The sequence below is a fragment of the Alphaproteobacteria bacterium genome, from assembly GCA_018063245.1.
In the GTDB taxonomy this organism is placed as follows: Bacteria; Pseudomonadota; Alphaproteobacteria; order JAGPBS01; family JAGPBS01; genus JAGPBS01.
On sequence record JAGPBS010000006.1, the window covers coordinates 1 to 51,617 of the forward strand.

Genomic DNA, 51,617 nt, shown 5'->3' on the forward strand with positions numbered 1-51,617 from the left:
AGCGGCAGATCAAGGATATGCACCAGCGCAGGATAATCTTGGCATAATGTATTACTACGGTAAAGGCAATCTTCCCAAAGACCTGATTAAGGCTGTTCGCCTATATAAATTAGCGGCAGATCAAGGATATGCACCAGCGCAATTCAATCTTGCAGAAATGTATTACTACGGTAAAGGCAATCTTCCCAAAGACCCTATTGAAGCTGCTCGCCTATATAAATTAGCGGCAGATCAAGGACATGCACCAGCAATACCCTTCTCAAAAACCAAGAACAGACAATCTCCCTACAAAGGCAAGAAATACTGAGTTGAAAAAGGATAGGGATGAAATGCGGACAATGATCATGCAATTACAAAGCAGTGTGATGACCCTGCAAAATAATGAGCTCAAAAGATCAAGCGATGCACCAAATTCTGAGGCAAAGAGACTCCGCCTTGATCCTGGTGCCGATGCTGATAAGGCGTGATGGAGAGTAGCAGCAATAGCCAATTCAACCCATAAAAAACAGGACCTTCCCCAAAAATAAAAATAAATAGAATGAAAGTTTAAGAGAGCCAAGAAAAGTTGTGATTTAGGAAGTGAATTTTGCTATTTTGAAAAAATGGGGAAAGTTCATTGAATATCACTTGACATTTATACTTATTTGTTTATAATGTTATATTATTTATATCTGAGCATTTTTAAAAGGATTTTCAAATGACACTTGTTTCACACGGACAAATAAATCACAAAACATACACTTTTTATCTCTATGATCTTCAAAATGGCGTACCTTTGAAGGTAAATCCCAGGTATAAAGCAGTCACAATTAAAGAGCAGGATTTAACGGTACAGAATATTCTCTTGTCTGAGAGAGTTGTTACCTATTTGCCTCCCAAAGAAAAAGCAAAATTGCCTCAGCGTCTCTTAAGTAATCAGCAATATCTTGATTTTTTAAGCGCTTGTTCTTTGATGATCCCGAAAGAATCCCTTCCGCAAGGCATGTCGAAGAGGGACATAAAAAAGCATCGCTTTAACAGCGCTGAAGCATTCGCGCTGCTTACATCAGTTTCAGATCAAGGGCTTGCAGAGGCTCAATATACATTGGGTTATTGTTATTTAAGCGGGAGGGGTGTTGAGAGTGACCAGATGAAGGCTCATGAGTTATTTAAGCAATCTTCTGACCAAGGATATGCAGAGGCTCAAAATAGTTTAGGTTATCTTTGTCATAATGTCAAAAGGAATGAGGGTGTCGAATTAAGAAATGAAGCCAGAGCTTTGATAGAGCAAGCAGCTGAAAAAGGTCATCCGATGGCCCTTAATAATTTAGGAACGTTTTACTTCGAGGGGGATAGCGTTGAGGTTGATTTGACAAAAGCAATTTTATTGTTTAAACAGGCTGCTGATTTTGGATGTGCTGCCGCTCAATATAATTTAGCCCGTTGTTATTTTGAAGGAAAAGGCGTTGAGGTAGACTTGAAAATAGCGAGGGATCTTTTCCAGAAGGCAGCTGATCAGGGGGATCTAGATGCCCAGTCTTTTTTGGGAGATTTTTATAAAAATGGCTTTGGTGTCCCAAAAGATTTAGCTCAGGCCGTACATTGGTATGAAAAGTCATCAATTCAAGGACATGCTGCCGCTCAATATAATTTAGCCCGTTGTTATTTTGAAGGAAAAGGCGTTGAGGTAGACTTGAAAATAGCGAGGGATCTTTTCCAGAAGGCAGCTGATCAGGGGGATCTAGATGCCCAGTCTTTTTTGGGAGATTTTTATAAAAATGGCTTTGGTGTCCCAAAAGATTTAGCTCAGGCCGTACATTGGTATGAAAAGTCATCAATTCAAGGACATGCTGGGGCTCAATACAATTTGGGCGAATGTTACCAAATGGGTTGGGGTACCCCAATAAATGCAGTATTTGCTGTGTTTTTGTTTCAAAAAGCAGCCGATCAAGGGCATGGAAGGGCACTTAACAAATTGGGTTCTTGTCATCAACTTGGTTTCGGTGTTTCCAAGGATTTGGTTAAGGCGGTTTCATATTATCAGCGAGGAGTTGATAAAGGAGATCTTCTTGCTCAAAACAATTTAGCTTCTTGTTATCAAAATGGCTATGGTGTTGATAAAGATCTCGTTAAAGCTTTTCTATTATTTCAAGACGCTGCAAATAAAGAATTAGCAGAGGCTCAATATAATGTAGGGGCTTGTTATCAATTTGCTAAAGGTGTTTCAGAAGATTGGGAGCAGGCTGCCCTTTGGTATAAAAAGGCAGCAGACCAAAAATTTAGATCAGCAGAAATTGCTTTAGGCACGCTTCAAGAATTACGTGCGACTAAAAAAGAGATAGAGAATCAATTTAAGAAGACAGTAGATCAGGAGGCTGCACAGGTAAAACTTCAAGTTCCCTATAGAATGAAATTTGATGCTCTGATGGCACTTGTCACTCGAGACATGCCTCGATACGAAGAGCTTAAGAGGCAGTGGTTAGAGGTGAAAGGAAAAGAATTGCAAGTAAAGGTCTTCAGTCGCATTAAAGTGCTTCAGGATTCTGTTGAGAAAGGCGATATGATTACGCCGCAGATTTTAAAAGAGATGGAAGAGCTTTCAAAATCATTTTCAACGGCGCTTGCAGATGCAAAGAAAGTTATTGCAAAAGCGCATGAAAAAGTTGCGCGCAAGGCGTATCAGCAAGAAAGAAGGGCCTCGATGAGATTAGATCAAGCGCCTGTATTTGCTGAAATCCCGAAGATTGAAGAGCCGTCAGTTTCAGAAACGCGTTTGATCAAAGAACGTCTTGCACAAGAAGCAGAAGCAAAAGAGAAAAGAAGGAGCGTGACGCTTGAAAGACGCTTAAGCCGTAGCCTCTCACGAAACTCATTAAAATTGGACTTTCAGCAAACGCAAGAACAATTAGCGAAAGAAAAAGAGAAGCATGAGCTTCGTAAAAGTCAGAGACTCTCAAAGCTTTATACAAAAGAAGAGTTAATTGCCGCAGGTCTTTTACCAGCTGACAATGGTGCAGAGCCTGTTAAAATCTACGGCAGGATTGCGAGTTTTGAGAAGGGCACGCAGGAGATTTATGAAGGCAAAAGAGAAGCCAGAGAATATACAGCGCTTGTACGTGATCTTCTTCAATCATTTGCAGATTCAGCAGATCTGAAATTATTCAAAAAAGTTCATAAGTTTGAGAAATTGAAAAAGGGTCTCGGCGGTTTAGTTGGTGTTGATCACTTAAAGCCATGGGAGAGAAATGGCTGCCGGATCTGTTCATTTAGAATCTCAGACAGCATCCCAGAGCGCATCGTCTTCGCTTGGAAGAAAAAGGAACAAAAGGCCTATCAAGTGACCTTTGTGAACTATCACCCGAAGTGATATTTTAATTTTCTGCCTTGCTGCCGTCTTTTATGTGTCATGCTGAATTTATTTCAGCATCTACAGATCCTGAAACGAGTTCAGGATGACTTATAGTCAACCCTAGTCGACAGGCCTTAAGCTATTTCTGAATCGTAAAGTGGTAAAAATAGCAAGTTCGGCCTTGTTCAATTGCTTTTTGTTCATAGCGTGTCTGTGGCCAAGAATCAGGGCGAGATTCATTGTCATTAGGCGCTGTATAATCGAGAATAAAGTGCGGATCAGCCTTTAAGTGACTCACAGACCATTCTAAAAGAACAGGATCATCTGAGGCAAAGTGGAATTCGCCCCCTTGCTTAAAAAGGCGTGTGAGCTCTTTAAGGCTTTGAGGATTAATAAAGCGACGCTCTCTATGTTTGAGTTTTGGCCAGGGATCAGGGAAAAGTAAAAAGGCTTTCTCGAAACAATTGCTCGGCAGTCTCTCTAAAAGAGGCCTGCAGTCATCGGGTAAAATGCGGATATTTGTGATGTTTTTATCATTGATGTGCTTTAGTAAAGAGCAAACACCGTTGATGAAAGGCTCACAGCCGATAAAAGCAATATCAGGATTATCAGCAGCTCTCTGCGCAATATGTTCACCGCCGCCGAAACCGATTTCAAACCAGATGGATTTGTAATCTGTGTGATCAAAAGAAAGTGCCTTCAGCAAATCTTTCAAAGAAAAGTTAGGTGAGATGCATTTAACCATCTCTTCAGTAATTTCAACCCTTGGGAGCAAATTTGTCAACAAGGTTTTTTGGCCTGATTTAAAAGAGCGGCCTTTGCGGCGCCCATAAAAGCGGGTGTCTTGAGAAGGTTGTGCTTCTGGAATGTCTGTATCTTTTGGTGTCATCATATGGATATAATGCAAAAAAAATCTAACAAATCAAGCTTTTTCTTCTATAAACGATTTATCAAGCGTGCCTTTAAAGACAAACTGAATGGAGCCTTTCATGTGAATCGGGCCATCAGCTGTCCATTCAATGTCAAGATCGCCCCCATCCATCGTTACTTTTGCTTTGTGATTGATAATGCCTTTTAAATGAGCCGCGACAACGCTTGCGCAGGCTCCACTTCCGCAAGATTCCGTAATGCCAACGCCGCGTTCCCACACACGCATGCGCAAATGATCAGGTGATAAGACGTGAACGATTTCAACATTGATCCGTTTTGGAAAAAGAGGGTGATGTTCAATCAAAGGGCCGATTGTTGCAAGATCGATCTGAGAGACGTCAGGAACAAAGAAAACAAGGTGCGGATTGCCAATATTCACAGCATAAGGATCTTTCAGGTCTTGATCAAAAACAAAAGGAACAGGCGTTGTTTTAAAATCATCAGCCAGAGGAATGTCAGAGGCAAGCAAGCGTGGTGGTGGAAAGATCATTCCATACTGATTGCCCCACATATGTGTGCCTTTGAGGAGCCCGCCTGTTGTTTCAATTAAAATATCACCAGAGAGGGTTGAAATTTCTGTGAGATAGGCCGCAACGCACCTAGCAGCATTCCCGCATTGTTCGACTTCTGAGCCATCTGCATTTAAAATACGCATGAAACAATGATGATCTTTTGACTGGGGCGTTTCAATGTAAATAATTTGATCACAACCGATGCCATGTTTTCGATCAGCCATTTTTTGCAAATCATTCCGGCTGAAATGAAGAGAGTTGAGTCTCATATCAAAAATAATGAAATCATTGCCAAGGCCTTGCATTTTATAGAATGTGATAAGATCTGCCATTTGTATATCCTCTTTAAAATCTATCCTAGGCTTCTTTTTTGTAAATAAAAAATAAAAAAAGGTTGCAACTAAATTTTTTACATGATATTGCCATAAAAAACAGAAAGAATTGAGTTGTCATGCAAGTATTACAAAAAATTATATGTTCATTATTCGTTCTATTCTTGATCTTTCCCTTGGGTAATGCCATGGGAGGGCAAGAAGAGCAATTGTATCATCAACTTCTGGATGTGAAAGAAAAAAAGATTCAGTTGCTTGAAAAAAAGTTAGCAAAGGCTCAAAAGCAGATTGAGATGCTGGAGACTCAGGCATATGGAAAGCCTCAATCAAAAAATGAGTCTGACTTTTCTGATTCAATCGAGGTGGGTGATGTATATCCAGAGCAAGAACAAAATATAGATTTTGAAGAACTGGCGGACAGACAAGATGATTTAGCCTATGAAGAGGCAGTGAAAGAACATCATGCGCAGCGTGCTTATTTTCAATCTCCGCAGAGTAGATTGCGTAGGCAAACATCTTCATTGCCTGAGCGTGGTGCTTATATGCCAACAGCGGCGCCAGCAGCCTTTGTTCACCAGGAATCACCAGATTGGCAGTGGCGTGGTGCTGTTGAGGCTTTATATTTAAGGCCACGGTTAAATGATTTGATTTATGCGCAACAGAACGATAACAATGGTGCCGCGGGTTCTACTTATAAGCAAGATTTTGATAATGAGCCTGGCGTGCGTGTGAGCCTTGAGCGGCGTGTTCAGAATCAGTGGATTCTGGGTGGTTTTATGCAATATTTTGCAGCTGATGCTAAAAACAGCACTTCAGGCTCAGATCTGGTTGCTGCTCCTGGTTTCGGAATGGCGAATAGTAGTCTTTTCACATCTGCTGCTGCAAAGACTGAGCTTGATCTTTGGCACTCAGGCATATATGGGAAAAAGGTTATCTCATTATCTCCATTTGCTTTAACAGTGACGCCTGGTATCGACTTTGCTTATTTCACGCTGGATCAGGATTATCAGTATCAGAATGCGAGCAATGTTTTAACGCAAAGCCAAAAGCAGTCTTTCAAAGGGGCAGGTCCCTCCATTGCTCTTGAGGGAAAATATGCCTTTAATCCTTATTTTTCAGTTGATTTAAACTTTGGGATAGCAGGCCTGTTCGGAGAGCATCAAACAAAATTTTCTGGCGTTCAAGTTGGTGCTGTGCCCGCAAGCACGACTCCAGTTCATTTTAAGGATTACGCTTTTGTGCCACATATGACAGGAGGCGTTGGTGTTTCATTTGAGAATAAATCACCGGGGGACAGAGGCTATGGGATTCGCATTGGCTATGGTTTTGAAAATTGGATCGGGATTGATCGTCCTGTCTCACCAGGTGTGAACTCAATGACCCATAATACAGGCGTTTCTGGCCGGAAAGATCATAACATGACGCTCGATGGAGTGAGGCTTGAGGTCAGTACCAGCTGGTAGGGGGGATTATTTTATGGCTATGATATCTAAAGATAGTGTTTCTAAAGTTCTGCTGGCTGAAATTAAAAACATGATTGATCAAGCGAAGGTTAGAGCGTTTTCAGTTATCAATCGTGAACTTGTTTTGTTAAATTGGAATATCGGTAAAAGAATTAAGATAGAGATTGTTCAAAATGCCCGGGCGAGTTATGGAGATCAGATTGTTGCGACACTGTCGCAACAATTGAAGTGTGATTTTGGATCAGGATTTACACAGTCTGCACTATCAAGAATGATTAAGTTTTACGAAGAATTTCCTGACTTTGAGATTGTTGCGACACTGTCGCAACAATTAGGATGGAGTCATTTTGTAGAGCTGATTCCGATAGAAGATCCTGTAAAAAGAGAATTTTATGCTGAAATTTGTCGTGTCGAACGATGGAGTGTGCGTGTTTTGCGTGATAGAATAAAAGGAATGTTATTTGAACGTACAGTTATATCCCGAAAACCAGAATCAACCATCCTTCATGATTTAGATCAGCTTAGAAAATCAGGGAATTTGTCAAAAGATTTAACTTTGAAAGATCCCTATGTTTTGGAATTTTTGAATTTAGAAGATACATATAGTGAGCGCGATTTAGAAAGCGCAATTCTTCATAAAATGGAAAAATTTCTTCTTGAATTGGGTGGTGAGTTCTCTTTTATCGCACGGCAAAAGAGATTGACTATTAGTGGAGAGGATTATTATCTGGATCTGTTGTTCTTTCATCGCACTATGAAACGGCTTATTGTTGTTGAATTAAAGCTTGGAAAATTTAACGCAGCTTACAAAGGACAGATGGAGCTTTATTTGAGATGGTTGGATAAGTATGAACGGAAAGAAGGTGAAGCCTCGCCCTTAGGGATTATTCTTTGCGCTGAGAAGGATTGCGAACAGATCGAACTTCTTCAGTTGAATGAAGGCGATATACACGTTGCTCAGTATATAACAAAACCATTAGAAAATCGTCTAAGACAAGAACTGCATTTAGCGATTGAAAGTTCTCGATTAAAAAACATTTCAGCTCAATCAAAGCAAAATCTGCTCTAACTTCGGTGCTACATCTTTTAAGATTTGCAGCGATGCCTCATCAATGCCTGTCTGACGCAAATCGATGTAAGTGAGATGACGGAAACAATATCTCAGGTCATCGACATCTTGACTACGAAAGATAATATCTCGATAACCTTGTAAGGAGAGCCGTTCAAGAGACGTACAATTTTTGATCATGTAATTATTAAATGAAGCCTTTAATAAGCGCGTGTTATTCAGGTTGAGCTCTTTTAGCCTTCCAAGTTTGCTCTTTACTTCATACCAAAATAGTTCATTTTTTTCTATTGATACTTCCAAGTTATCGCAGCCTTCTAAAATAAGAACTTCTAGGGAATTGCATGTTCTCATAATCATTTCAAATTGGGGTAGATCAATAGGTGTTTGACTGAGATTGAGGCTTCTTAGATTTCTGAGAGTATTGGTGATGGCAAAAGTAGATGTTGGCAGTCGAGATTCTTGCGCTACGTCATCTAACATGCCCCGAAGTTGATTGTATCCAGTCAGGTTTAGGACACGTAAAAATTTGCAGGCTCCGAGCGTAAAGGAAAGAGCCGCCCTAACCAAATCCTCACTTGCTAGGGCTCCTGTATTTACACTTGGGAAAGTAGAGTGATGAGCGCTTAAATCAAGCTCTCGTAAACTGATGAATGTATTTTTAAAGTACGGCTCTACGAGATGAGAAATAATAAAGCGAACACAAGTGCTTGGATAATTGGCAAGGCGAAGTTTTTTCATTTCCGGAAAGCGTCCTAAAAAATCAAACAGATGCTTAGTTACAATGCTCCGATTATCAAAATTCAGTTTTACAACTGACTGACATTTTGATTGATTCTCTTTTTCATAGAATTGATGGATGAAAGGAAAGTCTATTTTTGGTAAATGAGAAAGATCTAAGTAAAAGTACTGAAGGTTGTTGAAAGGAGCTAATCTATTATCGTTTGAGATATCTTCAAAAGAACGGACATGAAAGACAGCTCTTTTTCGTAAGACGAGTCCGAAGCTGCTTGCTTCTTCTTCAGTCATTTTGCGGATGAGTCTGTAGTCCAGCATTTCTTGAAAAGGAAGATAGAGCGTGATTCTTGTGTAGGTATGTCCTGACAAAAAAGTCAGGCCATTTGGGTCTGTGTTTGTTGCTGGTGCGATATGACTCATAAAGGCTCTCCAATGGAATGAATTTGCTGTATTTTGTAGAATAAGGAGGCATAAGTCAAGGAGAAAGGAAAGCTTGAACAGGGCCTGTGGTGCTGAATTGACTATCACTTAATCGTCACTCAGAGTCGCCTCTTATGGAGGCGACTCTGAGTGACGTAGGCGTATCGTTGACTTGCTTTCTGGTCTGAATGTATTTCTGGTGTTTCTTGTAATTTTGTGCTACGTTTTTTTCAGTCATTTCATTTTGAATTTGTTGGATATTTCGATGCTTTTCGATTCTTTAAAACCGAACGCTCCTCTTTCCGAGCAATTAAGGCCACAAAGCCTTGAGCATCTCTATGGTCAGTCTGATCTTTTGGCTCAAAATCATGCTCTTTCACTGATGTTTCAAAAGAATCAGTTTCAATCTTTTATTCTGTGGGGCCCACCGGGGTGTGGCAAAACATCAATTGCGCGTCTGGTTGAAAAGGCTTTGCCGTCAACATGTGTGTTTGAGCAGATTTCTGCTATTTTCTCAGGTGTTGCTGATATTAAACGCGTGATTGCAGAGGCAGAGGCCCGCCAAAGCTTGGGTCAGAAAACATTTCTATTTGTTGATGAGATTCATCGTTTCAACAAATCACAGCAGGATAGTTTTTTGCCCTATTTGGAAAAAGGCGTCATCACGCTGATTGGGGCAACAACAGAAAACCCATCTTTCGAGCTCAACTCAGCCTTATTGTCGCGCGTTCAGGTTTTTCAATTGAAATCTTTGTCTGATGAGGCTTTGCGGGGCATTTTAAAAAGGGCAGAAGATTTTTTGCAAAGATCTTTGAATCTTGAGCCTGATGCTGAAGCAGCTTTGATTGAGATGTCTGGTGGGGATGGAAGAGCTCTTGTCAATTTCATTGAAGCGCTTGCAACTTTTCATGGATCAGCGACAGTTGGACCGATCACAGTTGCAATGTTAAAAGATTTGATCCAAAGACGCCCTGGTAATTATGACAAAAAGGGCGAAAATCATTACAATGTGATTAGCTGCTTGCATAAGTCTTTGCGCGGATCAGACTGTCAGGCCGCCCTTTATTATCTAGAGCGCATGCTTTCAGGTGGCGAAGATGGTAATTATATTGCAAGACGCTTGGTGCGTTTTGCAACTGAGGATATCGGCCTTGCTGATCCAAATGCTTTGCCTCAAGCGATTGCCGCTTGGCAGGCCTATGAGCGTCTTGGCTCACCAGAAGGTAATCTAGCTTTGTATCAAGCAGCTGCCTATCTTGCAACAGCGCCTAAATCAAATGCACTTTACGTGGCTGAAAAGGCTGTTCAAAGAGCTGTTGAGAGTCATGTGAATATTGAAGTTCCTTTGCATCTGATTAATCCTGTTACAAAAATGATGAAAGAGCAAGGATGTGGCAAGGATTACCGTTATGATCATGATTTTCCACACGCCTATGCGGGGCAAGATTTTTTGCCAAAAGCTTTTGAAGGTAAGATGTTTTATCAGCCAACGGAGCGTGGATTTGAAAAAGAAATTTTAAAAAGAATTGCTTTCTGGAAAAAATTAAAAGAAGATCAGGATTCTCGTAACGATAGACTTTAAACAATTAGGATTTATACCATGGCACAGCCCATATTTCATATTATTACAAAAGATCATGACCAGCGTCGTTTAGACAAATGGTTGAAGGAAAAATTTCCGGGACTTTCTTTTTCGTTGCTCCAGCGGTTGATTCGTCAAGGACAGATTCGGATTGATGGCAAAAGAGCAAAAGGAAATACGCTGCTTGCAAAAGGTCAAACAGTGCGCCTGCCTCCTTTGGATATTTGGGATGAGGATCCATTTGAAGCACTGATGCGTCAAAAATTTACCTTGAGCGATGATGAAATTGAAGATCTGCAAAACTGTGTTTTGTATATGGATGATCATTTGATTATCTTCAACAAGCCAGCAGGTCTTGCTGTGCAAGGTGGAACAGGACAAAAGCGTCATTTGGATGGGTATCTTTCTTATTTGCAATATGGCAAAGACATGGCTCCGAAGATTCTGCATCGTTTGGATAAAGAGACTTCAGGTCTTTTATTGCTGGCTCGAACCAATGAAGCAACGCGATTCTATGGGGATCTCCTAAAGAATCAAGGGATTGATAAGATTTATTTGGCCTTATGTGCTGGTAAAGCTAAACATAAAAAAGCTTTGATTGATGCGCCGCTCGGCAAACAAAAAGATGGTCATTACGATAAGGTCAAAATTGATCAAGATGAAGGTAAGGATGCTCAGACTTATTATGAGTCGATTGCTTACAGCCGTACTCATGATGTTTCAATGGTTTTGGCGAGTCCGCTCACGGGCAGAACACACCAGATTCGTGTGCATTTATCCAGCCATGACTTGCCGATCTTGGGCGATTTTAAATATAAGGCGCCTAAAGAGACAATGAATGCAAAACCTGGTTATTTGTATTTACACGCTTTTCGGTTGATTGTTCCAAAATTATCAGATAAACAAGAAATGATTGATGTCATGGCGCCAATTCCGAGTTATTATGAGGAGATGATTTCGCGTATCGGCATGGATCAACCAGAAAAAATCTCAGGATCTTTTATCGCAGAATTTCGTAAACACAAAAAAAAGAACACTGTTTAAAGGCATCACATGAAAAATAAAGCCTCTCCAATCCTTATTCTTACGCTCATTTTTCTGCTCGCAATTGTAGGGGTCAGTATTCGGTTTTTGACGAAGCTTGATAAAGAGACGCTCAAACAAACATTGATTGACCATGCAAAGGTTGAAACAGGCCTTGATCTGATGATCGGTGGTGATTTGATTTTGACTTATTATCCCTTAGGCATTGAGTTGAATGATGTAACCTTGCGAAAAACAATAGACAACCAGCAGGATGTTCCCGCTTTTTTAACTGTATCAAAAATGAAAGCTGAATTCGATATTGTTTCATTTTTAACAGGGAAAATTGTTGTTGATGATTTGGTTTTACAAGATGGCTCCTTATCCTTGGTGATGGGAAAAAATGAGGAGAGAAATTGGGACATTGAGCCTGCTGTTTTTGATAAGTCTGAGAGCGAGGCTTTTGATCTGGCTGTTGAGAATATTACCATTGAGAACATGGTTTTTTCTTTTGAAGATCAAAAAAAGGGTCTCTCGAAAAAGATTGGCATTTCAAACGCCGAAATGGCAGCTTATGACGGAGAGGCATTGACTTTGTCATTAGTTGGGAGTTTTGAAAGCGCTCCTTTAATTGTCAATTATCAAGGACCTTATCCAACGCATTATTTTTCAGATAAAGCAAAGGCTGAACCTATTTTATTAAAGGTTCGCTATGCGGGTAATACGCTTGAGTTAAATGGCAAGACAGGATCGCTGTTGAATTATGAAGAATCATTTCCGGTTCTCGATTTAAAAGCAATTATTTTGGGCGGTAAATTATCGGCTTTGAACCCTCTTTTAATGACATCCCTGCCTGATGTTGGTCCTTATGAGCTTAATTTTGAAATTGAATCAGATCCAGATTTGGTTCAGATCGATAAGATGATTTTGAAAATTCGTCAAAGTGAGTTTACAGGCAGTATCGATGTCTTCTTAAAAAATCAGCCAAAATACGATGTAAGCTTGAAAATCAAAGCATTGAATCTTGATGATTTTAAAGGCGGAGATAAAACATCAACGTCAGGACTTTTCGATCAGCTCATTCCTTATTTAAAAAATATGGATGGAGAGGCTGATATTGCCTTAAAAAGCTTTGGAGCATATCCGGGGACTGTCGACAATATCTACGCAACCATTGAGCAAAAAAATAATGTACTGACTGTTTCAGAGGTGAAGGGAAAACTATTTGGGGGTGATTTGTCAGGATTTGCTTCTTTGAATTTTCAAAAAGAGCCCCATTTAAACTGGGATCTGATGGTAAAAAATGCCAAAGTCGGTATGATTCTGAAAGATGAAGGTGTTGAGAGTTTGGCGCAGATCGAAATGAAGGCGAGTTCAAAGCTGTCTGGTCCTGACTCATTTATCAATCAAATGAATGGTTCATTAGTTATCAAAGCAGGCCCGGGCTCAATTCCAAAATTGGATCTTGATTTTTTGCGCTCAGAGGTTTTGTCTTTTCTATTTCCAGCTGAAGCAGCGAAACAATCAACAGCTCTCAATTGTCTTGTCGCAGATTTTGATATTCGCAAAGGAGTGATGGGCACAAATTATGCGCTTCTAGATACACAAGATTACACTCTTTTTGGAATGGGAAAAGTGCATTTGTTAAAAGAAACGGTGAATTTTATTATTGAGCCAAAGGCAAAGCATTTTGAGATCCTTAGTTTTAAAACGCCATTTCATGTTAAGGGCTCATATGATGATCTAAAAGCATCGCCTGTGAAGATGGCTTTGGCAGAAAAAGGAGCTGAAATCGGTATTTCTGTTGGTCTTGGAGGTCCCTTTGGCCTCATTTCATCCTTTATGTCTTTAGGAGAGCTTGATAAAGATCCTTGTACAAAGGCGATGAGGGGTGAGTATAAAAAACAATCGGTCTTTGATCAAAAGACGCAGAGCTTGCCTCAGAGATTTAAAGATAAAATGAGCAATGATGTGAAAGACTTGTTCAATTCATTGTTTCAGTGAGGGTTTTCTGCATGTCATCTGTGTCGCATCATCAATTACCGCTTTTAACTTTTGAGGTTTGTGTCATCGAACCAAAAGGCTATGGCATTAAAATCAATGGTGCTCTTAAAAAAACGCCTCATCAAAATCCTTTGATTTTTCCGACGAAACAATTAGCGATTCTCTATCAAGAAGAGTTTGAAGCATACCAAGGAAAATTTCCAAAAGATGTTTTGCTTATTCAGCAATTGATCTATACAGCCTTAGATCTTATTGCAGTCAATAGGGATGAGTATGTTGAGGATCTTGTCAATTATGCCTCGACCGATTTGCTTTTATATCAGGCCCATTATCCTCAAGATCTTGTGTTGAGGCAAAAAGATTGCTGGGATCTTTACTTAGAAGGAGCAGGGAAGTTTTTATCAATGACTTTTATGCCAACATTTGATTTTCAGACAAAGTTGGTTGATCGCTCAAAACTTTTATCTTACTTAGAGACGCTTGATGATTTTGCTCTTTCTGGTTTCTATACAGCTGTTGAACTGACTCATTCTTTTATTTTAGGTCTTGCTTTGTCAGAGCGAATGGCTTCTGTTTCAAGTGTTTGTGAGGCGGCTTTGTTACATGAGACATATCAACAAGAAAAATGGGGCATATCTCAGGAGGCTCTCCAGATGAAAGAACGACTCAATCAAGAGTTGAGTCGTGTTGATTCATTTTTGAGCGCCCTTGGAAAGGGACAGTATCATGAAGGCTGATTTACGAGCAGAGTGCGGTATATCTGATTCAAAAGGTATTTTGACTTTTCAAGGCAAAGACTATCCTTGTTTTTTTGGGAAAAATGGATTGTCAGTTTCAAAGGTCGAGGGAGATGGAAAAACACCGATTGGCCATTTTTCATTAGGACAATGTTTTTATAGAGCTGATCGAATCCAACTCCCAGAAACCAATCTTTCTTTCAGGGCCATTACCCCAAATGAGGGATGGTGCGATGATCAGGCGCATCCAAGCTATAATCAGCTTGTGCATTTGCCTTTTGAAGGTAGGCATGAAAAAATGTACTTGGAAGAAGGCATCTATGATCTGGTGATTGAAATTCTTTATAACCATGATCCAGTTGTACCAGGTAAAGGAAGTGCAATCTTTTGGCATCTACAATCAGCCATGCGCCCTTATACAGAAGGTTGTCTTGCGATTGAGCGGGATGCCTTTCTTGGAATCATTAAAGATCTAACACCTGGAATGATAATCGAAATTTGCGGCACATAATCTTTTTAGTGATTGCGATTTTTGTCGATATGTGTGATAAAAAGGGAGCTATTGAAGGCTCGGTGAGGATAAAATGTTAAAAATTTCATTGAATCAAGTAAATCCATGGGTTGGAAATCTTGAGTATAATTTTGAGAGAATTAAATACTTCTATTTGAAGGCGGTTTCGAGCTCCTTAGATCTTGCTGTATTTCCTGAATGTGTTGTCACGGGGTATCCGCTTGAAGATCTAGTGCTGAAGAACTTTTTTATGGATAGAGTGCTTGATTATGTTCAGCAACTTCTTGAGCTTTCTAAAGGGCATGATACTGCACTCCTGGTTGGCTCTCCCTATAAAATTGGTCGTAGAACTCATAATTGTGCCTTGTTTATTCATCAAGGCGAATTAAAATATGTTATCCCGAAAAAGGCTCTGCCCAATTATGGCGTCTTTGATGAAAAGCGCGTTTTTTCTCCATCGCATGACACGACTCTGATTGAGTTTAAAGGCTATAACATTGGCGCTCTGATTTGTGAAGATATGTGGGTGGCTGAGCCAACAGCTGCTTTACAAAAGGCTGGAGCTGATTTTCTGATCGTTTTGAACGGATCGCCTTATGATGCAAACAAAGATGAATCTCGTAAAATGCAGAGCAATGCTCGTATTGATGAGGTGCATTTGCCTTTACTCTATGTAAATCTTGTTGGTGGCCAAGATAGCTTGATTTTTGATGGAACATCATTTGTGATGGATGAGTCTAAAAAGGTCATTGATCAATTCCAGTCATTCCACGAGCAGTACAAAGTTTATCATCTTTCAAAACAAGCGAATCGATGTGTGATAGAACCTCAAGAACAACAATTACCATCTAAAAATGATCATTTATCAAATCTCTATCAGGCTCTTGTGGTTGGACTTCGAGATTATGTTGAAAAAAATAGGTTCAAAGGTGTTATTTTAGGCATGTCAGGTGGGATTGATTCTGCTATATCAGCTGCGATTGCTGTTGATGCGCTCGGGAAAGAACGTGTTTTTGCCGTGATGATGCCATCGCCTTATACCTCGCAAGAGAGTCTTGATGATGCCGCTAAAGCATCAGCAATGCTGGGTATAAAGTATGATATCATTCCGATTGAAAAAGTGATGCAAGCCTATGGTGAACTTTTGCATGATCAATTTCAAGGCAAGGCAGCAGATATTACTGAGGAAAACATCCAGTCTCGTGCCCGTGGCATGCTTTTGATGGCCATGAGTAATAAATTTGGCATGATGGTTTTATCGACTGGGAATAAATCAGAAATGGCTGTTGGTTATGCAACGCTTTATGGTGACATGTGCGGCGGGTATAATGCGATTAAAGATGTCTATAAGATGGAAGTTTTTGCTTTATCGAAATGGCGAAATCAGAATCATCTATCGACATTTATGGGGCCTTTAGGAACAGTGATGCCTGAGCGTATTATCACCAAACCGCCATCAGCTGAGTTAAAACCAGGACAAAAAGATCAAGATAGCCTTCCGCCTTATGAGGATTTAGATGTTATTTTAGCAGGGCTTATTGAAGATGATTTGTCTGTTGCTGAGATCGCATCAAAGGGATATGCCGTTGATGTTGTTCGAAAAGTAGCGAGGCTTTTAGATAGAGCTGAGTATAAGAGACGTCAAGCGCCTCCAGGACCCAAGGTGACAAGAAAAGCTCTTGCACATGAACGGCGCTATCCGATTACCAATGGTTTTACTGATGAAATGTAGAGGAGGCTGAAGTGTTGTTATCTGTTGTTGCAACGTCAAGAAATGATGATCATGGTGGCAATGCTTTGTGGAGGACGCAGCATTTTGTTGATGGTCTTGCACATCAAGCCAAAAAACATAGAGTTTCTATTGAATTGGTTTTAGTGGATTGGAATCCTTTGCCTGATCGTGTTGGTCTCTATGAGGCATTGAAGTGGCCAGAGGCAGATAAGTATTTTCAGTATCGTGTTATTGTGGTGCCGAATAGCTATCATCAACAATTTAAGCATTCAAAAGAACTGCCCCTATTCCAATATTTAGCAAAAAATGTTGGGATTCGGCGTGCAAAGGGTGATTTTATTCTGGCAACGAATATTGATATTTTATTTTCAGATCAGCTTTTTCAATTTTTTAAAACAAGTTTAAAAACAGGGTGCTTGTATCGTGTTGATCGCTTTGATATGGATGATAAAATTCCAGAAGCCATTCCTTTTGAAGAGATATTATCTTATGCCGAAAAGAATATTCTGCGTGTGAATGCGGCGATGGGTATCTTGACCTGGCAAGAGTATAATTTACTTTTTGTGCAGCGGAAAAGTCTTCAGTCGTATGCCCTCTTTTTATTTCTATTTTCAAAACTATTGTTAAGGATGGTCTATAGTCTCACTTTTGTTAGACTAAGGTTATTTATAAAAAATCTTTTTAAGAAAGATGAGAATTGTCAGAGAGGTTCAGGTCATGTATCGCTTATGGAAGCATTAAGTATTTTGGCCTATAAGGAGCGTTTTGGAAACGGACTCTTTGTTAAAATGTTAAATGTGGTCTACACACTTAAAAACCAGTTTTCTTTTTTGAACTGGCAAAGGCTTGTCCATACAAATGCCTGCGGGGACTTTACCCTGATGTCAAAAGAGGATTGGTTTGCCTTAAAAGCCTACCCAGAGTGGGAGATTTATTCATGGCATATTGATTCAGTTTTGCTTTATCAGGCTTATCATTCCGATATAAAGATGGAAAATTTGAACTTTAAGTATCCTATCTATCATATTGAGCATGGAAAAGGATCGGGCTTTACTCCTGAATATGCAAATCTTCTTTTTCAACGTTTAGATGATAAGGGTATAGGTTATTTCAACGATAAGGATTTAGAAAAAATCCTTTTTGATCAATATCAGCAATCTAAAAATCACATGACTATTTCATACAATAACGATAGTTGGGGCGCCTTCGGTGAGGTTTTTTCTGAAAATACGCCAACTGTAGAGCTTAAAAAAGCCTCTGCTTAAGGTCAAAATAAAGGTTTAAAAAGATGTTTCAGCTTTCAAAAATGGTGAGTTTTTTCTCGGTGCCAAAGGCCTTCAAGGGTCATATTGATGTGATTCAGCAAAACGCAATCCGAAGCTGGTTACAGATTTTACCGCCTGAGAATATTTTTCTGATGGGGGATGATGAGGGCGTTTCTGACATTGCAAAGGCTTATCAATTGCAGTATATGGCAAATTTAAAGTCGCATGAAACTTACCCTGTGCCGCTTTTAAGTGATATTTTCAAAAGAGCTGTTGAGGCTTGTCAAACGCCTTATCTATGTTACATCAATACAGACATCATTCTCATGGATGATTTTGTGCGTGGTGTGGAAGCTGTATTGTCTCAAAAGCAAAATGTGATGATGGTGAGCAGTCGATATAACATGGACATAACGCAGCCGATAACAGATATGTCTAGAGAAGTTCTATCTCAATTGAGGACAGAGGCCTTGACAACGGGCGATATGTATCCTGCAGGCGGCACTGATTTCTTTTTAGCGCCAAAGTCACTTTTTTCAAACATACCAGCTTTTTTATTAGGGCGCGGTTATTGGGATAATTGGCTCATGTATTGGGCAAAAAAGAGCGGTGCAGCAGTTGTTGATACAACAGCGGATATTGTTGCGATTCATCAGAATCACGATTATAGCCATATTGAGGGGATTGTTGCAGATAGGAACTCTTTAGAGGTCGTTTTAAAAGCTGAGCAGGGCGAATATAATTTTAAAATTGCAGGTGGTAAGAAGACAATTCTGACAAATTATGATGCGAATTATATACTTAAGAACAATGTTCTGTATTCGTTCATAAATATAATGTACTGGTATCGCCCTATTAAAGCCATTTTGAGAAGATTACTGTAATTATTTATTAATTATGGTGTTTTTATTGTTGACAAGAAATTGAGATCCTGTTAATTCTTAAGGTGCCCTTTATGGTATGGGCAATGACTCTCCAAATTTAAAGGCCGCCTTCTCTCCAGTTGCGGCCTTTTTTTGTTGTGCTATAATAGTTTTTCCCGTAGTCTGATGTTATGATCGAGTCTATAACAGTCATAAGGAGGAATGATGAGTCACATTGTTAGGGTTTCTGAGGTTGAAAATTATATAAGAAAATCAGCAAGCGCTGCCTTTCAAGGATTTTTTGTGGATGCGATATTGCCAGCTTCACATCCCAGAGCAATGCCAGGGTATATTACTTTTGGGACAGTTGATGCAGATTCTAATGGTAACTATCTTGAGTATGCGAGTCGCTCAACCTTGCAAGGTACATATTATTTAGGATACTTGGGGGAATATCCAGGATGTGGGCATTTGGTGATGTTTAATGCACATGGTGACTATTGGGTATCAAAAGTCAAATTCCTAGGTGACACTATTCATTCTTTTGAAAATGGTGTTTTAGTCATTTTAGGACCTCATGGAACGGGGCCTGGTCAATTTGATCTGTATGGCTCTTTAAATTGGCCGATAAAAATCATAGTCGAGTATTAATGTTTAAAAAGGCCTGTTGGATGAAAATCTTCCTCATATCGATGATGGAGGATTTCTCGCTTTTTGACCTACCCTTTAATCTCTTCCCACACGTCTTTCATTTTTTCAAAAAAACCATGTGATTTGGGGCTGGATTTGCTGGGGGCATTGCCTTCTAATTCTGCAAATTTGGTCATGATTTCTTTTTGTTCCTTTGTTAAATTCACAGGCGTTTCAACCTGCAATTCAACATAGAGATCGCCAAAGACAGAACGCCTTAGAACAGACATCCCTTTTTCTTTCATACGAATCTGATGGCCACTTTGGGTCCCAGCGGGGATTGTGACTTCTGCTTTTGTGCCTGCAATGGTTGGAATCTCAATTGTGCCGCCAAGGATCGCTGTTGTCATCGGAATTGGAACACGGCAATGGAGGTTTGAACCTTCGCGTTCAAAGAATTTATGCTGTTTGATCGATAAGAAAATATAGAGATCACCATTAGACCCTCCGCCTGTGCCAGGCTCTCCTTCACCTGAAAGCCGGATGCGGCTTCCATCTTCAACGCCAGCTGGGATATTGACCTGGAGCATTTTTTCTTTTTGAACTTTCCCATTACCCTTACAGCTTTTGCATGGGTTTTTGATAATCTGGCCTTGGCCGTGACAAGTCGGACAGGTTCTCTCAATTGTGAAAAATCCTTGCTGAGCACGGACTTTACCATGGCCTGCACACATAGAACAATTGGTTGGTTTGGTGCCCTTTTCAGCGCCTGAGCCTGAACAGTCAGAACAGATTGCAATTGCAGGGACCTGGATCTTTTTTTGAAGGCCCTGATAGGCTTCTTCTAAAGTGATTTGAAGGTCATATCTGAAGTCTTGACCTGCTGAACCGCGGCCTTTGCCTCTGGCGCCGCCGCCCATAAAATCGCCGAACATTTCATCAAAAATATCAGCAAAGCCACCCATGCCTCCAAAACCATCAAAGCCACCTCTACCGCCGCCCATGCCGCCATGTTCAAAAGCAGAATGGCCAAAGCGATCGTAGGCTGCTTTTTTCTGCTCGTCCTTTAAAACGTCATAGGCTTCGTTGACTTCTTTGAACTTATGTTCAGCCTCTTTATTGTCTGGATTGCGATCGGGGTGAAATTCCATGGCTTTTTTGCGATAGGCCTTTTTGAGGTCCTCGGGAGACGCATCGCGTGAAACGCCTAAAATGTCATAATAATCTGCTTTAGCCATGGGGGTATCCTGAATTCATATTATAAAATGCAAAAGGAGAGGCCATTTTCTGGCCTCTCGTATTTTGTGTCGTTAGAAAGTTAAGATGCTTTCTTATCATCATCAACTTCTTCAAAGTCTGCATCAACAACGGTTTCATCAGCTTTGCTAGCTTCTTCAGCGCCGCCATCAGTACTGCTTGCAGCTTCTTTTTGCTGTGCTTCATACATGGCTTGCCCGATTTTCATTGAAGATTGAGCCAGAGAATCTGTCTTTTCTTTAATGGTATCAACATCATCGCTTTCCATTGCAGTTTGAAGCTCTTTAATCGCTGCTTCAACAGTCGTTTTTTCAGCAGGATCGACTTTATCACCGAGTTCTTTGATTGATTTTTCAGTGCTGTGGATGAGGCCTTCTGCGTGGTTTTTAGCTTCAACAAGAGCTTTACGCTTTTTGTCTTCTTCTGCATGGCTTTCAGCATCCTTGACCATTTTTTCAATATCGGCATCATTGAGGCCGCCAGAAGCTTGAATTTTAATCTGTTGCTCTTTACCTGTTGCTTTGTCTTTAGCTGACACATTGACAATACCATTGGCATCGATGTCGAATGTGACTTCAATTTGTGGCATGCCACGTGGCGCAGGTGGAATACCCAAGAGATCAAACTGTCCAAGCAATTTATTGTCAGCAGCCATTTCACGCTCACCTTGGAATACACGGATTGTCACAGCCGTTTGTCCATCTTCAGCGGTTGAGAAGACTTGACTTTTCTTTGTTGGAATGGTTGTGTTGCGCTCAATCAGTCTTGTGAAAACGCCGCCTAATGTTTCAAGACCGAGTGATAATGGTGTCACATCGAGGAGAAGAATGTCTTTTACATCGCCTCTCAGAACGCCAGCTTGAATCGCTGCACCGAGTGCAACAACTTCGTCAGGGTTCACGCCGCGGTGTGGTTCTTTACCAAAGAATTCTTTCACCGTTTCGATGACTTTAGGCATACGAGTCATACCACCAACAAGAATCACTTCCCCAATTTCAGAGGCTTTGAGGCCTGCATCTTTGAGAGCTGCTTGGCATGGGCCAATTGTTCTTTTGATGAGATCTTCAACGATTGTTTCAAGTTTTGCTCTGGTGAGTTTCACGTTCAAGTGCTTTGGACCTGATTGATCAGCTGTAATGAACGGAAGGTTCACGTCTGTTTGCATTGAGGAAGAAAGTTCAATCTTTGCTTTTTCCGCTGCTTCTTTAAGACGTTGCAGAGCCAATTTATCTTGTTTAAGATCAATACCTTGTTCTTTTTTGAATTCATCAGCAAGATATTCAATGATTTTTGCATCAAAGTCTTCACCACCAAGGAATGTATCACCATTTGTTGATTTGACTTCAAAAACGCCATCGCCAATTTCAAGAACAGAAATATCGAATGTACCACCACCTAAGTCAAAAACTGCAATGATACCAGCTTGTTTTTTATCAAAACCATAAGCAAGAGATGCTGCTGTTGGTTCGTTGATGATACGAAGTACTTCAAGACCAGCAATTTTACCAGCATCTTTTGTTGCTTGTCTTTGGCTGTCGTTGAAGTAAGCAGGCACTGTGATCACAGCTTGAGTGACTTCTTCGCCCAGATAATTTTCAGCTGTTTCTTTCATTTTTTGGAGGATGAAAGCACTCACTTGGCTTGGACTATAGTCTTTTCCATCAATCTCAACCCAAGCATCACCATTTGGGCCTTTGACAATTTTGTAAGGAACAAGATCTTTATCTTTTGTTGTGATTGGATCATCAAAACGACGTCCGATCAAACGTTTGATTGCAAACAATGTATTTGATGGGTTTGTAACCGCTTGTCTTTTTGCAGGTTGGCCAACAAGGCGCTCACCGCCATTTGTGAAAGCAACCATAGATGGTGTTGTGTTCGCACCTTCCGTATTTGGGATCACTTTTGCATCTTTGCCTTCCATGATGGCAACGCAAGAGTTTGTGGTTCCAAGATCGATACCGATAACACGGCCTTTGTTTGGTTTGGCTGATTCGCTCATTTTCGTCCTCATTCTATTTTGTATTAAATTAATTGGTTTGGGTTGATGAAAACCCTTTAATGGGTCATATAGGTATCCATTTCAACAATGCAAGGGTTTTTGATAAAAATAATTTGAATTATTTCCCTTGTCCTTTTGAAATACCCACCATGGCTTCACGTAAAAGCCTGTCATCAATGACATAGCCTTTTTGTAGAACTTGTGTGATTGTACCTGCTGGCTCAGCACTCTGTTCATCTTCAAAAACCACTTGATGAAAGTGTGGATTAAATTTTTCGCCAATTGAACTCACTTCTTTGATGTTCATTTTTTCAAAAGCACCAATTAATTGGTTTAGGGTTGCTTCAACACCGACATATAGGTTATTAAGAGCTGGATCTTCCTGACGCGCACCTTCTGGAATGCTATCAAGGGCTCTTCCTAAATTATCAGAGACAGATAGAAGTTCTTTCGCAAATTTGCTGATGCCGTATTTGAGAGCATCTTCTTTTTCTTTCGCTGCACGCTTTTTGATATTTTCGACTTCAGCGAAAGAACGCAGGAGCTGGTCATTCAAATCTGCAATCTTGGTTTGATATTCAGTCATTTGAGCCAAATGCATCGGCTCAATTGTTTCAGGTGCTGTATGTTCTTGATTGTCAGCATCGTCTGGTGGGCTGATATCTTGAACTTCTGTATTCATGTTTTCTTCGCTCATCATGATCCTCTTTATTCGTGTAAATTAGCGTGTGAGTTATATATAGGAACCTCTTTTTAAATCGTCTAGGGGGGAGATTGAATTTTTTGTTTAAAAACACCTGGGCTTGATGTAAGTTATGGTTTTTACGATTGAGAGGTAAAAATGGCTCAACTTTCTGTTCAACAAAATAACAGAACATCTGTTTATTTAGGGGAAGGGCTTGTCAATTCATCTAAATGGTGGTCACAGATTGATGGAGCGTCTATTGTTTCTCGATATAAACATTTTTTAGAATTGCCTGATCTTGCTCCGTATCTTGTAAAAGAGCGTTGTTTCTACGTAGGGAGTTGGTTTCGTTTTGATGACAAAATGCGTCACAAATATTTTGTGCTTATCAATCAGGCCCAATCAGACGAGGTTCTTAAGGCCAAGTATATTGCGATTGTGGATGAAATTGAATCATTTTATCAGGACTATCTTGTTAAATCCTCATGGGTGCAAGGGGCTTGGGTAGAGCGAAAAGAGAATGACACCGCAGAGGGTCGTAATCTCTTCTTCCAGAAATTATTTGATGCCTTATTGTCTGAGGCTGAGCATGAACACCAAATGCCTGTGGATATTGAATCTTTGGCTCATCGCCTGCAAGAGGTCAGGCTTTCAATTCAGCGTGTCAATGCAAGTAAGAAGCAAAAGGCAACACTTTTTCTGAATCATGCTTTTGATCGACTCTATACATTATGGGAAAGATTGAAAAAGAGTGGTTATGGATCAGGTTCAATTTGTGATCGAGAGGATTCTCATTTACAAAAAGCAGTTGCAAATGATAGAAGCTCGTTAGTTGCCTTGCCAGGCATGGTTGGGAAGTGGAAGAATTTAAGCAATCTTGGATTGTTTAGTTTAAGCCTTACAACACTTCCTGTGTCTTTTGCTAAATCATTTCCAAGGCTTGAAAGATTAAATATGTCACATGGACTTTTTACAAATCCTGTGATCTCAGTTGTTGCCCAACTGGTTGGACTGAAGTATTTAGAATTAGAAAACAATCCATATATCACTGAGGTGCCTGCAGAGATTGGACAGCTTGTGAATCTGAAAGGCCTAAAGCTTGGGAATACATCAATTCAGACATTACCTGTTGAGATTGAAAAATTGACCCATTTAGAGTACTTATCCCTTGAAATGAGGCCTCAAAGAGCGGAGCCATTTCAATTGCCAGAAGCGGTCGGAAAGCTTACAAGTTTGAAAAAGCTAAATTTAGAAGGCCTGTCACTCACAACATTACCTGTATCGATGGCAGATTTGTCAAAATTAGAGCGCATGAATTTAAGCTATAATCGGTTGCAGGCACTACCATCTTGGATTCAAAATTGGCAGAAACTGAAGAGTCTGACTTTATGCGGCAATGAGACGCTTGAATCTTTGCCGCAGGAGATTACGGCTTTGCAGAGTCTTACAAACTTTATCATGGCTGGAAAAGTCAACGTCTATTTCTTTGAGAAAGAGGATGAGAAGGCTTGGATTAAAGGTGTTGGACACCGTTTTCAAGAAGCAAGTCAGATTGAATTTTTACAAGAATGGGATAAAAATACCTGGTGATCAATGAAGCGTTACCAGATTCTCTTCTAGGAAGAGAGCTTCATCTTGTGCGGTTTCAAAATCACCCCCTCTTTCGCGCAATGACATAATTTGTGAGAGCCATGAGTAAACAAGCAACGGCGATGCCGGTATAGATCTGGAAGTAGGAATCAACGGTTTGACCATCTAGATTTAGATCTTGCGTTGTCATTTTCCCAAGCAAGATCGCAAAAAAGAATCCTGATGAAGTCGTGAGGTTTTGCAAAGATAAATAAAGGCCTTTGAGTCGCTTGGGTGAGTGCTTTGTGATAACAGCGCCGATCACAGGCATGCACATGACTTCTCCAATTGCTAAAAAAGTAAAGCCAAGAACAAGGAGATGGGTCGGCCCAAAGCCTTGCGATAAAACAATGTTCGCCATGCTTGAGAAAAAGATATAGGCAATCCCCAGAAAGAAAAAACCAAAGGCGATCTTTATAAAAATATTTGCATTGATCCCTGCCATTTTTGGACGAGCTAATAGGTTGGCGATCAAAGGACCGAAGAGAACAACCATAAAAGGTGAGATACTCTGGTAGATATTTGCAGGTAATTCATGGCCAAAAAAGTGCCGATCGATATGCTCCATGATGAAAAAATTCAGAGAACTGCTATGCTGTTCATAAAAACTCATGAACAGAAAAAGGAAAAGAATCATCAGATTGATGATTGAAAGCCCCTTCTTGTGGTCCTTTGAAGCGATGACGTTCATATAGATCAAAAAGACAATAAGGCCAACTGTTACCAAGCCATATAAATAATTATAGAGCTCTTCATGAGTCAAGAAAAAAAGAGCTATCAAACACCCAAACGCCATCAGTAACAGGCTTAACCCTGTTTTCAGGGTGCCTGCATGCTCTCGCTTTTCAACAAAAATGGAAAGGCCATAGACGGAGATCATGACTGCGCCAATCGCATATAGACCTCCAATGAAAATAAGAGCGCCTGTCCAGTGAAAATAAAGAGAGATAAAACCTGTGATGAGTGGAGACAAAAAAGATCCAACATTCGCATAGGTGTAAAGTGTTCTAAAATGGTGATTGCGTTTTGATTCGGCTTGAGTGTCACAATATTCTCCCAAAAGGATCGGAACAATAATCCTGAAAAAAGAGGATCCAAAAATCAGGATGCTCATGCCAAAAAAATGGATGAGGGATTTCTCAGACAAAAAAAGCAAAAATCCTAAAGGCATCACATAAAACCCGATCTTGTAGAGCAGAATAGGATGACGGGCTTTATCAATGATAAAGGCACAGAAAGGCGTTAGAAGGAAAATCAAGCCATAGAAAAGGCCGAAGAGGGTATAGACATCTAAGTCATCAAGACCTTTTGTTTGGATAAAATAGAAGACAAAAAAACTTTGTAACCCAAAATAACCAGATCGCTCAAGCAGGTTCAGAAAAGACAAGATCGTTGTATTTTGTTGAAATAAAGTCATTTTTTAGTTCCATGATATGAATTGATTCTTCCAGTTCTACTGAATATTTTCCAGATTGCAAGCTTTTAAAATGATTGACTATAAAATGATTCTTTTCTGGTAAAAAAGTCTTGATTTGTATAACATAGTGTATGAAATCATATGAATCAAATATATAGGATATTAAATGGCCATGGTACAAGAACAGAGCATAGAGCGCCCCTCAGGCAGAAAATCATCAGAGATGAGAAAGGTTATCCTTGAGCCTCATTGTTCGCGCTATGCGGAAGGCTCATGCCTTGTTCAGTTCGGCGAAACAAAAGTGATCTGTACAGCAACGCTTGAAGAAAAAGTGCCATCCTTTTTAAAAGGGACAGGCGGTGGTTGGATCACAGCAGAATATGGTATGCTCCCACGTGCAACACATACAAGAATGGATCGCGAAGCTGCAAAAGGTAAACAATCAGGCAGAACACAAGAGATTCAGCGCCTGATTGGCAGAAGTTTACGCTCGATTATCGATCTCTCTCTTTTGGGCGAGCGGACTATTAAAATAGATTGTGACGTGATTCAAGCAGATGGCGGAACGCGCACAGCATCTATTACAGGCGCCTATGTGGCTTTGCATCACGCTTTACAAAGATTGGTGGCAAGAAAATTATTGAAATCAATTCCTTTGATCGATTCAGTTGCAGCGGTTTCTTGCGGGATTTATCAGAGCGTACCTGTTCTTGATTTGGATTATGATGAAGATTCAGCAGCTCAAACAGACGCAAATTTTGTGATCACCGGCAAGGGAGGGTTGGTTGAAATTCAAGCAACAGCAGAGGAAAGGCCCTTTGCGGATGCTGATTTTGCAGCGATGCTTTCGCTCGCAAAACAAGGGATTTCAGAGCTGACAGCTTTGCAAAATGAGGCCATTAAAGTCAAGAGGAGCGCATGATCCGAAAATTCACGACAGATACATTGGTTGTTGCCACGCATAACAGAGGCAAGTTAGTGGAGCTTAATGAGCTTTTATCTCCTTATGTCAAGCATTTGAAATGCGCCGCTGATTATCAATTGTCAGCGCCGGCTGAAACAGGCCATACCTTTCGTGAAAATGCACTGATTAAAGCAAGATATGTTGCAGAGAGAACAGATTTACCAGCTCTTGCTGATGATAGCGGTCTTTCTATTCCCATTTTAGGAGGCAAGCCTGGGATTTACTCTGCGGATTGGATGCTGGGTCCCAAGGGTGCTGAAGGTGCGTTTGAGATGATCAAAGAAATGATTCAGGCTATTCCCTTTAATGAGCCGATTTCTGCATCGTTTCATGCGGCCATGGTCCTTTATTGGCCAGATGGACGATATGAAATTACGGAAGCAGTTTGCCCTGGTTATATCTCATATCCACCAAGGGGGCAAAATGGTCATGGATATGATCCGATTTTTGTACCGCGCGGCTCTCAAAAAACATTTGCAGAAATGACTTTGGCTGAAAAGCAGCAGTTTTCTCACAGGGGAAAGGCGCTTAGATCTCTTATCAGCATGTGTTTTGATCCAGATAGTTCTTATCAAACACCTGATGATCAAGATCGCATTGAATTGCCTCAGACATTAAATGATGATGACAGTCTCTATGATCGCGATGATCGGCATTGGGATGAAGACCACCCTGAAGACCAAGATGAGTAAGATGAAGCGTCCCTTAGGAGTCTATGTTCATTGGCCATTTTGCAAATCAAAATGTCCTTATTGTGATTTTAATAGTCATGTGCGCGAGCAGATCGATGTATCAGCTTGGAAAAATGCCTATCTCACTGAGCTTCGCTCTTATAAAGTCTTATTGAAAGATGAGCCTTTCGAGGTGAAATCGATCTTCTTTGGGGGCGGAACACCTTCGCTCATGCCTGTTGATCTGGTTGCCTTGGTCATTGATGAAATTCAAAAGCTTTGGTCTACCTCAAAGTCATTAGAAATTACGCTTGAGGCCAATCCCACCTCTGTTGAAATTGAGAAATTCAAAGGCCTTGCAAAGGCGGGCGTGAATCGTGTTTCCATTGGTGTTCAGAGTTTTAGGCAGGAAGATTTGACTTTTTTAGGCCGAGAACATTCAGCAGATGAGGCCAAAAGAGCTATCGAGGCTGCAAAATCTTGTTTTGGTAGATTCTCATTCGATCTGATTTATGCAAGACCGAATCAAACGCTAGAGTCTTGGCGCGCGGAACTTGAAGAGGCTCTGACTTTTGATCCATCACATATTTCGCTCTATCAATTGACAATTGAAAAGGGAACAGCCTTTTATACAGCCTATCAGCAGAATAAATTCGAATTGCCCTCGCCAGATCTGAGTGCTGATCTTTATGACATGACGGGTGCAATTTTGGGTCAGCGAGGCCTGTCTCGTTACGAGGTTTCAAATTATGCAAGAGCAGGGCATGAATCGCAGCACAATCTGATCTATTGGCGTTATCAGGATTACATTGGCATTGGCCCCGGCGCTCATGGACGTTGTTTTTTCCAAGGAGAGAGACGCGCCATCCAAAATCACAGAGCGCCTGAGATTTATTTAGAGCGCGTGGCTGCTCAAAAGACAGGCATGACGAAGGAAACCATTCTGACGCATGATGAAGTCTATCTTGAAATGATGATGATGGGTTTAAGACTTGCTGAGGGTATTGAACTCTCACGCATCAAAGAGCTGACAGGTAAAGGTCTTCATGAATGGACGTCAGAACCGCAATTGGTTGCTTTGATCGAAGGTGGTTTTTTAAAACGGACGGAATCAAGGCTTGTTCCGACTGACCAGGGTTTGTTGTTATTGAATCAGGTGCTAGAAAGATTAACTCAGGTATGAGTGGAGTAGTTCGGGCGCATAATCTTGTTTTCTAGATTATTCGCCCATTTTTAAGAAGTGCATTTTGGGCGCATAATCTTGTTTTCTGGATTATGCGCCCATTTTTCTTGACTTAAAGTGGGCGTATAATCTAGAATGTATTTAATGCAGATAAGACTAATGGAGTCTATAATGGAAAACATACTTTTTATTGGACGCAAGGAAGAGCTTAAAGACCTTACGCGACTGTTTAAAAAAAACACATCGAGCCTTGTTGTTATTCAAGGAAGAAGACGTATCGGAAAGAGTCGTTTGGTTGAAGAATTTGGAAAAAATTATCGTTTTTTCCAGTTTTCTGGCATACCTCCAGCTTCAACAACAACGGAACAATCTCAACGGGATGAAATTATGGAGCAATTTTGTTCAATAACTGGTTTTCCAAACGTGCAGGTAGATGATTGGAGTAAATTTTTTGCTCTTTTGGCCAGAGAAACGCAACAAGGAAAAGTTATCATTCTATTGGATGAAATTTCTTGGATGGGTTCGAAAGATCCAGATTTTTTAGGGAAATTAAAAAATGCATGGGATTTGTATTTAAAGAAAAATCCCGAACTGATTCTTGTGCTTTGTGGATCTATTTCGACATGGATTGAAGAAAATATCCTGAGCAGTACCGGATTCATGGGGCGTATTTCAATGGTTATAAATCTTAAGGAGCTCACGCTCCCTGAATGTTTCCAATTCTTGACACAAACAGGACGAGATTTTGAACAGAAGAACAGGATGATTTCTGATGCTGAGATGTTTAAGATTTTATCGATTACAGGAGGTGTCCCGCGATATCTGGAAGAGGTCCAAATGGATCTTCCAGCTACAGAGAATATAAAGCGGCTTTGTTTTTCAGCAAAAGGGATTCTATTTCGTGAATTCAATGATATTTTTTCTGATCTTTTTACAAAGAAAAGTGAGTTTTATAAACAAATTGTGGGCCTACTTGTCGATGGTGTTTGTGAGTATAATGACATTTGTGACAAGATGCAGCTTCCGAGAAATGGGCACGTGAGTGGTTATTTGGATGATCTGATCAAATCTGGTTTTATTACACGGGATTATACATGGCACCTTTCTTCTGGGGAGTCGTCTCGTTTAAGTCATTACCGGTTGAGTGATAATTATTTGCGATTTTACATGAAGTATGTGGATCCAAATCACGATAAAATCATAAGTGGAAAATTTGAAGGTCAGTCTTTAACAGGATTGCCAGGCTGGGATTCAATCATGGGTCTGCAATTTGAGAATCTTGTTCTCAATAACAGGCGCTTTATTTGGGAGGCTCTTCATTTATACCCTCAAGATATTCAGTCAGACAATCCATTCTTTCAAAGAAAGACAAGGACAACTGCGGGTTGTCAGATTGATTATTTGATCCAGAGCAACTTTAATATATTATACGTCTGCGAAATTAAATTCAGTAAGAATGCAATAGGAGCAAGTGTGATCCGAGAGGTGCAAGCCAAAATTGATCGCCTGAATATGCCGAAAGGTTTTTCTTGCATTCCCATTTTGATTCATGTCAATGGCGTTAAAGATTCAGTTATTGAGAGTAGATTTTTTAAAACGATTATCGATTTTGGTGGATTCCTTAAAAAATGATTTGATTAATTCGCTCAACTCATTCTTCTCTTTTATGATTCTAAGTGCTCTGATTGCACTTTGCTCACCTTGGGCTGCAGCCAGTTCATAATAATGTTTGGCCTGTTTTAAGTCTCTTTCAACGCCCTCACCGCTTATATAAATCAAGCCAAAATTTGTCTGAGCACCTGAATGGCCTAATTTTGCAGCTCGTGTAAAGTGCATAATCGCTTTGAGGAGGTTCTTTTTAACCCCGTATCCATTGGCATAAGCAAGGCCTAAAGTATAGATAAGATCTGGATTTCTGCCATTATCATATTTTTTAAAGAATAGGGTTGCACATCCCAGCATATTTAGAGCGACAGACCTATTTTCAAAATAAATACCGCCAGTCGCCTCAGCCGCTGCTGTGAGTTCAGCATGTGTCATTGCACGAGGGCCATCGGACTTTGTTTCTTTGACTTTATGCTCTCCATCTTGTGGCCTATGGTACTTGTCTGCATTTTCAGTTTTTATATATGAGATGTTACCTGACATGTGTGCTCCTCTTTTTAATAATATGAGATGATGTAAAAGAAGGATACCGTCACTCAGAGGGCCTGAAGGGCCCGTGGAGTCTCTGCAATATCACAACAAGAATTGCGTTAATTTGTTGATTTAATGAGATTCCACGTCACCCCTTGTGGGGGTGACTCTGAATGACGCTTCTTAATATGTTAGCTGAACTCTATTTGCAGACGTCTCACAGATAATCATGTTTCTAAACAGAAAAAGAGACCTTGTCAAGTTTTCCGTTCATGCAATCCGCCAGTGACAAACTCCTCAGAAGCACTTGGATGAAGGGGCATGGTCGCCTCAAAATCATGCCATGTTGCACCGCACGTCATGGCGATGGAAAGAGACTGCACAATCTCAGGCGCATCAACGCCAATCATGTGAATACCTAACACAATGTCTGAGTCCCGATCAACAAGAACTTTCATGTAAGTCCGATCCATCTTGCCGGAGAGTGTGTTTTTCATGGGCCTAAATTCTGTTTCAAGAACTTTGTACTTGAGTCCTCGTTCTGTTGCTTTATGTTCAGAGAGGCCACAGCTTGATAAAGGCGGTGTCGTGAAAACGGCAATCGGTGTCAGATCATAATTGAGACCGATGGTCTTTGGGTTGGGATTGAAGAAATTTTCTGCAAAAGTGCGGCCTTGTCTGATCGCAATCGGTGTGAGAGCAAGCCGATCTGTCACATCTCCCACAGCGTAAATGGAAGGAACATTTGTTTGCAGATGATCATCAATGAGGATTTCATTCTTGGAGCCTTGTTTTATACCCAAAGCCTCAAGTCCGAGATCCTTGGTGTTCGGAAGGCGCCCCGTTGCAGCCATGACCAGATCCGTTTTATGATCGCCCCTATTGGTTTTAATGATGAAGTGCGATGCCTCTTTTTGGATTGCTTCTGGTTTTGTTTCAGTGAGAATTCGAATGCCCTTGGCTTCCATACGATCTTGCAGATGCGTCCGCAGATCTTCATCAAAGCCTCTGAGAATTTTGTCTTTGCGAATCATCAGCGTCACATCTCGGCCGACACCTTTCAGGATGGAGGCAAATTCAAGCGCGATATAGCCACCACCGATGATGGTGATATGTTGAGGAATATGGCTCATCTCAAAAAGATCGTTTGAGGTGATACAAAGGTCTTTGCCAGGAATGTTTGGTAATTCAGGTGAAGCGCCCGTTGCAATCAAAATTTTTCGAGCACTGTATGTTTTCTCGCCCACTTTAACATGGTGCGGATCAATGATCTGACCACGGCCAATGATGAGTTCTACGCCGCCTTTTTCAAGCATGGAAATATAGACCTTATTGAGCCTATCAATTTCGATATCTTTTTGAGCATGCAGTTTTGTCCAGTCATGTTGTGGTGCTTCATCAGACCAACCGTAACCCATGGCATCTTTGAAATGATCCGCATATTCAGAGGCATAAACATATAACTTTTTTGGAATGCAACCGCGGATCACACAGGTGCCGCCAACGCGATCGTCTTCACAGATGGCAACTTTTGCACCATGAAGAGCAGCACGCCTTGAGGCTGCAACACCGCCGGAGCCAGCGCCAATCACAAAGAGATCATAGTCAAATGAGTGAGACATAGGAAAGCCTTTCTTTTAGCGAGTTGTCATTCAGAGCAACCCTTAAAGGGTTGCGTGGAATCTCAGCGATCTAACAACAAAATACAAAGCTTATTAAGAGATTGCAGAGACTCCATCAGCCTACGCCGAGGCTTCGGCCTGACAGGCGGGCTCCAGGAGGAGCCCTCTGAGTGACGACTCTTTGAATTGAGAGGATTGCCATTCAACTCTGTTGAGTTTAGTGGTCGAATCCACCCATACTGAGATACTTGATTTCAAGATATTCGTCAATGCCATATTTTGAGCCTTCTCTACCAATGCCGGATTCTTTGACGCCTCCAAAGGGGGCCATCTCGGTTGAAACAAGGCCTGTGTTGATGCCAACCATCCCATATTCCAATTTTTCAGCGACCTTAAAAACGCGCTTGATATTTTGGCTATAGAAATAAGAGGCAAGGCCATAGTTGGTATTATTTGATCTTGCGATGACTTCATCATCCGTTTTGAATTTATAAAAGGATGACACAGGGCCAAAAATTTCGTTGCAAGACATATCCATTGTATCATCGACATCTGTTAGCAGCGTCGGCTGAAAGAAGAGTGGACCTTCAGGGCTGCGCTCACCGCCATGGATGATCTTGGCACCTTTGCTAACGGCATCTTTAAGGAGCGATTCAACTTTTTCAACACCCTTTTCATTGATCAGAGGACCGATTTTGACTGTCTCAATCTGACCATTGCCGATTTGCAATTTTTTTGTTTCAGCCAAGAATTTTTCAACGAAGGCATTATAGACAGATTCTTGCACAAAGATACGATTGGCGCAGACGCATGTCTGTCCCATATTGCGATATTTGCAACTTAAAAGGCCAATGACCGCTTGATCAAGATCGGCATCATCAAAGACAATAAAAGGTGCGTTGCCGCCGAGCTCGAGTGAGATTTTTTGGACATGAGCTGCTGATTGAGCCATTAAAAGCTTGCCAACAGCAGTTGATCCTGTGAATGAGATTTTACGAACGGTCTCATGGCTTGTGAGGACTTTGCCAATTTCGACTGCATTGCCAGTGATGATATTGAAAACCCCTTTGGGAAATCCAGCTCTCTCAGCGAGCTCAGCAAGTGCAAGAGCTGAATAAGGCGTGAATTCTGATGGCTTGATGATAACAGGGCAACCAGCTGCAAGAGCAGGAGATGCTTTGCGTGTGATCATGGCATGAGGGAAGTTCCAAGGCGTGATTGCACCCACGACACCTACAGGCTGTTTAATGACTAAAAAGCGCTTATCAACCATATTCGATGGAATGATATCACCATAGACGCGTTTGGCCTCTTCTGCATAAAATTCCACAAAGGCCGCGCCGTAATGAATTTCACCGCGTGATTCAGCGAGTGGTTTGCCTTGCTCAATGGTCATGATGAGCGCAAGTTCTTCAAGATGCTCATTGATCAGATCAAACCATTTACGCAGGATCTTTGATCTTTCTTTAGCAGGCAGAGCTGCCCAAGCAGGAAAAGCCTTTTCAGCAGCTTCAATAGCTTTTGTGGTCTCGGCTGCGCCCATATTGGGGATTGTCCCGATGTCAAGACCCGTTGCGGGATCTGAGACAGTAATCGTTGCGCCAGAATCAGCATCGCGCCAAGTTCCGTTGAGATAGGCTTTGGTTCTAAAAAGGGAAAGATCTGTTATTTTTTTCATGTGTTAGGACTCTGTTGTAAATAAGAAAAAGGGCCTGTTTTCAGGCCCTTTTGATGTTTGCTTATTTAAGCGGCAGCATCAACAAGGTCTGAGAACTTATTGAGAAGGTAATTTAGGTTATCTTCGCCCATTCCTTCGTATTGTGTCAAGATTCTTTCAATCATTCGGCGACGGAAGCGGATTTGATCATTCTCTCCGCCATCATAATCGGTTTCTTTCCGGACATTAACAGCGACAACAAAAGCTGGGATTAGATTTTCAGGGATTCTTGACTTGCGAAGAAGTGTTTCGAGGGTCGATTTTCCTGTATCGTAAATGAGAATTTTTGCGTTATAGAGCGGGACTTGGCCTAAAAGAGCAATGGCATGTTCAAAGAAATTGATATCCCCTAGACAGATGGCTCTTAGAATGATGGAAGGTGTGAGTCTGCCTTGCTGAGCCATTGATCGAACCAATGATTCCATGTTCTCTGCGGCTGCAATGCTTGTGATGCGGCTAATGGTTTCTTTTTCACGTGTTGCATCAACCAATTCACTGGCGCTTTCCACTGACAGGTTTGATAGTTTCGTGAGCTGCGTTTTCAAATGATCAGACACAAGATGCATCAATTTTTCTTGGATGACAGGGGAGAGTTTCCGTTTGGTGATCAGACCCTCATGGATGCGTTCAGATTTTGGGAATTTTTCAATAACGCGACTATAGTTTTGCTCTTGAATATCTGCGCCAGGGTTGCTGACAAGTTCAACAACGACATCTTCATTGTTTGTTTCGATAAGAGCGCCTACAATGCGGTTTGAAACAACAGGCCTACGAGCCACTGCAATTTGTTTTTCGGCACTTCCTGTATCAATGATTGAGATGAGATCTTCATCTGTTAGAACAGAGGAGTATTCGATGATCGGTAAGGAAACATCAGCGATATCATTTGCAAGTTTGAGAGCGACATCTCGTGGGATTGTTCTTGAGGTTTTTAAATTATGAGCAAGAGCTTTTCTAATAATAACAGCTGTATCTTGTGCAAGATGTTCAATAATACTCACTGCTAATGTGCGCTCTGCATCACTCAGCTCTGGATTGTCAATTTGGGAGGCGACTTTTTCACCCAAGCTTGCTTTTGCAGAGTCTGACGGATCCTTTAAAAGGATCTGAACATCATCTACACTAAGCACTTTATTGTTTGTCATGATGGCCTCAACCTAATATGCATTGTTCTTTCAGTATAATGATTCAGGGTTAATATTTGATTTATTTATACCCAGTAGGGGTATGATTATGTTACTGTAGAGAACTCAGTTTACAAGCAAGAAAGAAGGAGCCGTAAGGTGAAGTTAAAAAAAATTCATTTTATTGTGCTCGTGGCTCTTCTTTTTTCTTTGTTATCAATTGTTTTTATTGGTATTTTTCATTTGTTGACTGTGCATAAAAGCGGTGAACTCACTTTAAAAGGTGAAAATATTTTTATGGCGAGGTGTGCATCTTGTCATTCTTTACAAAAGGATGAAAGGCGTGCAGGGCCAAGTCTTTATTTAATTTTAGGCAGAAAAGCAGCATCGATTTATCAGTTTCCTTACTCGAGGGCCATGCGGGAATCTGAAATTGTTTGGGATAGAGTCTCTGTGAAACAGTTTTTAAAAAATCCACGCCTGATGGTTCCCCAGAATCGCATGGCATTTGTTGGAATTGAAGATGAGCAAGAGATTGATGCCTTACTTGATTTTCTTGAGGAGAAAGCCAGATGACAACGGATAAAAAAGAGAGTGCAAAAAAACTCACAAGTCGCGTTTTAAAAACAAAAGTGAAAGCAGCTCATAAAAAGAAAGCTTCATCGCAACGTTGGATGCAAAGACATTTGAATGATCCTTATGTTGTAGAGGCTCAGAAAAAAGGCTATCGCTCTCGTGCAGCTTTTAAATTGCTTCAGCTTGATGAAAAGACACATCTTCTCAAGCCTGGAAAGCTGATCATTGATCTAGGATGTGCACCGGGTGGCTGGACTCAGATTGCAAGTCTTAAAGGTGCAAAAGTTGTTGGTATTGACCTTTTACCGATGGAGCCAATCAAAGGCGCAATTATCTATCAAGGTGATTTTACAGATCCTTTTTTACAACAAAGCATCATTGAATCTTGTGCGCGAAAAGTTGATGTGATTTTGAGTGATATGGCGCCAGACACAACAGGTCACAAGCAAACAGACCACTTACGGATTATGGCCTTACTAGAAAAGGTCGTTGCTTTTGCGATGAATATGCTTGCACCAGGTGGGTCTTTGATTATGAAAACATTCCAGGGTGGAACTGAGGAAACCTTGTTGAAAGATATCAAAAGATATTTTGAAAAGGTAAAGCACGTGAAACCAGCAGCCTCTCGTAAAGAATCAAATGAGATTTATTTGGTTGCGTTGAATTTTAAAGGCGTGCTTGAAGATTAAGCTTTTGCAGGTTCTGCTAATCAAAAAACGTGGGTGATATGCGTTGTCGTTTTGGTTCATTTTCTTCTATGGTTGAATTTTGCACATCTGGATCAATTTGTGTTGGTGTTTGGTTTATGAATTGAATCCGAGGTCTAGCGTTTAAAAGAGATTCTAGAGAGATGATTTTTTGTGTGAGCTCAGAAATAATTTTGCGCAATTGAGTGTTATCATAAAAAATGGTCTGATTGTGACGCATTAAACCAATGATTAAGGCCTCATATTCTTCATAACCTTTTGCTTGTGCGATAGGGATTGGTTGTGGTGTGTGATTAGGAGGTTGAGGAGGATGGGCATTTGGAAGTGGCCGCGGCATTGATAATGCTTGTATTTCTCTCAGGCAATGAAGAGAAAGAGCGTGACCATATGCCGCAGCTGATTTAAACCAATTTATTGCGACATCTCTATTTTTTTCGACTTTGCTCCCTCTCGTTATTTTAAAACCATGTAAATAACAATAGCCTATCAGATATTGGGCAGGTGGAAAATGGTCGTTGGCTGATTTTATCAATAAATTAAATGCTTCTTGGAGATCGTGATTATGTGTGCCAATCTTTTCTCTTGGAATATAATTCATGAGATCTTTCAGTAAAAATAAGGAGGCGCACCCCTTTAAGTAGTCATAAAATCCTCTGATATGATTGATAATATCAGCGAGCTCGGTTTGATGAGCAAGAGAAAGATAAACAACCGGTCTTGAAAAAAGAGATGTGTAGTTGATAGTGAGATTTTCTCGCGTAAAATCAATTCTGAGATTTGGCTGAAAGCGCAATTTTTGCAAAGGAATATTGATTCCAATGTCTTGAACATAGAATGGGTAGCATGGATTGTCGAGCGGAGGTGTTGGAAGTTGTGCCATATGACTCAAGAACTCCATAAAAAATGATATAATAAATCCACACTTTTATTCTATAATAGAGAGTAATTTGGTGTCAATATTTTATCCGTAAGTGATTGATCATTAAGGTGAAAATACAGGAAAGTTTGCTCTTGCTGACATTTTTTCCACAAAATTTAAATTTTTATCATATAATGACACTAAGGGGATATCTGTGCCTTATTTTGGAATTTGTTTGATGGCTGATATTTTGTTGCGTTATTTGATGATTGAGTCATGAGGAAAAAGAGATGCTGTTTATTCGACCAGCTGCATTGTCAGAGGCTGAGGCCATTGCAAAGGTCCATGTGCAATCTTGGGATGAAACCTATCAGGGCATGATTCCGGATCATATTTTGGCGGATAACAAGATGGAATATAGGACACCTTACTGGGCTCATTTTTTGCGCAACAAACCTGAGAAAACAGAATTGTTTGTTGCAGAATTCTGGAAAGGACCGAATAAAGGTGTTGTTGGTTTTGGTCTTGCGGGGCCAGAGAAAGTTGGTTTGACTGAATATAATGGAGAGGTTCAAGCACTTTATCTGATGCAATCTGTAATTGGTCAAGGGATTGGAAAAAGATTGATGAAGGCGATGGCCAAGTATTTGATTCAGCAAGATCTAACAAAGGTCTGTGTATGGGCTGTGTTTGAAAATGACAGAGCTCGGAAGTTTTATGCGAAAATGGGCGGAGATCATGTATCTTGTCGCTATCTGGAATTACCACCTTCTCGGATTAAAGAGGCTGCTTATGGATGGGATCATGCCTCACAAATTCTTGAGATTGCTTAGTCAACTGATTCAAAATAGGAGATGTGGTTTTCCTCATCAAACGGCATTGGAGGTTGGCAGTGTTTTTCAGTAAAGACATCGCCAAAATTTTTGAGCTGTCGTATTGCGAAATCTAATTGGCTCACAAGACTGTATCCGTAAAGCAAGAGCATCTCTAGTGCAGGGAGTTCTAATATTCTGGGATCGAACTCCATTAAATAATTGCCATTGAGTGAGAGAGATTGTAGTTGAGTGAGTTGATACATCCCTTCAGGAAGCAGGACAAGCACATTGTAGCTAAGGTCAAGATACTCAAGGCTTTCAAGTTGTACAAATGATTCAGGCAGAATCGTGAGCTTGTTTTTAAAGAGTGAGATTACCTCAAGATTTATTAGATTACCAAATTGGGCGGGCAGGGATTCGAGTTTGTTTTCGTTTATGGAAAGCCGTCTCAATTTTGTCAATTGGCAAAAAGAGTCAGGCAAGTTTGTGAGTTTATTTTCAGAACAGTCGAGGCTTTGTAAGCATCTTAGATCGCCAAAATTATCAGGGAGTTTTTCAATCTCATTTTTGTTAAAACTGAGTGTTGTCAGATTTTGTAGTCTAAGGATCATAGCAGGAAATTGAGTGAAGTGGTTTATCGTAAAGCTTAAGACGGTAAGATTGATGAGTGCCCCAATTGACTCTGGAAGAAAAGTAAGATGATTGTACCATAGGTTTAATTTAGTGAGGCTAACGCGTTGTCCTAAGGCAGGTGGTACAATTGTGAGATCAGTCATAAAAAATTGCAAATGGTCCTTTTGAAGGCGCTCAATAAGGGATAAGCAATTTTGATAGGCTTCGTAAGAACGCATGATTTTGTTATCAATATTTGGATCTTTTTCAGGCAAGTTCTTGACGGATTCAAGAAATTGGACGCAATGAGTAAAAAAGGCTTTGTCTGTTTGATAGCCTGAGTTTGAGAGAGTCTTTGTGACTGATTCAAGAGGCATGAATGCAAGATCTGCAATATATTGACAAATAATTTTTGCTGCATCAGCAAGGGTAAGCGGCCCTTTGTCTTGAAAGAAAGGCTGTAGAAAGTCAGAAGGTGTAAAAGGTTCATCTCCAGTGACTTGTCTTTGAAACAGAGATTTGTCGACAGGCGAGATGCTCTCATGTGTGGATTGTGATTTTCGATGAACGGGTTTCTCCTTATAGAGAATAGGACTTTCCGTTCTGATTTTTGTTGCAGAAACTGGTTCTGATTGAGTATGTGGAATGGGTAGTAAAGTCATGAATTGATCCTATAGTAAAACTATAGTTTATCAAGACATCGTTTTAAATTAGTGACTAAGTGCTGTTTTTTCTAATCTATCAGTTGCAGTTTCAATATCGCGTTCCAGTCTTTTCATAAAGTCATCTTTAGGAAGGCCAGCAGGGATTAAAGGCAATATTTCAATTGTGATTTTTCCAGGGCGTTTGATGAAGCTGTTTTTGGGCCAGAAAAGCCCTGAGTTTACAGCGATAGGAACAACTGGTACTTTTAGATAGCTATAAAGAGCTGCAATACCAATTTTGTAAGGTGCTCTTGTGCCGGGAGCTGTGCGGGTCCCTTGTGGAAAAATGAGGATGGATCTTTTATCAGCAATGGCTTTTTCAGAGGCTTTTAAAAGAGCTCTGAGGGAAGAGCCTCCTTTGTCGCGATTGACAGGGATGAAGTTAACCTTCATCGCAACCCAGCCCCATACAGGTACCCAGAGCAATTCTCTTTTTAAGATAAAAGCAGGATCATCAAGATGATAATAAAGCTTCATTGTTTCCCAGGCTGATTGGTGCTTAGAGGCGATTAAATAAGGTTTGCGAGCCGGGAGATGATGCATGCCAACGATTTCATAATCCAGATTCAAAATATGTTTTTCAAAAAATCCGATTGAGGCAATATATCCTTTGATACAAGATATAAAGAGCGGACGTGGAAGAATCAAGGTCCAAACACCTAAGCCACAATAAAGCACGGAGAAAATAAAAAAAACAATGTTAAAAATTAAAGATCGCAGAAATAACATCTATCCCCCTTTTGGTATAGTATTTTGCAGCTGAAAAAAGAAATTTATTATACTCAGAAAAAATAAGGCGTCTTGTTCCATCTCTTTGCCACCAACGATCGAGCGGAACATTTGTTGCTTCAATGGCATAAGGTGTGATGACCAAATGTGGATTTTGCTTTTTGAATTCAAGCAGGCTTCTAGGCATATGATAGTTTGATGTGACGAGCAAGATAGAATGAATATTGTTTGCATCAAGCCATTTTGTGCTTTCTGTTGCATTGCCGATGGTGTCAGCTGCTATCTCATCAAGAACAATGCAGCATTCCTGGCGACCACGAAGGTTTTCATTAGTATCGATTCTTTGTTGTAAAGATTGAGGTTGCGTGACGCCACTAATAAAGAGCTTATCAGAAAAGCCTGCTTCAAATAGGGCAAGCGCCGTGTCGATACGATTTTGACCACCTGTCAGAACAACGAGTGCTTCAAACTTTTTATTTTCAAGAAAGCTTTCTTCTGTTGTTTTTTGAATGATAAGGCTAAAGACATAGAGCCCTATTGTCCATATCAGAACAACGATCATTGTAAAGGTGAAAAGACTATTGAGCAGTCGAAAGGGCATGGAATTACTTATCGTTTCTTGAGTTGAAAGAGAACAGTCCATCTTGCGGTTAAGGTCATAATTAAGACCAAAATCAGAGGTACGAATATTAATACAAGAAATTGCCCATCACTTGGAAGAAAATTCTGAAAATAAACGAAGCTCAGATTTTTCAACTTGAAGGCAATGATATAGATGATGGCAAGCGCTAAAATAAAACCGATTGATGCACCAATTGCTGCAAATTTGAAGATGTGCTTTTGCAGTTTAGTTGCAATATATCGGTCATTCGCGCCAAGAATTGAGAGAAGGTGGATTGACGATTTTTGTGTATTTAAAGTAAGAAGAGTGATTTGCATGACAAGCAGAATAATGGCTGCAAATGACAGAGAAGCAAAAGTGTAAGCAACTTTACGTGCAATCTTTGTGAAGCTATTTAAATTTTCAAGCCATTTCTGATGATGTTCAATAGGCGTATTCGGAAAGGCTTTTTCGATTTCAGCCGTGAGCTCTTTGATTTGATCAGGATTGTAAGTTTTTAATGTGACGCTGATTAAAGCAGGGACATTCAGTTTTAATTCCGCGATGCTTTTATTAAGCCATGGTGATAAAAGCGCATCGATTTCATTACGGTCCATCTCGCGAGCGATCTCAATATAGTCTTTTTTGGAGAGAAGAGTGAGGATTTTATCGACTTTTTCTTCGATATTGCCTGCCTCTGATTTATTCATGCTGACTTGGATTGTCAGATGAGATTCAGCACTTTTATCCCAGTCATTAAGCCAGGCTCTAAAATGCAAGGCAAACATGAGCATTAAAACACCCATGAAAACAAGAATAGCCGTGATAAAGGGCATGAGCTTTTCAGTCATATTGATGTCGAAACGCAATTCGGATGAGAGATTGTTCATGTGCCTGTTGCCTCTAGTTGGTGTATGCCATCTCTGACATGTAATCGGTGGTTTTCTATTTTTAGCACAGGATAGGAATATTCCTCAATCAAATGTTCATTGTGCGTCGCCAAAATAATTGTGGTGCCGAGTTGATTTAATTGTTCAAAGAGAGAGATGATTTTTCGGCCAATCTCATCATCAAGATTCCCGGTTGGCTCATCAGCAATTAAAATTTTGGGACGATTGATAATGGCCCTTGCAATGGCAGCTCTTTGTTTTTCTCCGCCAGAGAGAGTGGGTGGATATTTGTGAATTTTATTGCCAAGATGCACCCAATTTAAAAGTTCAATAATATGATCAGAGGAAATGCCTTCTGCGTTCTCAGTGAATTTAAGAGGAAGGGCAACATTTTCAAAAATGGTTAGGTGATCAAGCAGTTTGAAATCTTGGAAAACAATACCGATATCTTGACGTGCCAGAGCCCTGTCTTCATGATTGAGGAGATGTGTGTTTTTGCCGAAAAGATAAATGTTCCCATCATTTGGCAGACGCTCCATGGTGATTAATTTCAGGAATGTGGATTTGCCTGCACCACTGACACCTGTTAAGAAGTGGAATGATCCTGGCATAAAATCGTAAGAAATGTCATTCAGAATCAGATTCTCATGATCATAAGAAGCGGAGGCGTGGTGGAATTTAATAATTGGGTTTGGCATAACAGGACCTATTTCATTTCAGAAAGTATTTTTGTTTACTTTACATCGTTGCAATTCAACAGAAAAGACTTTTCTGATTAAAATCAGAAACATGACTTCTCTTTTATCCGATTCTAGGGTATAAAATAAAAAATGCTTCTAATATAAGGTGATTTGAACGATGTTGGTCTCTTGTCAAAAATGCCAAGCACAATATAATGTTAAAGATGAACTGCTGCAGTCTGCACCGCGCAAGTTGCGCTGTGTGAAATGTGGGAATGTTTGGACTGAAAAGAAAATAGGTGCGCCCGAGGTTGCTTCTATCAATCAGACATCAGCGCCAGCAGAGTCCGTAGCTGAGATCAAATCTGCAAAACCAAAATCAAAGCCACAAGCAGAAAAAGCGAAGGCAGATTTTCAGTTTGTTCAAAAGATTGCACCCTATAGCAAGTGGATTGCGCTTGCAGCTTCAATGGTTTTCATTTTGACCTCAGCGATTATTTTCCGGAAAGAAGCAATTGCCATCTGGCCGCCGATTGCGATTGTTTATCAAACAGCTCAAATTCCAGTTGAGATTTTGGGTGATGGCCTTGCCTTTGAAGAGATTACCGCTAATCGGATTCAAGAAGAAGGTAAGCTTGTTTTGTTCTTAAAGGGTAAGATTGTAAATAATAGTGGTGAGGCTTTGATGATCCCACCTTTTGTTCAAGCTGTCTCAATCAGCCCTGATAAAAAGCCGATTGAGAAATGGCAATTTAAAGCGCCATCTCAAATGATCGCACCTGGTCAAGTTGTTGAATTCCAGAGTTTACTTAAAGATGTCAATGGCTTTGCCAATAATCTTGTGCTGCGATTTACAACAGGTGAGAAGAAAGATGCTCAAACTGCTTCTGCGGGTCGTGCTTCCCCAGAAGGCTCTGTAGAAACACATTAGACGCCTTACACTTGTCACCCCCGCGACCTGTCGCGTTGAACCTTTAGCGTAGAGGGAAGGCGGGGGTCTAGAAAGTCTAACAACACGCACGTCACGTCATGCCGAACTTGTTTCGGCATCTCTCTGTAATTATTAAGCAGATCCGATAACGAGTTCAGGATGACTTTATATTGAGAGATTTATTCACAGGTAAAGGTTTTCATGAGGCTTTCTTCATAGCGAAGAATCTTTTCTTGAAGAATGAAATGAAACTCAGTACACTCGAGAAATCCAAATAATATAATTTTAAAGGGGGAAAGAGTGAGAAAAGGTTTAGTATGGATGTGGATCTTGATTGCATTGTGTGTGATGGCTCTTGTTGTGGTTCGGTTCACGCCCTATGGTTCAAAGTTTAAAAATTTTCCAATGGTGAATAAAATTATGACTCTCGGTAAAAAATCTTCTGGTATCTTTCATCCTCAAGTGAAAACGCTTTCAAATGGTCTGCAAGTGATTGTTGTCGAAAATCATCGGGCGCCACTTGTGAATCATATTATTTGGTATCGCGTCGGGTCAGCAGATGAAGAAGGCGGTAAAACAGGGATTGCCCATTTTCTTGAACATCTTATGTTTGGACCAACATTGACAAAGCCTCGCGGAGAATATTTTAGAGATATTGAAAGCGTCGGCGGAACGATGAATGCCTTTACCTCTGATGACTATACGGCTTATTACGCAAGTGTGGCAAAGGATCATTTGCAGTTTGTGATGCAACTTGAAGCGGATAGGCTTAAAAATATTCAGTTTGAGCAAGGATTTTTTGATTCAGAGAAAAAAGTGATTCTTGAAGAGTGGAATTTTCGGATTGGTGATAATCCAGAGCAAAAATTTAATTCACAATTTTTGCCAACATTGTTTAAGACTCACCCTTATGGCCGTGAGATTATAGGTTTGAAGGCAGATATTGCAGCTTTGACGATGGATGATGCAAAGGCTTTCCATGAAAAATGGTATGCGCCAAATAATGCAATTCTGGTTGTATCAGGAGATGTGGTCGCTGAAGAGGTCTTTTCAATGGCTCAAAATGTCTATGGCATGATTGAAGCAAAAGAAATTCCGACGAGATCTAGAACATTGCCGGATCCGCTTTTGGCGAACTTTACGGTTACTTATGAAGACCCACTTCAAACACAATCTAAGATTGATCTTGCTTATTTGGTTCCATCAGAACCACAAAATTTAAAAGCTGGGCTTAGTCTTGCGATTCTTGAGGAAATTATGAATGAGAAATCATTTACTTTCTATGATTCGATGGTTAAGCAAGAGAAATGGCTTTTGGATTTTTCAGTTGGATATGATGCTGGGCGTGAAGATTCAACAACTTTTGAGTTTGTGATGACATTGGTTGATGGCAAAAGGCCTGAAGATGCAACAAGGGCTTTTAAAGAGAAGTTAGCACAGCTTGTGAAAGATGGCGTATCAAAATCAACTTTCCAAGATGCAAAAAAACGTTTAATAGCGTCTGTTGATTATGCGCGTGATGGACTCATGTATCCTGGTCAAATTTTTGGACGCTCTTTGTGTGTTGGTCAAACGATTGATGATGTAGAAGATTGGCCAGCAGAGCTTGATCGGATCACCTTGAGTGATGTGAATGAGGCGCTTGTTAGCTACTTTGGTCCAAACATGCACTATAGCGTTGGTTATATTTTGCCTCAAGCAGCTCAAAAGGCCCAGTGAGTTTGATAGTCATGATGGGTAATATAAAAATGAAAAATAGAATCGGAATGGCGGCACACATGAAAAAATATGTTTCATCTCTCTCATTGATTACGGGATTGTTGGTTTGTTCTTTAGGATTTGGAAAAGTAGGATTTGCAATGGATATTCAAGAAATTAAAACAGAATCGGGGATTAAGGTTTGGCTGGTAGAAGACCATTCAGCACCGATTTTGTCATTGCGCTTTTCGTTTGAGGCGGGTGAAAAGTATGATCCAATTGGTAAAGAAGGCACTGCTGATCTCATGTCAATGTTGTTAGTTGATGGTGCAGGCGATTTGGATGATGCAGCTTTTGATAAGGCTGTTTTGAATCTATCAGGCGGTATTGAATTTAACATGACAAAGGATCACTTGACAGGACAGCTGACAACACTGACTCAGAATCGATCAGAGATGGCTGATTTGTTAAAGCTTGCTTTAATGAAGCCACGTTTTGATCCTGAGGCTTTTTCTAAAGTCGTTGATCGTGAAGTTCAGGCTTTGCAAGCTCAAGAAAAGGATAAGTATGATATTGCTTATAAGAAAGTTGCTGCGACTTTGTACCCAAATCATGTCTATGCCCGTTTTCCTACTATTTCAACGGTGAAACAAATTACTATTGAAGATATTAAAGCTTTTCATCAAAAATGGATTGCGCAGGAAGGCTTGCTGATTGCAATCAGTGGTGATATTACGGCCAAAGAGGCTGAAAAATTGGTTGAGCGTATTTTTGGTGATTTGTCAAAAACGCCAAAAGAGCCTTTAAAGCGTGAGATTATTCAAGTTGATGGTAAAGGGCAAGTTGTCAAAGTTGATTTGGACATTCCACAAAGTTATGTATCGGTTACTCAAAAGGGTGTTGGACCTCATGATCAGAATTGGTTTGCACAAGTGATTGCATCACAAATTATGGGCGGTACTTTTTCATCGGTTTTAAATCATGAAATTCGTGAACTTCGTGGGCTAAGTTATGGTTTTAAAACGGGCATTTCAATAGAAGATGAACTGCAAACTTTTGATGCATATGGCGAAACCAAGAATGAATCTGCGGGTGAAGTGGTTTCTATTTTCTTGAAGGCCTGCCGTGATGTTCAGGCAACTGGCTTCACAGAAGATCAACTTAGTAAAGCCAAAACCTATTTAAAAGGCCATATGCCTGTTCAACTCGATTCTAACAAAAATGTTTCAGCTTTTTTGATGGGCGGGATGCAGGAAAATATTTCGGCTGATCGCATTCGTCAATATGATCAAAATATTGATTCAGTGAGCCTGGATCAACTGAATCAATATACACAAAAGCTTTTTGTGCCTGAATCGATGTTGATTGTTGTTGTTGGAAAGCCTGAGGGATTGAAATCGGCTGTTGCAGATTATTCCTATACACCACCTAAAACAAATCATTAAGTCAGTAACTATGGTGCAAAAAATGACTCCTTCTATTCAAGATGGGAAGGCATTTCAAGCCTTACAACAACATTTTGACAGCAAAATGACTAAGGCTGATATGCGTCGGTTTTTTGCTGAAGATCCTGATAGAGCCAAGCGATTTTCATGTCAGCATGATGGTTTCTTTTTAGATTATAGTAAAAATATCATCACGACTGAGACAATGTCATTACTGAGAGAATTTGCAGAAGAGCGCGAATTTTCAAAAGAAAGAGAAAGACTTTTTTCAGGTGAAAAACTGAATGCAACAGAAGGGCGTTCGGTCTTGCATATGGCTATTCGTGCTGATGCTGAAGATATTTTTATGCATGATGGTCAAAATGTGATGCCATCTGTCTTGAGTGAAAGAAAGAGATGCTTTGAGTTCGCTGAAAAGATACGCACCGGTGAATTGCGTGGGCATACAGGTAAGGCGATTCGCAAGGTTATCAATATAGGAATTGGTGGATCAGATTTAGGGCCGCGCTTTTTGGTTCGGGCTCTGAAAGAATTTAGGGCGCCTCATCTATCTTTTTATTTTGTATCGAATATTGATCCTTATGATATTACAGAGATTTTATCAGCCTGTGATCCGGAAGAAACTTTGTTTATTGTGGCATCAAAAACTTTTACAACGTTTGAAACCCTCAAGAATGCGATTTTGGCTAAAAATTGGCTGATTGCAGGTGTTGGCGGTGATAAGAAGGCGATTGAATCACATTTTGTTGCTGTTTCAGCAGCCGTTGAGAAAGCAAAAGAATTCGGTATAAAGCCTGATCGTATTTTTGGTTTTTGGGATTTTGTTGGCGGCCGGTTTAGCTCATGGTCATCAATAGGCCTATCGCTTATGATAGCGATAGGGGCTGATCATTTCAGAGCCTTTTTAAAGGGCGGTCGCGCGATGGATCAGCATTTTAAGACAGCGCCTTTAGAGCAGAATATGCCGCTTTTGATGGCTTTATTGTCATTCTGGTATGTGTCTTTTTTTGGAGCATCAGCTATGGCTGTGTTGCCTTATGATCAAAGGCTTGAGTTTTTTGTGAATTATCTTCAGCAATTGATGATGGAAAGCAATGGTAAATCTGCAGGACGTGATGGAGACCTTGTCACTTATGCCACGTCACCCGTTGTGTTTGGTCAAGTTGGAACCAATGGACAGCATGCCTTTTTTCAAATGCTTCATCAGGGATCGCATTTTATACCGCTTGAGTTTTTAGGAATTGTTCAGGCAGCTCATGATCATCAAGATCATCACGAAGCTTTACTTGTCAATTTGATTGCCCAAAGCGAAGCATTTTTGTTAGGGTCTGATGGGAAAAAAATTTCCGATGATTTCCCAGCACATTTGCATTTTGAGGGCAATAAGCCATCCAATATATTATTGATTGATCGATTGACGCCTTATTCTATGGGGTCATTATTGGCCTTATATGAGCATCGTGTTTTTTGTGAAGGTGTGTTTTGGAATATCAATTCATTTGATCAATTTGGTGTTGAGCTTGGAAAGAAACTTGCTTTGACAATTTCCCAAGATATTGCTTCACATGAGTTTTCACGTCATGATTCATCGACAGCACGCTTGATGACAAAGATTCAGAGTATTGAGTAGAATGGCGCATATTCGGATATTATCGGACCGCTTGGTGAATCAAATTGCTGCGGGGGAGGTGGTTGAAAGACCTTCTGCTGTTATCAAAGAGCTTGTTGAAAATTCAATTGATGCAGGTGCAACAGAGATTTCAATTTGGATTAGAGATGGCGGTGTCGCTTTTATCAAAATTGTGGACAATGGGTGCGGTATTGCAAAAGATGAGATCCGGGTTGCCTTGATGCGTCATGCGACCTCAAAGTTAGCTGATGAAAATTTACTCCATATTTCAACAATGGGTTTCAGGGGCGAGGCTTTGCCTTCTATTGCTTCTGTATCACGTTTTTCCATTACGAGTCGTCAAAAAGAGGCAGAAGAGGCTTGGTCTTTGACATTAGAAGCAGGGCAAGAAGTGTCTTTTGTACCGGCTAATTTACAACAAGGCACTGACATTGAAGTCAGAGATTTATTTTTTGCAACGCCTGCACGGCTGAAATTTCTGAAATCAGCACAGACGGAGCAGTCCTATATCGTTGAAACGGTTCAAGCTCTTGCCATGGCGAACCCTCAGATTGCCTTTAAGCTCTCTGCAAATGATCGTGACATGTTAACACTTCCAGTTCCATTTGATGCAAGCGAGGTCTTGAGTCTCTCACGCATTGCAAAAATATTGGGGAAGGATTTTGAGACCAACTCGATCAAGATTTCAATTGCAAAGGAAAATATTCGGCTGGATGGGTATGTTTCCTTGCCAAATTATCATAAGTCAACAGGGCAATATCAATACTTGTTTGTCAATGGGCGCATGGTGAAGGATAAAGTACTTTTAACGGCGATTCGTGTTGCTTATGGCGATGTTTTGCCGCGTGGTCGTTTCCCACTCTTGGCTCTATTTTTGGTTCTGCCCTATGACTTTGTTGATGTGAATGTGCACCCGCAGAAAACGGAACTACGATTCAGAGATGTGAATATGGTGCGTGGATTTTTGATTTCAGCCCTCAAAGAGGCGATTTCAGGCCAAGCGAATCAATCTGCTGACGTGCTCTCAGATAGGACAATTGCTCAATTTGTGTCTTACCGAAGTCCGGTGGTTCAGGAGCGTGCGAGAGAGTCTTTATTTGAGGCTTATCAGCCTTATGAATCAAAGGTTGAAGAGCCTGCCTCTGAATTGTTTATGAGGGAATCATTGCCGCCCATGGTCAAAGCTGAGGCTTTAGACATTAGAGAAGAAGAGGTCTATCCGTTAGGAGCGGCAACAGCCCAGGTTCATGAGAATTACATTATTGCTCAAACGGAAGAAGGCATTGTGATTGTGGATCAGCACGCGGCTCATGAAAGGCTTGTTTATGAGCAGATGAAGTCCTATTTTATTGACGGAGGCGTTTCATCGCAGCAGTTATTGATTCCTGAGATTGTGTCTTTGTCAGCGACATCATTTGCCTCTCTTTTAACCCATCAAGAGGAACTGGCCAAAATGGGCTTGCAATTTGAGGCTTTTGGGCAATCAGAAATTATCGTTCATGAGGTTCCAAGCCTATTGGGAAAAGCGAATGTCAAAAAAATGATGGAAGATCTAGCAGATGAGATCGCCGAGTTCGGTGCGATTGAATCTCTGCGTGAAAGATTGGATCATGTTTGCGCGACAATGGCTTGTCATGGTTCTGTTAGATCAGGACGGAAATTGACGATTGCCGAGATGAATGCCTTACTAAGAGACATGGAAAAAAACCCATATTCAGGCCAATGTAATCATGGTAGGCCCACTTATATCACCCTTAAAAAGGACGATATAGAAAAGCTCTTTGGCCGTAAGGGATTTTGATTGGTATTCGGTGTGTGCGCTTATTGCTTAAAAAGTAAGCTGATAGCGTGCTGATTGTTGTCGGCCATATTTTTGGATAAGATTTAACTCTAAGAGTGTGTTGATTGCATAAATAACTGTACGGCGTGGCAATCGTGTTTCTTGAACAATTGTATGGGTTGTTAATCGAATTTCGGGGTGATTCTTAAAACAATTTAGGACATGTGCGGCTGATTCATGCAAGCCGCGTTCAGCAGAGAATTTTTGTTTCGCAACGTCAATACCTGCAATTGATTCTTTGATGATTTTGATCATGAATTTCAGGAAAAGCTGTATTTGATAGTCCATGGGGTTTTGTTTGAACGTGCCGTTTGAGCATTTGTTTAGAACGTAATAATATTCTTCTTTATTTTTTTCAATGTATCGATCAATTGCTAAATACCGCGACACATATGAAATCGTTTCAGACTGAGACTGTAGTAGGCTTAATAAAAATAGACCTCTGCCAAGTCGTCCATTTCCATCTTGAAAAGGATGGATAGCCAAGAATCTGTAAATAAATTCTGCTGTAACAGTTATTGGCCAAGGTGCTTGCGGAAGATTAAGATTGTACCATTCCACGAGATCCCTCATTGCAGCACTTGTGATAGGTCCTGCATCAGCCGTTTGAAAAACAGTTTTTGTTTTACCAGTTGTGTGATTGACTTCAACAACTGAATTTGATTGTGTTTTATATTGTCCGGCGTAGGTAATAGCTTTTTGATAAGGTGATAAAAGTTCAAAATGGAGGAATCTGATATCGCTCTCTCTGAGCGGGATAAAGTCTGTCGGATTTTGATAGATCAGCATGAGCATCGCACGACAACCGGCAACCTCTTCAATGCTTCTTTCTCGATCTTTAGAAAGTTTATTTTCAATGATGTCTCTGTTTTCTTGCAGAGCAGAGGGTTTTCCATCTTCTGTTAAAATAGTGTCGAGCCAACTGATTTCTATGTCTGTTAAAAGAGCATTTTCAATTCGTGTCGATGATCCAATCATGCTGATTTTGGCATAACGATGTAGCCCGTCTCTTTCATCTTGAGAGAGGCTTTTTAGGTCGTGATATGCAATAGCAAACTCATTGTCGAGTTGTTTGAGAAGGCTGATGAGTGTGGTATCTAGTGTAAAAGATAGGTTCATGATAATACTATACTTTAATGTGCAACGATGTGCAACATTATTTTGTAAATGTTGCACAAAAGTGTCGTGCTATTTTAATAATTTTTAATTATTTATTAATTATCTATTGAAAAAGTTTGAATATTATGTATAATTATAATGTATTTTTATTTAAAGGGAGATAATCATGTCATATTTTGATGGTGTTAATGTATATCAATTGTCTGAGCCTTATATTACTGGCCGACTCGTTATGAAG

General features: G+C 40.4%; 45 protein-coding genes. 27 read left to right on the plus strand and 18 right to left on the minus strand.

What is annotated here, in order from left to right:
• The 3 genes from KBF71_01305 to KBF71_01315 form a co-directional block, all read left to right on the plus strand.
• Positions 1-307 (plus strand): sel1 repeat family protein (locus KBF71_01305; protein MBP9876956.1); only part of this gene is annotated, 307 nt, incomplete at its 5' end.
• A gap of 22 nt (positions 308-329) precedes the next feature.
• Positions 330-467, plus strand: a complete 138-nt coding sequence (locus tag KBF71_01310; GenBank protein MBP9876957.1) for a hypothetical protein — start codon at positions 330-332, stop codon at positions 465-467.
• A 230-nt stretch (positions 468-697) separates the two neighbouring features.
• Complete coding sequence (locus KBF71_01315; GenBank protein ID MBP9876958.1) at positions 698-3,346, plus strand: SEL1-like repeat protein; 2,649 nt, start codon at positions 698-700, stop codon at positions 3,344-3,346.
• Between the two features lie 121 nt (positions 3,347-3,467).
• Here KBF71_01315 and trmB read toward each other — a convergent pair whose 3' ends face one another.
• Together trmB and KBF71_01325 are read right to left on the minus strand one after the other, a co-directional pair.
• A complete protein-coding gene (gene trmB, locus KBF71_01320) occupies positions 3,468-4,217 on the minus strand; it encodes a tRNA (guanosine(46)-N7)-methyltransferase TrmB (GenBank protein ID MBP9876959.1) in 750 nt (249 codons plus the stop codon).
• A 33-nt stretch (positions 4,218-4,250) separates the two neighbouring features.
• Entirely contained in the window at positions 4,251-5,102 is an 852-nt protein-coding gene (locus tag KBF71_01325; protein MBP9876960.1) for a diaminopimelate epimerase, read from the minus strand.
• A 119-nt stretch (positions 5,103-5,221) separates the two neighbouring features.
• On the opposite strand from KBF71_01325, the gene KBF71_01330 reads away from it, so the two are divergent.
• On the plus strand, positions 5,222-6,565 hold the full coding sequence (locus tag KBF71_01330) for a hypothetical protein (GenBank protein ID MBP9876961.1): 1,344 nt from the start codon (positions 5,222-5,224) through the stop codon (positions 6,563-6,565).
• 13 nt (positions 6,566-6,578) lie between these two features.
• Positions 6,579-7,634 (plus strand): DUF1016 family protein, encoded by a 1,056-nt coding sequence (locus tag KBF71_01335; protein ID MBP9876962.1) that lies wholly within the window; start codon positions 6,579-6,581, stop codon positions 7,632-7,634.
• Here KBF71_01335 and KBF71_01340 read toward each other — a convergent pair.
• A complete protein-coding gene (locus KBF71_01340; GenBank protein MBP9876963.1) occupies positions 7,614-8,789 on the minus strand; it encodes a hypothetical protein in 1,176 nt (391 codons plus the stop codon). The genes KBF71_01335 and KBF71_01340 overlap by 21 nt on opposite strands.
• Before the next feature lie 265 nt (positions 8,790-9,054).
• Here KBF71_01340 and KBF71_01345 point away from each other — a divergent pair, with 265 nt between their 5' ends.
• The 9 genes from KBF71_01345 to KBF71_01385 all read left to right on the plus strand — a co-directional run bounded on the left by KBF71_01345 (position 9,055) and on the right by KBF71_01385 (position 19,157).
• Positions 9,055-10,371 carry a replication-associated recombination protein A gene (locus KBF71_01345; GenBank protein ID MBP9876964.1) on the plus strand — a complete coding sequence of 439 codons (1,317 nt, stop codon included), beginning with the start codon at positions 9,055-9,057 and terminating at the stop codon, positions 10,369-10,371.
• Between the two features lie 18 nt (positions 10,372-10,389).
• Positions 10,390-11,415: an RluA family pseudouridine synthase gene (locus KBF71_01350; GenBank protein MBP9876965.1), complete on the plus strand. Its 1,026-nt coding sequence runs from the start codon at positions 10,390-10,392 to the stop codon at positions 11,413-11,415.
• A gap of 9 nt (positions 11,416-11,424) precedes the next feature.
• Positions 11,425-13,398 (plus strand): AsmA family protein, encoded by a 1,974-nt coding sequence (locus KBF71_01355; GenBank protein ID MBP9876966.1) that lies wholly within the window; start codon positions 11,425-11,427, stop codon positions 13,396-13,398.
• An 11-nt stretch (positions 13,399-13,409) separates the two neighbouring features.
• Positions 13,410-14,135, plus strand: a complete 726-nt coding sequence (locus KBF71_01360) for a hypothetical protein (GenBank protein ID MBP9876967.1) — start codon at positions 13,410-13,412, stop codon at positions 14,133-14,135.
• The gene (locus tag KBF71_01365; GenBank protein ID MBP9876968.1) at positions 14,125-14,646 is read left to right on the plus strand and encodes a hypothetical protein; all 522 of its coding nucleotides are present in this window, start codon (positions 14,125-14,127) and stop codon (positions 14,644-14,646) included. Before KBF71_01360 ends, KBF71_01365 begins: the two co-directional genes overlap by 11 nt.
• A 73-nt stretch (positions 14,647-14,719) precedes the next feature.
• Positions 14,720-16,378, plus strand: a complete 1,659-nt coding sequence (locus tag KBF71_01370; GenBank protein ID MBP9876969.1) for an NAD+ synthase — start codon at positions 14,720-14,722, stop codon at positions 16,376-16,378.
• Positions 16,379-16,389: 11 nt separating this feature from the next.
• The gene (locus KBF71_01375) at positions 16,390-17,643 is read left to right on the plus strand and encodes a hypothetical protein (GenBank protein MBP9876970.1); all 1,254 of its coding nucleotides are present in this window, start codon (positions 16,390-16,392) and stop codon (positions 17,641-17,643) included.
• Positions 17,644-17,666: 23 nt separating this feature from the next.
• Entirely contained in the window at positions 17,667-18,527 is an 861-nt protein-coding gene (locus tag KBF71_01380) for a hypothetical protein (GenBank protein MBP9876971.1), read from the plus strand.
• A 204-nt stretch (positions 18,528-18,731) separates the two neighbouring features.
• Positions 18,732-19,157, plus strand: a complete 426-nt coding sequence (locus KBF71_01385; protein MBP9876972.1) for a hypothetical protein — start codon at positions 18,732-18,734, stop codon at positions 19,155-19,157.
• A 68-nt stretch (positions 19,158-19,225) separates the two neighbouring features.
• Here KBF71_01385 and dnaJ read toward each other — a convergent pair whose 3' ends face one another.
• The 3 genes from dnaJ to grpE form a co-directional block, all read right to left on the minus strand.
• Positions 19,226-20,374, minus strand: a complete 1,149-nt coding sequence (gene dnaJ / locus KBF71_01390) for a molecular chaperone DnaJ (protein MBP9876973.1) — start codon at positions 20,372-20,374, stop codon at positions 19,226-19,228.
• An 80-nt stretch (positions 20,375-20,454) separates the two neighbouring features.
• The gene (dnaK, locus tag KBF71_01395; protein ID MBP9876974.1) at positions 20,455-22,395 is read right to left on the minus strand and encodes a molecular chaperone DnaK; all 1,941 of its coding nucleotides are present in this window, start codon (positions 22,393-22,395) and stop codon (positions 20,455-20,457) included.
• A 118-nt stretch (positions 22,396-22,513) separates the two neighbouring features.
• A complete protein-coding gene (gene grpE, locus KBF71_01400; protein MBP9876975.1) occupies positions 22,514-23,092 on the minus strand; it encodes a nucleotide exchange factor GrpE in 579 nt (192 codons plus the stop codon).
• 144 nt (positions 23,093-23,236) lie between these two features.
• Between grpE and KBF71_01405 the strand changes: the two genes are divergently transcribed.
• Entirely contained in the window at positions 23,237-24,670 is a 1,434-nt protein-coding gene (locus KBF71_01405; GenBank protein MBP9876976.1) for a hypothetical protein, read from the plus strand.
• 61 nt (positions 24,671-24,731) lie between these two features.
• On the opposite strand, the gene KBF71_01410 is transcribed toward KBF71_01405, so the two are convergent.
• Positions 24,732-26,126 (minus strand): hypothetical protein, encoded by a 1,395-nt coding sequence (locus tag KBF71_01410; protein MBP9876977.1) that lies wholly within the window; start codon positions 26,124-26,126, stop codon positions 24,732-24,734.
• Between the two features lie 172 nt (positions 26,127-26,298).
• Between KBF71_01410 and rph the strand changes: the two genes are divergently transcribed.
• From rph to KBF71_01430, 4 genes are all read left to right on the plus strand, one after another.
• Positions 26,299-27,048, plus strand: coding sequence for a ribonuclease PH (gene rph, locus KBF71_01415; protein MBP9876978.1), 750 nt, complete (start codon positions 26,299-26,301; stop codon positions 27,046-27,048).
• Positions 27,048-27,782: an RdgB/HAM1 family non-canonical purine NTP pyrophosphatase gene (rdgB, locus tag KBF71_01420; GenBank protein ID MBP9876979.1), complete on the plus strand. Its 735-nt coding sequence runs from the start codon at positions 27,048-27,050 to the stop codon at positions 27,780-27,782. Before rph ends, rdgB begins: the two co-directional genes overlap by 1 nt.
• A 1-nt stretch (position 27,783) precedes the next feature.
• Positions 27,784-28,944, plus strand: a complete 1,161-nt coding sequence (locus tag KBF71_01425; GenBank protein ID MBP9876980.1) for a coproporphyrinogen III oxidase — start codon at positions 27,784-27,786, stop codon at positions 28,942-28,944.
• Between the two features lie 171 nt (positions 28,945-29,115).
• Positions 29,116-30,576: an AAA family ATPase gene (locus KBF71_01430; protein ID MBP9876981.1), complete on the plus strand. Its 1,461-nt coding sequence runs from the start codon at positions 29,116-29,118 to the stop codon at positions 30,574-30,576.
• Here the strand turns inward: KBF71_01430 and KBF71_01435 are convergent.
• The 4 genes from KBF71_01435 to KBF71_01450 form a co-directional block, all read right to left on the minus strand.
• On the minus strand, positions 30,514-31,092 hold the full coding sequence (locus KBF71_01435) for a sel1 repeat family protein (protein ID MBP9876982.1): 579 nt from the start codon (positions 31,090-31,092) through the stop codon (positions 30,514-30,516). The genes KBF71_01430 and KBF71_01435 overlap by 63 nt on opposite strands.
• 245 nt (positions 31,093-31,337) lie before the next feature.
• Entirely contained in the window at positions 31,338-32,702 is a 1,365-nt protein-coding gene (gorA, locus tag KBF71_01440; protein ID MBP9876983.1) for a glutathione-disulfide reductase, read from the minus strand.
• 217 nt (positions 32,703-32,919) lie between these two features.
• Positions 32,920-34,380, minus strand: a complete 1,461-nt coding sequence (locus KBF71_01445) for an NAD-dependent succinate-semialdehyde dehydrogenase (GenBank protein MBP9876984.1) — start codon at positions 34,378-34,380, stop codon at positions 32,920-32,922.
• A gap of 65 nt (positions 34,381-34,445) precedes the next feature.
• Positions 34,446-35,564 (minus strand): DUF2336 domain-containing protein, encoded by a 1,119-nt coding sequence (locus tag KBF71_01450; protein MBP9876985.1) that lies wholly within the window; start codon positions 35,562-35,564, stop codon positions 34,446-34,448.
• Positions 35,565-35,702: 138 nt separating this feature from the next.
• Between KBF71_01450 and KBF71_01455 the strand changes: the two genes are divergently transcribed.
• Positions 35,703-36,119 carry a c-type cytochrome gene (locus tag KBF71_01455; GenBank protein MBP9876986.1) on the plus strand — a complete coding sequence of 139 codons (417 nt, stop codon included), beginning with the start codon at positions 35,703-35,705 and terminating at the stop codon, positions 36,117-36,119.
• On the plus strand, positions 36,116-36,808 hold the full coding sequence (locus KBF71_01460) for an RlmE family RNA methyltransferase (protein ID MBP9876987.1): 693 nt from the start codon (positions 36,116-36,118) through the stop codon (positions 36,806-36,808). Before KBF71_01455 ends, KBF71_01460 begins: the two co-directional genes overlap by 4 nt.
• Positions 36,809-36,824: 16 nt before the next feature.
• Here KBF71_01460 and KBF71_01465 read toward each other — a convergent pair whose 3' ends face one another.
• Positions 36,825-37,706, minus strand: coding sequence for a sel1 repeat family protein (locus tag KBF71_01465; GenBank protein MBP9876988.1), 882 nt, complete (start codon positions 37,704-37,706; stop codon positions 36,825-36,827).
• Between the two features lie 269 nt (positions 37,707-37,975).
• Here KBF71_01465 and KBF71_01470 point away from each other — a divergent pair, with 269 nt between their 5' ends.
• Positions 37,976-38,518: a GNAT family N-acetyltransferase gene (locus KBF71_01470; GenBank protein MBP9876989.1), complete on the plus strand. Its 543-nt coding sequence runs from the start codon at positions 37,976-37,978 to the stop codon at positions 38,516-38,518.
• On the opposite strand, the gene KBF71_01475 is transcribed toward KBF71_01470, so the two are convergent.
• The 5 genes from KBF71_01475 to KBF71_01495 are packed head-to-tail and all read right to left on the minus strand — an operon-like array spanning position 38,515 to position 42,734.
• Positions 38,515-39,774: a leucine-rich repeat domain-containing protein gene (locus tag KBF71_01475; protein ID MBP9876990.1), complete on the minus strand. Its 1,260-nt coding sequence runs from the start codon at positions 39,772-39,774 to the stop codon at positions 38,515-38,517. The genes KBF71_01470 and KBF71_01475 overlap by 4 nt on opposite strands.
• 48 nt (positions 39,775-39,822) lie before the next feature.
• Complete coding sequence (locus tag KBF71_01480; protein ID MBP9876991.1) at positions 39,823-40,464, minus strand: 1-acyl-sn-glycerol-3-phosphate acyltransferase; 642 nt, start codon at positions 40,462-40,464, stop codon at positions 39,823-39,825.
• Between the two features lie 52 nt (positions 40,465-40,516).
• Complete coding sequence (locus KBF71_01485; protein ID MBP9876992.1) at positions 40,517-41,146, minus strand: YdcF family protein; 630 nt, start codon at positions 41,144-41,146, stop codon at positions 40,517-40,519.
• Positions 41,147-41,154: 8 nt separating this feature from the next.
• Positions 41,155-42,036, minus strand: a complete 882-nt coding sequence (locus KBF71_01490) for a hypothetical protein (GenBank protein MBP9876993.1) — start codon at positions 42,034-42,036, stop codon at positions 41,155-41,157.
• Entirely contained in the window at positions 42,033-42,734 is a 702-nt protein-coding gene (locus KBF71_01495) for an ATP-binding cassette domain-containing protein (protein MBP9876994.1), read from the minus strand. Before KBF71_01495 ends, KBF71_01490 begins: the two co-directional genes overlap by 4 nt.
• 160 nt (positions 42,735-42,894) lie before the next feature.
• Here KBF71_01495 and KBF71_01500 point away from each other — a divergent pair, with 160 nt between their 5' ends.
• From KBF71_01500 to mutL, 5 genes are all read left to right on the plus strand, one after another.
• Positions 42,895-43,647, plus strand: a complete 753-nt coding sequence (locus KBF71_01500) for a zinc-ribbon domain-containing protein (protein MBP9876995.1) — start codon at positions 42,895-42,897, stop codon at positions 43,645-43,647.
• Positions 43,648-43,947: 300 nt separating this feature from the next.
• Positions 43,948-45,366, plus strand: coding sequence for an insulinase family protein (locus tag KBF71_01505; GenBank protein ID MBP9876996.1), 1,419 nt, complete (start codon positions 43,948-43,950; stop codon positions 45,364-45,366).
• 59 nt (positions 45,367-45,425) lie between these two features.
• Positions 45,426-46,790: an insulinase family protein gene (locus KBF71_01510; GenBank protein MBP9876997.1), complete on the plus strand. Its 1,365-nt coding sequence runs from the start codon at positions 45,426-45,428 to the stop codon at positions 46,788-46,790.
• Between the two features lie 22 nt (positions 46,791-46,812).
• Complete coding sequence (pgi, locus tag KBF71_01515) at positions 46,813-48,420, plus strand: glucose-6-phosphate isomerase (protein MBP9876998.1); 1,608 nt, start codon at positions 46,813-46,815, stop codon at positions 48,418-48,420.
• 1 nt (position 48,421) lies between these two features.
• Positions 48,422-50,221 (plus strand): DNA mismatch repair endonuclease MutL, encoded by a 1,800-nt coding sequence (gene mutL, locus KBF71_01520; GenBank protein MBP9876999.1) that lies wholly within the window; start codon positions 48,422-48,424, stop codon positions 50,219-50,221.
• 27 nt (positions 50,222-50,248) lie between these two features.
• Here the strand turns inward: mutL and KBF71_01525 are convergent, their stop codons facing one another.
• Complete coding sequence (locus KBF71_01525; GenBank protein ID MBP9877000.1) at positions 50,249-51,379, minus strand: Fic family protein; 1,131 nt, start codon at positions 51,377-51,379, stop codon at positions 50,249-50,251.
• Positions 51,380-51,617: the final 238 nt, after the last annotated feature.

Bases quoted from the DNA above. Each gene is read 5' to 3' on its own strand.
- KBF71_01310 (MBP9876957.1), top strand. From the start codon at position 330: ATGCGGACAATGATCATGCAATTACAAAGCAGTGTGATGACCCTGCAA.
- KBF71_01315 (MBP9876958.1), top strand. From the start codon at position 698: ATGACACTTGTTTCACACGGACAAATAAATCACAAAACATACACTTTT.
- trmB (MBP9876959.1), bottom strand. From the start codon at position 4,217: ATGACACCAAAAGATACAGACATTCCAGAAGCACAACCTTCTCAAGAC.
- KBF71_01325 (MBP9876960.1), bottom strand. From the start codon at position 5,102: ATGGCAGATCTTATCACATTCTATAAAATGCAAGGCCTTGGCAATGAT.
- KBF71_01330 (MBP9876961.1), top strand. From the start codon at position 5,222: ATGCAAGTATTACAAAAAATTATATGTTCATTATTCGTTCTATTCTTG.
- KBF71_01335 (MBP9876962.1), top strand. From the start codon at position 6,579: ATGGCTATGATATCTAAAGATAGTGTTTCTAAAGTTCTGCTGGCTGAA.
- KBF71_01340 (MBP9876963.1), bottom strand. From the start codon at position 8,789: ATGAGTCATATCGCACCAGCAACAAACACAGACCCAAATGGCCTGACT.
- KBF71_01345 (MBP9876964.1), top strand. From the start codon at position 9,055: ATGCTTTTCGATTCTTTAAAACCGAACGCTCCTCTTTCCGAGCAATTA.
- KBF71_01350 (MBP9876965.1), top strand. From the start codon at position 10,390: ATGGCACAGCCCATATTTCATATTATTACAAAAGATCATGACCAGCGT.
- KBF71_01355 (MBP9876966.1), top strand. From the start codon at position 11,425: ATGAAAAATAAAGCCTCTCCAATCCTTATTCTTACGCTCATTTTTCTG.
- KBF71_01360 (MBP9876967.1), top strand. From the start codon at position 13,410: ATGTCATCTGTGTCGCATCATCAATTACCGCTTTTAACTTTTGAGGTT.
- KBF71_01365 (MBP9876968.1), top strand. From the start codon at position 14,125: ATGAAGGCTGATTTACGAGCAGAGTGCGGTATATCTGATTCAAAAGGT.
- KBF71_01370 (MBP9876969.1), top strand. From the start codon at position 14,720: ATGTTAAAAATTTCATTGAATCAAGTAAATCCATGGGTTGGAAATCTT.
- KBF71_01380 (MBP9876971.1), top strand. From the start codon at position 17,667: ATGTTTCAGCTTTCAAAAATGGTGAGTTTTTTCTCGGTGCCAAAGGCC.
- KBF71_01385 (MBP9876972.1), top strand. From the start codon at position 18,732: ATGAGTCACATTGTTAGGGTTTCTGAGGTTGAAAATTATATAAGAAAA.
- dnaJ (MBP9876973.1), bottom strand. From the start codon at position 20,374: ATGGCTAAAGCAGATTATTATGACATTTTAGGCGTTTCACGCGATGCG.
- dnaK (MBP9876974.1), bottom strand. From the start codon at position 22,395: ATGAGCGAATCAGCCAAACCAAACAAAGGCCGTGTTATCGGTATCGAT.
- grpE (MBP9876975.1), bottom strand. From the start codon at position 23,092: ATGAGCGAAGAAAACATGAATACAGAAGTTCAAGATATCAGCCCACCA.
- KBF71_01405 (MBP9876976.1), top strand. From the start codon at position 23,237: ATGGCTCAACTTTCTGTTCAACAAAATAACAGAACATCTGTTTATTTA.
- KBF71_01410 (MBP9876977.1), bottom strand. From the start codon at position 26,126: ATGACTTTATTTCAACAAAATACAACGATCTTGTCTTTTCTGAACCTG.
- rph (MBP9876978.1), top strand. From the start codon at position 26,299: ATGGTACAAGAACAGAGCATAGAGCGCCCCTCAGGCAGAAAATCATCA.
- KBF71_01425 (MBP9876980.1), top strand. From the start codon at position 27,784: ATGAAGCGTCCCTTAGGAGTCTATGTTCATTGGCCATTTTGCAAATCA.
- KBF71_01430 (MBP9876981.1), top strand. From the start codon at position 29,116: ATGGAAAACATACTTTTTATTGGACGCAAGGAAGAGCTTAAAGACCTT.
- KBF71_01435 (MBP9876982.1), bottom strand. From the start codon at position 31,092: ATGTCAGGTAACATCTCATATATAAAAACTGAAAATGCAGACAAGTAC.
- gorA (MBP9876983.1), bottom strand. From the start codon at position 32,702: ATGTCTCACTCATTTGACTATGATCTCTTTGTGATTGGCGCTGGCTCC.
- KBF71_01445 (MBP9876984.1), bottom strand. From the start codon at position 34,380: ATGAAAAAAATAACAGATCTTTCCCTTTTTAGAACCAAAGCCTATCTC.
- KBF71_01450 (MBP9876985.1), bottom strand. From the start codon at position 35,564: ATGACAAACAATAAAGTGCTTAGTGTAGATGATGTTCAGATCCTTTTA.
- KBF71_01460 (MBP9876987.1), top strand. From the start codon at position 36,116: ATGACAACGGATAAAAAAGAGAGTGCAAAAAAACTCACAAGTCGCGTT.
- KBF71_01465 (MBP9876988.1), bottom strand. From the start codon at position 37,706: ATGGCACAACTTCCAACACCTCCGCTCGACAATCCATGCTACCCATTC.
- KBF71_01470 (MBP9876989.1), top strand. From the start codon at position 37,976: ATGCTGTTTATTCGACCAGCTGCATTGTCAGAGGCTGAGGCCATTGCA.
- KBF71_01475 (MBP9876990.1), bottom strand. From the start codon at position 39,774: ATGACTTTACTACCCATTCCACATACTCAATCAGAACCAGTTTCTGCA.
- KBF71_01485 (MBP9876992.1), bottom strand. From the start codon at position 41,146: ATGCCCTTTCGACTGCTCAATAGTCTTTTCACCTTTACAATGATCGTT.
- KBF71_01490 (MBP9876993.1), bottom strand. From the start codon at position 42,036: ATGAACAATCTCTCATCCGAATTGCGTTTCGACATCAATATGACTGAA.
- KBF71_01495 (MBP9876994.1), bottom strand. From the start codon at position 42,734: ATGCCAAACCCAATTATTAAATTCCACCACGCCTCCGCTTCTTATGAT.
- KBF71_01500 (MBP9876995.1), top strand. From the start codon at position 42,895: ATGTTGGTCTCTTGTCAAAAATGCCAAGCACAATATAATGTTAAAGAT.
- KBF71_01510 (MBP9876997.1), top strand. From the start codon at position 45,426: ATGAAAAAATATGTTTCATCTCTCTCATTGATTACGGGATTGTTGGTT.
- pgi (MBP9876998.1), top strand. From the start codon at position 46,813: ATGACTCCTTCTATTCAAGATGGGAAGGCATTTCAAGCCTTACAACAA.
- mutL (MBP9876999.1), top strand. From the start codon at position 48,422: ATGGCGCATATTCGGATATTATCGGACCGCTTGGTGAATCAAATTGCT.
- KBF71_01525 (MBP9877000.1), bottom strand. From the start codon at position 51,379: ATGAACCTATCTTTTACACTAGATACCACACTCATCAGCCTTCTCAAA.